This is a genomic window from Gilvimarinus polysaccharolyticus, assembly GCF_001187555.1.
GTDB classification, from domain to species: domain Bacteria; phylum Pseudomonadota; class Gammaproteobacteria; order Pseudomonadales; family Cellvibrionaceae; genus Gilvimarinus; species Gilvimarinus polysaccharolyticus.
The window spans coordinates 497,920-555,590 of sequence record NZ_LFIJ01000002.1 but is presented as its reverse complement, the minus strand read 5'-3'; the positions used below and the strand labels follow the sequence as shown (position 1 = coordinate 555,590).

Below are 57,671 nucleotides of genomic sequence, written 5' to 3'. Positions count from 1 at the left end.
TCCGCGCCGGGGGTATGATCCAGTTGTGCGCGGGTAGTGGCGCCGTTGCCGGTCTCTACTAGTATTAGGCGACAGCCTTTAGCCAGCCCTGTTTGTAAATCACGCAAACTGTCGCCAACCAAGGCAACTCCTTCAGCACTGGTATTAAATTCGGCTTCGATGGCATCCACTAATCCCGGTAAAGGTTTGCGGCATTTACAGTTGTCATCAGGGCCATGAGGGCAATAAAAAATAGCGCCCAGCTCGGCCCCTTCAGCCTCAACCAATTGAGTGAGTTTAGCGTGCATTGCTTCTAGATCATCTAGGTCAAAGTGGCCGCGCGCTAAGCCCGACTGATTAGTGGCTACCACAACCGTAAAGCCCGCCTGATGCAGACGGGCGATTGCCGCAATACTGCCGGGAATCGGCTGCCACTCATCTGCATTGCGCACAAAATCACCGGTGTCTTGATTGATAACGCCGTCGCGATCGAGAATCACCAGTTTCATAACAATTATCCTTTGGCCGGTGCCAGTGCAGAAATATCAGCCACTTGTAAGAATAAGCCGCGCAGTTGAGCCAGTAACGCAAGACGATTATTCTTGAGCGCCTCATCGTCAGCCATCACCATAACATCGTCAAAGAAGGTATCAATTGGCGCTCGTAAGGTGGCAAGCTCAGCCAGCACGTCGGCGTAACGGCGCGCGGCAAACAGCGGTTGTACCCGTTGCGCTTTGTCGGCTATTGCCTCGGCCAGCTGTTGCTCGGCAGGCTCTTTAAGCAACTCGGGTTTTACCTCGGTGGCCGGGGCGCTATCGAGCTTGCTTAAGATGTTGGACACGCGTTTATTGGCGGCGGCCAGCGCCTGTGCTTCGGGTAGTTGTGCAAAAGCATCTACAGCAAATACTCGAGTGTTGATATCCACAGGGTGACTGAGTTTCTTCGCGGCAACGGCCAAATATACCTCGATGGCAATTTGATCTTCTTCATACCAAGCGCGAAAACGATCCAGCATATACGCCAGCGATTCATCCACGGTGTTGTCAGCATCTTTAATGTTGCTACCGTGGCCACTTGCCGCGCGGGTAAGCAGCTCGCGCAAATCTAAGTTAATATCTTTTTCGACCATTAAGCGCAGCGCGCCCAAACTTGCACGGCGCAGTGCAAACGGATCTTTTGAGCCGGTAGGCTTTTGTCCAATACCAAAAATACCAACGATGGTATCGAGTCGATCGGCTAGGGCCACTAGCGTTCCGGTTACGGTTTTGGGTAGCTCGTCACCGGCGTGCTTGGGCAAGTACTGTTCTTTTAGTGCATTGGCCACTTCAGTATCTTCGCCGTCGTTTAAGGCGTAATAGTAGCCGGCAATGCCCTGCATTTTGTCAAACTCCAGCACCATCTCTGAAACTAGATCGACTTTAGATAGCTCACCGGCGCGCTTAGCTTTAAGCGAGTCGGCGCCAATATCGCTGGCGATACTGGCAGCTAAGGCGGCTATGCGATCGGTTTTATCTAAGATGCTGCCAAGTTTGGCCTGAAACACAATCGTGCTTAAGCGTTGCCGCTGAGATTCTAAGCTGCGTTTTTTATCGGTCTCAAAAAAGAACGCGGCATCTGACAGGCGCGGGCGAATCACGCGCTCGTTACCGTCGATGACTTGAGTTGGGTCTTTTGATTCGATATTGGCCACGGTAATAAAGAAGGGTTTTAATTGACCGTCGTTATCGACCACGTGAAAGTATTTTTGGTGCTCGGCCATAGACGACACCAGTGCTTCGGCGGGTACATCTAAAAAGCGCTCTTCAAAGCGACCGGTTAACGCGACCGGCCACTCTACCAAGCTTGTCACTTCGTCTAGCAAGTCTTCATTGATAACGGCGGTGCCATTAATGGCTGCAGCTTCACGGTTAACCTGTTCAATAATTAATGCGCGTCGGGCCGCCATATCCACTTGTACATAAGCGGCTTTTAGTGTCGCAACGTAGTTGCTAGGCGCGTCGATGCTAACGGCTTGGTTGTGATGAAAACGGTGGCCGCGGCTTTCGCGTCCAGCCGTTAGGCCCAGTACTTCTGCTTCTATTACATCGTTACCAAAAAGCATTACTAGCCAGTGTGCGGGGCGGACAAACTCTGTGCGTTTGGCACCCCAGCGCATGCGCTTAGGAATGGGCAGTTTGGCAAGTGCTTCGTTAACAATACCGCTCAATAGTTCAACGGCGGGTTCGCCACCGGCTTGTTGGTGGGCTACAAGTTTTTCGGCTTTACCGTCGTTTTCTGTGGTGAGTTGATCGATGCTCAAGCCGTTCTTTTTGGCAAATGCTTCGGCGGCACGAGTGGGTTTACCTTCGGCATCAAAGGCAACCTGAGCCGGAGGGCCCCAATTGGTGACTTGGCATACAGGAGTGGCCTCGGCCAACTGCTCTACGACTAATGCCAAACGGCGCGGCGATGCGTAGCTATTAATAGCTGCGTAGCTTAGGTCGGCACTGTCTAGTCCTGATTTAACACCGGCGGTAAGTGCAGCTAATAAGCTTTTAAGGGCTTTAGGGGGCAGCTCTTCGGTACCCAACTCGAATAGAAAATCGCGAGACATGTTATTTCTCCTCCTGGGCTAACAGTTCGGCGCGCAATGCGGCCGATGCGAGCGGAAAGCCTAGGTTTTTACGGGCGTCAAAGTAAGCTTGAGCCACGGCGCGTGCCAACGTGCGAACCCGCAAGATAAAGCGCTGGCGCTCGGTGACTGATATCGCGTGGCGAGCGTCTAATAAGTTAAAGGCGTGTGAGGCCTTCATCACCATTTCATAGGCAGGCAGGGCGAGGCCGGCTTCGACTAGGCGCTGGCTCTCGCGCTCGCAGACATCAAAGGTCTGAAACAAAAACTCAACATCGGCGTGTTCAAAATTATAGGCCGACATTTCGACTTCATTTTGATGAAACACATCGCCGTAGGTGACTTTGGTGCCGTCTGGGCTGATAGTCCAAGTCAGATCAAAAATTGAGTCGACGCCTTGCAGATACATAGCGATACGCTCAAGCCCGTAGGTGATCTCGCCGGTGACCGGATAGCATTCGATACCGCCAACCTGCTGGAAATAGGTGAACTGAGTCACTTCCATACCGTTGAGCCAGACTTCCCAGCCTAAACCCCAAGCGCCCAGAGTGGGTGATTCCCAGTTGTCTTCAACAAAGCGCACATCGTGAATACTGGTGTCGATGCCCAATTCACGCAGCGATTCTAAATACAACTCTTGAATGTTGTCTGGCGATGGCTTGAGCACTACCTGAAATTGATAATAGTGCTGCAAGCGGTTGGGGTTTTCACCGTAGCGGCCATCGGTTGGACGGCGGCAGGGTTGAACGTAGGCGCTGTTCCAGGTCTCGGGACCAATGGCGCGCAAAAAGGTTGCCGGGTGAAACGTCCCCGCGCCTACCTCCATATCCAAAGGTTGCAGAACTACGCAACCCTGGCGGGCCCAATATTCTTGTAGGGCGAGGATCAGCCCCTGAAACGTACTAACATCAGCTTTTGGTCGTTCGGACACGTGTTATGCCTCCGGGCAAGTGCATGTGGCTCGTGTGTTGCGGCGATAATCTCGATGGGCATTAGGCCATAAAGATGGATTGCTCACGCAAAGGGGCGAATTATAGCGTCAGTATTGGCCTATTGGTATGGTGCAGCGGCAAAGCGTGCGCTATTAGGGGTAAATAGGTGGTTAAAGTGGCCGATTATGCGTTGATATGGGCTTGAACGCTTTTCGTTTTTACTCAGTTTCCGGTAAGCTTCACCACGATTTTTAATCGCTGTGAGGTTACGGCACTTGAAAGACGCCATAATATTAATGCTGTTAAAGCTGCTGGGTAACCTGCCGCTTGCCGTGGCCCAAGTCTTGGGTACTGGGGTTGGTTGGCTTATGTGGTGTGCCGGTTCGCGAGCGGCCCGCGTTACCAAGACCAATTTGGCGCTTTGTTATACGGGTATGAGTGCTGCCGAGCGTCGTAAACTGGCGCGTCAGAGCTTGCTGGAATCCGGTCGTTTAGCCGCCGAAATTCCCGTTGTGTGGCGCCGCTCAAATGCCTGGCTACAGAAAAAGATTAAAACGGTACACGGCAGTGATCTACTCAGTGCCGCGCTGGCCAAACGCCGAGGGGTTATTGTCTTGACCCCACATTTAGGTGACTGGGAAGTCTTGCCGGCACTATTAACGTTGCACTCGCCTTTAATTGCGTTATATCAGCCCCCCAAAGACAAGGCACTGGACGAATACATTCAGCATGCTAGGCGGCGGCCCGATACACAATTAGCTGCGACTAACCGACGCGGCGTCGCGGCTCTCACTAAGGCGCTGCGAGCTGGCCAGATAGCGGGCATCTTGCCCGATCAAGTTCCCGATGCCGGAAATGGCGGTATTGAGGTCCCTTTTTGCGGTGAACCGGCGCTTACCATGACCTTGGTACATAAGCTGATACAGCGCACTGAATGTGAAGTATTACTGACTTACGTTCTTAGAGTTAAGGGTGGTTTTGAAGTGGTGATAAGTCGCTGCGACGATAGTATTTACAGTGATGATACTTATGAGTCGGTGGCGGCGATGAATCGCACCATCGCCCGTGCCGTCGCAACCGCGCCAGCACAATACCAATGGGAGTACAAAAGATTCAAAGGCCGTGAGCAAGTAGAGCCCTACTAGAAAGTACTCTAGTGATTTTCTAACATTTTACCACTCCAGTTGTTAACAAAAGTTAATATTACCAAGCGTTTGATAGCAGTGGGAAACTCGTTTTAAATAGCACAGGTTAAAAAAATGTATCGACGTTTACCGATCACCGTATTGAGTTTAATAGCCCTGTTTTGCACGGCTTGCGCCAGTGATTATCGTGTTGTAAAAACGGCGCAACTTGATGCACTAGATCAGTGTGCCGCCGCAGTAGAGTTAAATGGTTTGCAGGCACAAGAGCAACAACAACAGCTGTTGCAAAGCGTCGATGAAGTTTTACAACAATTAGCATTAGGCCAGGTTGAGGCACCAGTAACCGAGCCGTTAACTTGCCCCGAGGTGACTTATATTGCCAGTCCGCCCGTGGTTGCTGGCGGCGAAAATCAAGATGCGGTCTCAAAACAATTGGTGGGTGCGGTCGAGCAAGTACGATTTGATGGTATCGGCATGACCCTTGCGGCACGTATTGATACTGGTATTGCCACCGCGGTACTAGATGCCCGTGAGATTCAGACTTTTGAGCGCAACAGCGAAGCTTGGGTGCGTTTTGTGGTACAAGCTAACAGCGGCGAACCACAAGAAGTAGAGCGTAAATTAACGCGTATGGCGAGCTTGCCTACCCGCACAGGCGAAGGTAAAAAACGTCCAGTCATTAACATGCGTTTTACGCTGGGGCGTGTATCACAGCAAGGTGAGTTTATTTTGGCCGACCGCAGTGCAAATGAATACCCTGTGTTGCTTGGCAGACTTTCGTTACGCGATGTGATGATTGTTGATGTTAGTCGCGATAATGTGGCGCCTGCTCCTGCCGTCTCAAGCGAGGCACTCTAACAATGCAACGCTTACCTTTTTACTTAATGATCCTGGCTTTACTTGTGGTTGGTTTTGGCACGGCTTGGCTGCGTCATATAGAAACCGATGTTCCGTTGATGCCGGGTGAGCAAAAGCCGGTATGGCTAGTCGAGGCGCGCATTGACTTTTATGCCCAAGGCAATGAAACAACCGTGCGGGTAGATTTACCTGATCACACGCCAGGATTTCGTTTGATTCGTGAGCAAGCGGCATCATCGGGTTATGGTTTTGCAGTACTTGATGACAATAACAACCGCCGTGCCGAATGGACTCGCCGCACCGCGACGGGCTATCAAACATTATATTACAACGCACAGTATTTACCGGTAACACGCAGCGCAGCGCAGCGGAATGTTAGTGATGATGGTGTGACCGATGATAGCAGCGTGACAAGTAGCGACATTTTTTGGAGCGAACCACAAGCGACGGCGGCGCGCGAATTATTGCGCGGCGCTCGTGCCCGCTCAAGCACGCCGGCCAGTACCGCGCGGGAAATATTAAAACAACTCAATACCGATTCGTCTGATCAAAACGCCGAGCTGTTACTCGCGGCCGAACCTAATCGAGCTGAGTTGTTGGTTAATCTGCTCAACCAGTCGGGGGTGGCAGCGCGTAGCGTTATGGGTTTGTATTTAGAGGACGCAAGGCGCCGGCAAAGTTTAACCCCTATGGTTGAAGTTAATACAGAAGACGGTTGGGTTGTGATAAATGCCACTACCGGTGAGCAAGGACTGCCCGAAAACCTTTTATTATGGTCGCGCGGTGAAGCGGCTCAGCTGGATGTGATTGGTGGTGAAAACTCGCGTTTGAGTTTTTCCATGATCCGCCAAACAGTACCTGCCATGGCTTTGTCAAACACACAATTTAGCGACAACATATTTAACTTGTTGGGTGTTTACAGTTTGCCTATCGAAGACCAAGGCATGTTTAAGTTGTTGTTCTTGTTGCCGCTGGGTGCATTGGTGGTTGTTTTTATGCGTGTGGTGGTTGGTCTGCAAACTGCCGGTACGTTTATGCCTATTTTGATTTCATTGGCTTTTTTGCAAACCTCGTTAGTGCCCGGCTTGATTAGTTTTATATTAATTGTTGGCTTGGGGTTATTGCTGCGCAGTTATTTATCGTATTTAAATTTATTGCTGGTGGCTCGTATTGCCGCATTGATTGTGTTGGTTATTTTTCTCATCAGTGTGTTGTCGCTGGTAGGGTATCGGCTTGGTTTTAATGCCGGCATTACAATTACCTTTTTCCCTATGATTATTATTGCTTGGACAATCGAGCGCATGAGTATTTTATGGGAAGAGGAAGGAGTACGCGAGGTGATTACCCAAGGCGGCGGTAGTTTATTGGTGGCGGTTCTGGCGTATTTGTTAATGAGCATCGACGTGATTAACCACTTAAGCTTTAACTTTCCTGAGCTTAATTTAGTTATTCTGGCGTTAATCTTAGTGATGGGTCAATACACCGGCTACAAGCTGTCTGAGCTGTATCGCTTTCAATCTATGCGGTCCAAAACTGATGCTAATTAGTCCATTTAAACTTAAAAGCCTAGGTATGCTGGGCATGAACTGTCGCAATCGCGACTTTATTGGTCGCTATAATGATCGACGTTTATACCCGCTGGTAGACAATAAATTAAAAACTAAATTGCTGGCTGAAGAGTACCAGTTGGCGACACCGCAATTACGCTTTACGATTCGTGAGCAGCACCAAATAGCCCAGGTGGGTGATTTATTAAAAGACCTGAACGGTTTTGCTATCAAGCCTGCCAAAGGCTCGGGTGGCAAAGGCATTTGGGTTATCACCGGTCGCGATGGCGATGATTTCGTAAAATCCTCGGGTGTTGTGATTACCTTGGCGGATATTCGTCGTCATTTGAGCAATACCTTGGCAGGGCTGTACTCGTTGGGGGGCTCTAACGATGAAGTTTTGATCGAGGACTTAATCGAGTTTGATACTTGCTTTGATGGTTTTTCGTTTGAGGGTGTACCGGATATTCGGATTGTCGTGTTCCGAGGCTTTCCGGTTATGGCGATGTTGCGCTTGGCGACTCACGCCTCCGATGGCAAGGCAAACTTGCATCAGGGCGCGGTAGGGGTTGGGTTAGACTTGGCCACAGGGCGCAGTTTAAATGCGGTGCAGTTTGGTCGCCAAATTTTTGAGCACCCCGATACTAAGCGCCCTTTAAGTGATATCAATATTGAAGATTGGCACGGCATGTTACTGCTGGCGGCGCGTTGCTACGAGATGACCGGGCTCGGTTATATTGGTGCCGACTTAGTGTTAGATGCCAACCGTGGGCCAGAGCTTCTAGAGTTAAACGCACGCCCTGGTCTGGCTATTCAGGTGGCTAACGGGCGCGGGTTATTACCGCGCTTACGGCACGTCGAAACTTTAAAAGAAAAACACTACCCCGATGCTCTAAGTCGGGTGAATTATGTCAAACAGCGGTTTGCGGCAGAAACTCTACTTTAATCGTATATATCTTGCGTCGATTAACTGTTGCGATTTAGCGCAGGCAGCTCATCAGCACGCCAGCTTTTTTGAGTAAGCGGTGTGAGCTTTTCATAGTGCGGTGCTAGCGCATCGATAAAAGCATTGTGCAGCACTCCAAACAGCGCCTGCCAAGAGCTAATACTGGTTTGCTCTAGCGAGCCATTGATGTCTATTTGGGTGGCGAGTTTACCGCTGTCGATGCTCGTTAATAAAACACTTAATCCGCCCCAACTTGCCTCCCATAATAACTGCAACGGATTGTCTTGTTGTTGGCTTACGTCCTGTTTCCAGCTGACAATATTGATATCTTCAAATAAAGGTTTTACATAACCACTAAGATTGCGGTCTTGGGCGCTTAGCTCAATAAATATTTGTCCGTGGCCAGATTTAAAATCTATATTGGCGTAAGCCTGAGAGAAATCGTTTAAACGATTCAGGCGAATGTCATGGGCGTCGGCGGCAAACTCAAAGTCATTAAAGTTAAATGGGTCGAAATCGGCTTTGGCGCTTACCTTGCTGTTGCCAAATAATAAGCCGTCGAATGTAGCGTGAGCGACGCGTTGGCCCGAGCTATCTTTAACGTTGGTAAGGTTGCTCAGTTTGGCATTGATAGCCTTAAGGGCGAGATCAACTTTTGGCGTTGTGTCTAAATTTTTAAAGCGAATGATCCCATCGTGAATGATGAGTTCATGCAAGGTGACCGGTAAAATTTCCTCAAACACGCCTAGCCAGTTGGTTCCTTTGCCAGTTTGCTGATCGGTTTTTTTATCGGCATCAAGAAATGTTAGCTCAGGCTTTGTCAATTTTACACGGGTAAGAATTTCACCGTGGCGTAACCCTTCCCAACTTAAGGCAATGGCAAAGGTTTCAACGGTAAAGAATTCAGTTCGAGTGTTTTGCTTGTCACGCGTAATAACCAACTGTTTAAGTTGATACTCACCATCGATGATGTTTAGGTCGACATCGTTAATATGACCGCTATAGGCACCCATATTGTTTAATACACGATGATTTAGATAGTACTTAATAATAAACGGCGCAAGAATATAAAGTGTGGCCAGCAGTGTAATTACGCCAAGGCTAAACCACTTTAGGTAGGGTTTTAGATAAAAGTTAGATGTCTGCATGTTAGTTGTAATCCGTTATGGGGCCGTTATCAATGAGCGATAACGGCGGGTTAGCATAAGGGTTACAACTATTGTGCCAAATTAATCCGCGGGGCTAGCCGCTACCAGTATTGTTGCCCTTGGTAGCGCAGCCAACCGTGTGCGTGCTTGCCTCTAGGGTCTTTGTGGGTCCAGTGTAAAACGCCGCCGCGATTGTTCCACTCGTACTCACCATAAAACTCAACTAAATCGCCTGGACGTAAGTTGGGCAGACGGGGTGCTAGATCAATATTATGGGCAACCAATAGAGTTTGTTGCTCGTTAATTTTTAAGATAAACCGCTGGTGCTGTGAGCCTTTTGTATCGTCAGCAAGCACTCGGCTAACAATCCCGCTGCCTCTTACTTGAACATCACTGCGTTGTTGTTGCCAGGCTTGTTGTAGTGCGTTGTTATTGCTGGGACTAACGGTGACCGCTTGGGTGGTTTTGTCGCAACCGAATAAACACAGCAGTAGCCAGAAGGCGATTAATGTTTTTTTAGCAGACATACTCAATAGTCCGTGAGTTGTTATGGATAGGGGGATAGCGACTAAAATTTATGGCGAGTTAGCGCCGCCAGAATGCCGGAGTTAAAATTACTAAAAGTGTAAAAACCTCTAGCCGACCTAACAGCATGGCAAAACACAGAACCCATTTGGCGGGGCTGTTGATATCACCATAATGTGCTGCGACTTCGCCCATTCCCGGACCTAGGTTAGTAATACAGGCACCCACGGCCGAAAATGCGGTACGTAAATCTAGCCCTGTGGCCATTAGCGCGATAAACATAACCGCAAATGATACAACGTACATTGCAAAAAAGCCCCACACCGCTTCTATGACTCGGTCTGGCACAGTAATTTTACCCACTTTAACCGAGATGACAGCGTTGGGATGAATTAATCGGTGTATTTCTCGCATGCCTTGTTTGTACAACAACAGCACGCGAATACTTTTCATGCCGCCGCCGGTCGAGCTGGCACAACCGCCAACAAAGGCAAATAGAAAGATTAAGTAGGGCAAAAAACTCGGAAAGCTAGAAAAATTGTTAGCAAACCCTGCGGTTGTCATTGTCGAGACAAAATTGAAAATGCCGAGATAAAAGCTGTCGTGCAGGGAAAAAGTTTTAGAGCTGGCCAAATAAGCAATAGTAATGACAGAGCCGATAACGAGCCACGTTAAGTAAAATTTTAACTCTTCATCGGCAAGGTAATGATTAATGGATTTTTCTCGCCAGACGAAAAAGTGCAATGCAAAGTTAACGCCTGCAATTAGCATAAACACCGAGCAGATCATTAAGATCGCGGGAGAGTCGAAGTGCAGCATGCTGGCATCGTGGGTCGAGAATCCACCGTTAGAGATGGTAGAGAATGAGTGGCAAATAGCATCAAACCAAGACATGCCACTAACCTTATAGGCAATCGCACAGGCTAGGGTGAACACCAAATACATGGTAAATAACGCTTTAGCGGTCTCGGTAATACGAGGGGTTAACTTATTGTCTTTCACCGGCCCTGGTGCCTCGGCGCGGTATAGCTGCATCCCACCAATACCTAGCATAGGTAAAATAGCCACGGCGATAACAATAATACCGATACCTCCGAGCCACTGCAGTTGTTGACGGTAAAACAAAATAGAGGGTGGCAGGGCATCGAGCCCAGTAATAACCGTCGCTCCGGTAGTGGTTAGTCCCGAGACTGATTCAAAAAAAGCATCGGTAATAGAGAGGTTTAAGCCGCTCGAAAAAAACAATGGCACCGCCCCGAAAGTTGCAAGGACGATCCAAAAGAGCGCGGTAATCAAAAAGCCATCGCGAGTACCTAAATCGGCTTTGGAACGATACACCGGCAGCCAAATAGCTATGCCAGCGCTGAAAGCAAAGGCAAAACTCCACAAAAAGGTCATATAGTTATGGTCGTTAAACCATAAGCTAACGACGATGGGTAGCAGCAACGTCATGCTAAACATCATTAGTAAAACGCCCAATACCCGTGCAATTACTGCAAAATGCATGATTGCTCCGCGTCTGGCTTATCGTGCCGTTGAATTTGGGTCATGTGTTTGTGCCGGTTAGAAAAAAGTAAAACCCACGGTAAAGAGTTTTTCGATATCGCGAATGTGTTTCTTGTCGAGCAAGAACACGATCACGTGATCACCAGATTCAACCACTAAGCCGTCGTGCGCGATGATAACCTCGCTGCCCGATTCCGCTTCGCGCACGATAGCACCGATGTTGGCTCCTTGAGGTAGGTCGATATCCTCTAGCGCGCGACCAACGACCTTCGATGAGCTTTTGTCGCCGTGGGCAATTAGCTCAATCGCTTCTGCTGCGCCGCGCCTTAGTGAGTACACGCTAACCATGTCTCCACGGCGCACATGGGTCAGTAGGCTGCCGATGGTTGTACTTTGGGGAGAGATCGCAATGTCGATATCACCGCCCTGAACTAAATCGACATAGGCGGGGTTGTTAATCAGTGCCATTACCTTGCGAGCACCCAAGCGTTTGGCCAGCATGGATGACATGATGTTGGCTTCGTCATCGTTGGTGAGCGCTAAAAAAACATCAGTATCTTCAATGTTTTCGTCACTTAGTAAGTCTTGGTCGGAGGCATTGCCGAGCAGCACAATAGCGCGCTCTAGGTGCTCGGATAAATGCGCCGCACGCTTTTTGTTGTGCTCGATAACCCGAACGTTATAGCGTCCCTCTAGCTTGCGTGCGAGGCGCATACCGATATTGCCACCGCCGGCGATAATAATACGTTTATAGGCAGTCTCCATACGCCGTAGTTCGCTAATAACGGCGCGAATATCGTTCTTGCCGGCAAGAAAGAACACCTCATCATCGGCTTCGATCACCGTTGAGCCGGTAGGCATAATGGCTCTTCCGCGGCGATAAATGGCCGCGACGCGAGTTTCTACCGAAGGCATATGTTCACGCAAAAAGCGTAGTTCTTGGCCGACTAAGGGGCCGCCGTGGTATGACTTGACCGCCACTAGTTGTACTTTGCCCTCAGCAAAATCTAATACTTGTAGCGCACCCGGGGTTTCGATTAGGCGAAATATGTAATCGGACACCAACTGCTCGGGGCTGATTAGTACATCAATGGGGATGGCATCGTTACAAAATAGCTTGTTGTTCGTGAGATAGGCGGTGGCGCGAATACGGGCGATTTTAGTTGGTGTGCGAAACAAGCTATGAGCCACCTGACAGGCGATCATATTGGTTTCGTCATTGTTGGTGACGGCTACCAACATATCGGCGTCTTCGATGCCCGCTTGCACCAGCACATCAGGGTGCGATGCGGCGCCGGTAACCACGCCGATATCCAGTCGATCGCGCAGTTCGCGCAAGCGGTCATCGTCTGTGTCGACCATGGTAATATCGTTCGATTCGCTGGCTAGGTGTTCTGCTAGGCTCGCGCCCACTTGCCCTGCGCCGAGAATAATTATCTTCATAAACCTGCCAGGTTTGTTGCTAACGATGACTGCGAGCTGATTGCCGCAGCACAAACTTTACCGCTTTTGGTCGTCACTTGGCTATGCCGAGCCGGTTTTTATCAATCGAGCGTAGTAAAAACCATCGTGCCCGCCCAGTTGCGGTAGCAGTTGCCGACCGTTATTTTGCGGTTGCCCCCACGCCGAGTCGATGGGGTCATCAACGGCGTCTGGCGTACGTGCTAAAAAGGCACTAATCACATCGCAGTTTTCGGCCGGTAGGGCTGAGCAGGTGGCGTATAACAAAATTCCGCCCGTCGCTAACGTGGGCCAAAGGGCATCCAGCAGCTCGCCTTGTAGCTCGGCTAAGCGAACAATGTCAGCCGGCGTGCGCAGTAATTTGATATCGCTGTGGCGCCGTACAATACCGCTGGCAGAGCAGGGCGCATCAAGCAATATTCGATCGAAAACCTGGTTGTCCCACCAGTCGCCAGGGCGGGTGCCATCACCGGCAATGGTGGTGGCTGTGACGTTAAGCCGGGTGAGGTTCTCGCGCACGCGGGTAAGGCGTCGCTCTTCTAAATCGAGTGCTACTACTTCGGCCAATGCCGGTTCACTCTGTAGTATATGGCCAGTTTTACCACCGGGCGCGGCGCAAGCGTCCAGTACTCGCAGCCCTGGTTTTAGCCGTAATAAAGGGGCCGCCAGCTGTGCCGCTTCATCTTGCACGCTTAATAAACCCGCGTTAAATCCCGGTAGGCCGGTGGGGTTACAAGCCTCGGCAAGGGTGATGCCGGCTTCGCTGTAAGGGCAGGGGCTCGCGGCAATTGCTTCGGCCTCAAGTTGTTTTAGGTATTCGTCACGCGAGCACTGATTGAGGTCCACTCTTAAGGTAAATGGTGGGTGGGCGTTGTTAGCCGCGACTATCTGTTCGGCCTGGTTGGGCCACGCTTGGCGATAAGCATCGAGCAGCCAGCGTGGGTGAGCGGTGCTAAATTCAGGCTCGCCCGAAAGAGTCTCGCGCAGTGTCTCGGCGCTGCGTTGAAAACGTCGCAATACACCATTAATGAGTTTGGTTGCCCAAGGTTTTTTGAGTACTCGCGCGACTGCAACGGTTTCGCCGAGGGCGGCATGATCGGGAATACGGGTGTACTCCAGTTGATATAAGCCCAGCAGTAGTAAGGCGGTGATATCACTGTCTTTAGCGCGTAGAGGTTTATCCAGCAATTGGCCTAAGTAAGCGTTAAGCCTTGGGTAGTAACGCATGGTGCCATAGCAAAGCTGTTGCACTAATGCTCGATCGGTTTCGCTGACTTTGTTCTGCCACAGCGGCAGTGCGCTTGAGAGCGAACCTTTGCCGCGTAATAGCTCGGCCAATGCGCGGGCGGCAGCAACTCGTGGTTTCAAGGTTTCGCCTCCGGTTGAACAAAGCGTTCGCCGACGCTAAATAAGTTGGCGTTGCCGCGCAATAGGTCGGCTACTGGCAGGGCGCGTTTGCCCGGCAGTTGCAGCAGAGTTAACCGCAATGAACCATCGCCACAGGCTACTTCAAGGTAGCTATCGCCAATCTCGGTGATACTGCCAGCCGGCGCGTCAGTGGTGGGTCCAAGATCGGCCTGCCAAACGCGAATTCGAGTGTCGGGCGCGTTTGCTGGGCGGCAAAACGTTACCGGGAATGGGTTAAAAGCACGGATTTTCTGCTCTAGCACGGCCGCGCTTTGCTGCCAGTCGAGTTCGGCTTCGGCCTTAGTGATTTTTGCGGCGTAATTGCTTTGCGTGTCATCTTGAACTTGAGGTTGTGCCGTACCGTTGGCAAGTTGTGCCAAAGTGTCGGTAAGCGCTGGGCTGCCTAACGCAAGTAGGGTGTCGTGTAGGCTGCCACCGGTATCTGTGGTGCCGATGGGGCAGCTGACTTTGGCGAGCATATCACCGGTGTCCAGCCCGACGTCCATTTGCATAATAGTCACGCCAGATTCTGTATCACCGGCCTCGATGGCGCGCTGTATGGGCGCGGCGCCACGCCAGCGTGGCAGCAGTGAGGCGTGCACATTAATACAGCCCAGGCGTGGGGTATCGAGTACTGCTTTAGGCAAAAGTAAGCCGTAGGCCACTACCACCATAACGTCGGCGTTGTAGTTGGCCAGTAGGGCTTGTTCGCTGGGGTCTTTTAAGCTTAGCGGTTGGTGTACCGGTAAGCCTGCGGCTAAGGCCCGCTCTTTGACGGGGCTGGGTTTAAGCTTTTTGCCGCGTCCGGCGGGGCGGTCGGGTTGCGTGTAGCAGGCAACCACTTGGTGTGGGCCGGCGAGCAGAGAGTCGAGATGGGCGGCGGCAAATTCTGGCGTGCCGGCAAAAATCAGGCGCAGCGGTGCGGTCATGGAGTTCCTTAAGTTTATAACGTGGTCGGGGTATCCCCGACCGGCACGCCCTTAGGTTTGGGCGCGGTGTTGTTTTTCGAGCTTCTTGCGAATGCGCTGGCGTTTGATCTGAGAGATATAATCGACAAACAGTTTGCCATTTAGGTGATCCAGCTCGTGTTGAATACACACAGCGAGCAATCCATCGGGGATCAGTTCAAACGGTTTGCCATCGCGATCGAGGGCATTAACTTTTATCTCTGTGGGGCGATCGACACTTTCGTAAAACCCGGGTACTGACAAACAGCCTTCGTCATACGGCGCCTGATCCTCGCCTAACACGGTAACCTCAGGGTTAATAAACACCTGCGGTTGGTCGTGGTCTTCGGATATATCGATCACCACGATGCGCCGATGGACATTTACCTGGGTGGCGGCAAGGCCGATACCCGGGCAGGCGTACATGGTCTCGAACATATTGTCGATTAACGTGCGAACGCTGTCGTCCACCACTGTGACCGGCTTGGCAATAGTGCGTAGCCGAGGGTCTGGAAACTCAAGTATTTCTAATAGGGCCATAAGCTTTGTGACAAACTTCTAGTAAAAGGGTAATAACCGCTGCTAACATGATGATCGCACAGGAATTACCCTGAGAGTTGATGCGCCTAACCGGTGCAGTAAGCTATTATAACGATTAAACCACTCAGGGCCGAACAAAAACAGGATCGGTTTCTATGAAAAAGCTATTTTTTGTTGTTTTGGCACTGTCATTATCGGTAGCCAACCTTTATACATGGGCTGAATCATCGCCCATTAAGTCCGACTCGCCCGATGAGTATGTCGTAGTTAAGGGCGACACACTGTGGGGGATATCTGATCTATTTTTAGAGTCGCCTTGGATGTGGCCCGAAATATGGCAAGCTAATCCGGATATTGAGAACCCACACCTGATCTTTCCGGGTGATGTTGTACGCTTGGTGTATGTTGACGGTAAACCACGTTTAACCGTTAATCGGACCGTGCGTTTGGCCCCCAACTCAGATGCCAAGCTCAAGCCCACTATTCGTGTGATGCCATTAGACGAAGCGATACCCGCAGTACCGCTCGATAAAATCGCCTCTTACTTGTCGCGCTCACGTATTGTTATGCCCGATGAAATCGCAGGTGCGCCCTACATGCTAGCTGGTCCTGAGCGGCGCTTAATTGTTGGTGAAGGCGACCTGGCGTACGCGCGTGGCACCTTTGATGAAGATATAGATAACTACAACATCTTTCGTGAAGGCGAGAAGTTTATCGATGAAGAAACCGGCGAGCTGTTAGGTATTCATGCGCTAGGTGTGGGTGGTGCTCGGGTGCGTAATGTCGACGGCGATATTGGTCGGTTGGATATTACCCGCTCATACGAAGAAATTCGTGTAGCCGATGTCTTGTTGCCGGCTCGCGAGCGCTCGATAGATTCTATTTTTTACCCCAGCGCGCCCGACTTTCCGATCGAAGCTGAAATTTTGGCGGTAGAAGGCGGTGTTAACCGTGTTGGTAAAATGGACATCGTGATTATCAATAAAGGCGATCGCGAGGGTGTTCAGGCCGGTAATGTGTTTCGGGTGTTTGTTCGCGGTGAGTTGGTAGACGACCGAGTAGCGGGCGAGCGGATTCAATTGCCTGACGAAGAAGCAGGTTTGGTCATGGTGTTTAACACCTTCGATAAACTGAGCTTTGGTATTGTGATGGAGTCCACTCGACCAATGACGGTAGGTGATGCTTTGCGCAACCCGCAATAAGTTTTGTTTAAGTAAATTTTACATAGCGCGGCGCCCGTTTGGGCGCCCACTGGCAAGGATGCTGCGATTATGGATAGTACTTCTGATACTCTTACTCACCTACTGACTCTTTTACGTTTACCCGGCCTCGGGTCGACAACCTACACTCGTTTATACCAACATTTTGGCTCCGCATCGGCGATTTACAGTGCTAAAGCTGCAGCGCTGAGGCCTTGGCTCGACCCCGCCTGCGTACAGCTGCTGCAAACACTGCGCGACAACCCACAACATGAATGGCATCAAGCGGTGACCGCCGAGCTGGAATGGCTAGCTGCGCAGCCGGAGGTTCATCCCGTAATTTGGGGCTCTGCCGATTATCCGAGGCTGTTAGCTCAAGTGGCCTCGGCGCCTGCAATTTTATATGTCCGAGGCGCGTTGGATGTACTGGAGCTGCCGCAGTTGGCGATTGTTGGGAGCCGCAATCCAAGCGCTGCTGGCCGCACTAATGCCCATGATTTTGCACAGTATTTGGCGGCTGGCGGTTTTGCCATTACCAGTGGGTTAGCGCTGGGGATTGATGCCTGTGCCCATCGCGGCGCATTGGATGCCGGTGGGGTGACCATCGCCGTGCTCGGTACCGGCATTGATCGGGTGTACCCTGCACGGCACCGAGATTTAGCCGCTGAGATCGTAAATAACGGTGGTGCAGTGGTATCTGAGTTTCCTTTAGGAACCGGTTCGGTGGCGAATAACTTCCCACGCCGCAACCGTATTATCAGTGGTTTAAGTTTGGGCACTTTAGTCGCTGAGGCCGCGGTTAAAAGCGGCTCGTTAATTACGGCACGCTATGCGCTTGAGCAGGAGCGCGAGGTATTTGCCATTCCCGGCTCGATTCATAATCCTATGGCCAAAGGTTGTCACGAGCTTATTAAACGCGGTGCCAAATTGGTTGAGTCGGCCGCTGATATCGTCGAAGAGTTAGGCGGGGCGCTGGCTTTTAAATCACAGCAAGTAACCCCGAGCCAAACACCGCCAACGTTGGCTGATGCTGATCAGCAATTACTCGAGCTGCTCGGTTATGACCCGGTAACACTTGATACTCTGTGCCAACGTAGTGGCACCGAGCCTGGGGTATTGGCGGTGCAGCTAATGACCCTAGAGCTTGAAGGCTTAATCACTCAAAATGGCAGTCATTTTTGTCGTGTGTAAGCCGAACTTGAGCTAAGCCGAAACGCCTTAGTGCTTTAAGTTTTAGCAATAGAAGCCAAGTTTCTGTGCCTTTTGTACGAAACTCAACCAAATGAGCGCAAAATTCTTGTCAGCCGAGGGGTGTTACTGTAAATTTGCCAGCTTTTTCCAGTAGAGGTAATTATCATGAGCAAGCCATTTGTTGCGATTCTTATGGGGTCGGATTCTGATTTACCGGTAATGGAAGCATCTTTTGCCGTATTGAAAAGTTTGGGTGTACCTTTTGAGGCAAGAGTAAGTTCGGCGCATCGCACTCCTGTGCAAACCCACGCCTATGTACAAGATGCCGACAAGCGCGGCTGTGCGGCGTTTATTTGCGCTGCAGGTATGGCGGCTCACCTAGCCGGTGCCGTGTCTGCCAACACCTTAAAGCCAGTGATCGGCGTGCCTATCAACTCTTCTCTAGACGGTTTAGATGCGCTGTTGTCAACGGTACAAATGCCTGGTGGCGTTCCGGTTGCGACCGTTGCCATCGGTAAGGCTGGCGCTAAAAATGCCGCTTACTTGGCCGCTCAAATCATCGGTACCTCTGATGCCGAGCTGCATCAGCGCCTGATTGCCGAGCGTCAAGCTAACGCCGATGCGGTTATCGCTAAAGATCAAGCGCTACAGGAAAAGCTCGCGAGTCTATAACTTCGTGAGTAACTGGATGGCTGATGATAGGGTCGCGCAGGCGGCCCGAGCCATTAAAAGCGGCGGTGTTATTGCCTACCCAACCGAAGCGGTATGGGGTTTGGGTGCTGATCCCGCCAACCAGCAGGCGCTGGCGCGCCTGCTGGCACTAAAGCGGCGCCCTCGGGCCAAAGGTTTAATTTTAATTGCCGCCAATATGGCGCAAATAGAGCCTTGGTTGGCCCCGTTGTCCAATAGTCATCGCACTCAATTAGAAGCCAGCTGGCCCGGCCCTGTAACTTGGTTGGTGCCAAATAATGGCCAGGCATCTCGTTGGGTAACGGGCGATTTTACAACAGTCGCGCTACGGGTCACCGACCACCCCGTGGTGCAAGCGCTGTGTTTGGCCTTTGGTGGCCCAATTATCAGCACATCAGCAAATCCCCAAGGCCAAACACCCGCACGCAGTGCCTTGCAAGTGCAGGCGTATTTTGGCGATCAATTACAGGCCATTGCTCCAGGGCAGGTGGGTGAGCGCAACCAACCCTCAGAAATTCGCGACCTGAAAACAGGTAGAATACACCGGCCGGGTTAACGCTAGGCTCAGTTATTTGGGCTGTTTATGGCGCCCGTCAGACGTACAAGAGAATCTTATGGCCCAAGACACAACAGTCGGCCCTGATAAAAATGCCGTTAAACAATATCTGCTGCAGCTGCAAGACAGCATTTGTGCGGGCCTATCCGATATAGACGGTGGCCAGTTTGTACAAGATGAGTGGACTCGCGCCGAGGGTGGCGGTGGCCGCTCGCGAGTACTGGTTGCCGGCTCGGTCATTGAAAAGGGCGGGGTTAATTTCTCGCACGTGCACGGCACCGCTATGCCAGCCTCTGCCACGGCCCATCGCCCCGAGCTTGCAGGCCGCTCATTTGAGGCAATGGGGGTATCGCTGGTGATTCACCCCAACAACCCCTATGCGCCTACCAGTCACGCCAACGTGCGTTTCTTTATTGCCGAAAAGCCCGGTGAAGAGCCTGTGTGGTGGTTTGGTGGTGGTTACGATTTAACCCCCTATTACGGTTTTGTTGAAGATTGCCGGCATTGGCATCAAACCGCTCATGATGCCTGTGCGCCATTTGGCGATGAGGTTTATCCGCGCTTTAAGGATTGGTGCGATACATATTTTTATCTGAAGCACCGCAATGAAGCTCGCGGTGTAGGCGGTTTGTTTTTTGATGACTTAAATACCCCCAGCTTTGCTCAGAGCTTTGCTTTGATGCAGGCGGTTGGTGATAGTTATTTGCCAGCCTACGCACCGATTTTACAGCGCCGTAAAGACACCCCGTTTGGCGAGCGTGAAAGGCAGTTTCAACTATACCGCCGCGGCCGCTATGTCGAGTTCAACTTGGTTTACGATCGCGGCACCTTATTTGGCTTACAAACCGGTGGTCGCACCGAATCTATTTTAATGTCCCTGCCACCCTTGGTGCGCTGGGAGTACGATTGGCAACCTGAGCCAAATTCAGCAGAAGCGCGCTTGCTTGAAGATTTTTTACCCGCGCGTGACTGGCTTTAATAACAATAAATTAAAAGCGTAAACGTTTGGTAAACATTATCCGATAGATTTGCCCCTCGTTAACCAATAGGTAATCCATGAGTGATGCATACGCCGTATTCGGCAACCCGATAGTTCAGAGTAAATCCCCCGCTATTCATCGCCAGTTTTGTGAGCAAACTGGCGAAGACATGACCTACACCAAACAGTTGGTGGCCGAAGGCGGATTCTCCAGCGCTGCGCAGGAGTTTTTTGCTCAAGGTGGTCGGGGCTTAAATATAACCGCTCCTTTTAAGCAAGACGCTTTTGTTTACGCCGACACGCTCACCGAGCGCGCTCAAAGAGCCGGTGCCGTTAACCTGCTTATCCGGCAAACAGATGGCACAGTAACTGGTGACACCACCGATGGTGTCGGCATGATAAACGACATGCTCAATTTAGGCTGGGAGTTGGCCAACAAGCGTGTATTGGTGTTGGGCGCAGGCGGTGCGGTGCGCGGTGTATTAGAGCCGCTACTGGGACAAAAGCCTAGCGAGCTGTGTATCGTCAACCGTACCGAAAGTAAGGCACAAGAGTTGGCTCGCGATTTTCACGATTTAGGCTGCATAAAAGGCACAGGTTTTGATAGCTTGGCGGGACAGCAATTTGATGTTGTGATTAACGGCACCTCGGCCAGTTTACACGGCGAGTTGCCACCGTTACCCGATAACCTGCTCGCGCCTAATGCCGCTTGTTACGACATGATGTACGCGGCAGAACCTACTATTTTTATGCGTTGGGCCAGTGAGCATGGCGCGTTAAAAGTGACTGATGGTTTAGGTATGTTAGTCGGGCAGGCGGCAGAATCTTTTTACGCGTGGCGCCATATTCGGCCAGAGGTTGTACCGGTGATTACCCAATTGCGACGTAAAATGAGCGATGGGAAAAGTAAGTAAAGTCTTAATCTGTAAGCGTCACCCGCACAAGCGGCGGGTGACGCTTAGCGTTAACAGTCTAAGTTATTGCCGGGAGTTGTACCCAATATTTGGCTGAAGTCGAGATAAATATTAATACGACTTTGAACTTGCCCTGGGTTGCCGCCGTTACATTCGAGTGATCCGTTAATGGTGCGGATAGTCTCACCAAAACCATTGCCGTTAATCATCGAATCGTGCGCTGGGCGATTACCTGCACCGCTTTGCGTCATCCAAAACCACAATGCGGTACGCCATGCAGTTGTTGGGTTTTGTGCGACTTGATCGGGGTTAGACCACAGATCCAGCCCCAAAGCTTGTCCCGCTGTGCAGTAGTTGTAGTTCCAACTTAGCTGAATTGGCCCACGCCCGTAATATTTTTTACCCGGTGCGCAGACGCCACATGCAGTAGCAGTGCCCGAGCAATAAGTCCCTTGAGCAATCTCATTGATGTAATACAAACCACCGGTTTCGTGCGAGAAATTAGCCAAGGCTGCGGCTGCTTCGCGTTTTTGCGTGGTGAGATTACCGCTGCGGCTAAAGGCCGGAAAGGTCGCCGCCGCATTTACCAAACCCGCATAGGTATAAAAGGTATTGCGGTTGGGGAACATCTGGTTAAATTGCGCTTCACTGACAATCGCAGCAAAACCGTTACCACTTGGCGTGGACGATGAGCTGCTGCTGCCATTGCCACCAGGACACGAAGGCGTAGGGTCCCAAAACCATGTGCTGATGGTTGGGTCGTAACCGGGATTATCGTGCTCGGCAATATAGTAAGAACCGCCGTACACAACGACATCACCCGCATAATACACAGCCGATGATGACCACTGCGGACAAGAGCCGTTGCCCGTGGATGAAGAGCTGACAGACGACGAGCTCGATGACCAACTGCTAGAGCTGCCACCGCCGGTGCCATCACACACGCCTAAGCTATTCCAGGCGTTGCTCCACGCCCAGCCATCACCCGGTGCGTAAGGCCCGCCAATAGAGCACCAACCACCAACGGTACATTGGTAAGCACTGTTGTTGCTTTTAACAATAGCGCCGCTACTGTACGAGCTGCCGTCCGAGTATGCCGCGCTGCCAGAGCAATTGTAAGCAAGTGCTTGGTGCGCGCCTAGCAGTGCAAAAACACACACCGCTATATTTTTTATAAGTCTCATAATGAAATCCTTTTTGTGCATGGGTTTGGTTGTGATACCGCTTTATTTCTGCGGCACTTACCACATGGCTACTACGCGTTTCCAAACAGCAGTTTAAGGACGGCGGGCAGGCGTCTAAACAATGGATCGTGCGCTGACTCTTTTCAGCTACGCTATTACAGTTATCGTCATGTATAGCCGTCATGGGGTTAACAGTTGCACGAGTCAAGTTATTGTCAGGTGGACTGCGCGCGGCACTCAAAGTGAGAGCGCGTTTTCACCATAGGTGCAAAGGACAACGTTGTCAATTTTGTTTGTTAGCAGTGGGAGAAAAGTCCGAAATTGATGTGCGGCAATTATCGCCACAACAATTAGGTGCGTTTTTTTAGTCATTCAAAAATTCATCTGGCTGATGAATGAGGCGACAAGAGAGGGCGTTATAACGTCGCTATAGATTGTTTTATCTGCGTTGCCTGTATCTGATAAAAATAAATAAACCTTTTGTAGGTTTGACTTGGCGGAGGCTTAGGGCTGGTTTCAGCTAAAGTTCAATAAAGGGTAGGCTCCTTATTAGCTGGGCTTTAAGCTAAAATATATATCCATCGCAATGAAAAATCATAATTGGACTGGAGTGTTTGAGTTTAATTATCCAGAGGGCTACTTTGATGAAGGCTAAACGCTCTAGCCTCCATCTGTCTTACATTTACTTCCAATCCAACCTTATATCCCACTGATAACGGTGCTCACTATCCAGCGGTTCTATCGCGGTATCAATCGTTTGATAGACGTTGTCTGCCGGAGTTAATACGGCGTCGCGACCGAACAAGAAGCTTTGCTCTTGGACAATACGGTAATAGGCTTTGTTTAAATTTAACGCCCGCTCGGGCGATGGGGTAATTAAATCGTACAAAGATTTTTGTGCGGCGACTTTTTCACGCTTCACCATTCCTTTACTGTCAAACCAGCGCTCTAGCATTTCACCGTTTTGACGAAATTCATCGCCGCCGCCCACACGCTCTAGGTAGGTTAAATATTCGCCTTGGGTTTCGCCAATATTGGGCGCGTCGTTAAGGGATTTTAAGTCGATATAGCCCCAGCCATTAACGCCAGGTTTTTTACGAGCGAAGGCAAAGGTTTGATCGATGGTGGTACCAATGGTTTTGTGGCAGCCCATGCAAAAGAATTGTTCTTGATCATTTTGCTTGCGCATTTCGCCATCGGCGTTTTCGATAAAGCCCCAAAGCAGCCAACCCATGCCGTTACTCATGCCGCGGTCGTCGTGATTAACCACGGCTGGTAGGTTGCCAAAGTGTTTTTCTTTGGCTTCGCGATAGTAGCTGTTGGTTAGGCGCTCTTTGGGCATGAAAGTGTCTTTGCGCATATAGCGTACTTCTTTCATGCGGCGGGCGTTGGTAATACTGCCATCTTGTGCAATGCCTACGTAGCGTACGGTGTGTAAAAATTCAGTGCCCTTAGGGTAGAGCATGTGCATTACGGGAATGTTTTGGGCATCACCAAAATAGTATTTGGTTCGATGTACGGTGGTAACGTTTGTGTTTAATTCTCCGTCGCCATTAAAGTCAGTGCCGCTGGCGGCTTCGTCTAGGGTAATGCTGGGCAGGCTTGCTTTATCGACAATGGCCATTTCTAGTAAACTTAAATTGGCAAAGTAAATGTCACGTGAATATTGCCCGTCGATTTCGCTAAAGGCGTCGGGTAGGCGGATCATTACATCATCGGTCGAGCCGTTGGTGGGCCAAAAGGTACTGGGCAAAGGTTTGTAGTTAAACGCTACCCAGCGGCTGCCGTCCAGCGCTAAACCATCTGCGTTAAAAGCGGCGGCACCATCGGCAAGATGCTCAATGATCGGAGCGCGGCCACTCCAAGCGTCGGATTTAAACCAAGCGGCCAGCGCCGAGTAATTATCTTGGTTAATGTAGTCGCGCATAAATGAGTCGCTGATGTTGCCAATCTCGGCGCTGCGGTTTTTAAATAAATTACTCCAGCGATTGGTGTTGCCGATGTCAGAAAAATCGTAGCTGCCTTGTAAGAATCCATCATTCATCATGTTGGGGTGGGCACGGTCATCACTGTTACTTTGATGGCAAATATAACAGGGATTATTTTCACCTTCGGTTTTGGTGTAGCACTGAGGTGGAATGACCGCCTCGGGATTGTAGGTTTCTTTGTGGGTTATATAGTCTTGCGCGGCGTATTCTGGCTCGGCGCTGGCGGTTTCGGTTAAGCTTTGAGGTGTTTTATCGCAACCCGCTAAATGTGCCGCCATAACCAATAATATAAGGGCTAACAGTCGGTTCATGTTTTTGCCTATGGGTACTGTATGTTGAGTGTTGTATAAACAAAAAAAGGAGCCGCAGAACGGCTCCTGTAAACGCTTTTATTGTCTGGTGTTGTGATTAGTCATTAACGCTCGGGTCGTACATCCACAAAGTGTTGTTTTCTTGGAAGCCGTCTTCGCCGATAACCAGACGACCGTCGTCCAGCACGATCACGTTGTCAGGTTGTGACAGGGCGTTTACATCGCAGCGCAGCGCACCATCTAAGGTAGAGCGGTAGGTTGAGCCCATAACAACTGGCTCGATGCGGTTAACGCTATAAGCATCGGCGCCGGTCAGCAGTGGCATGCGATACACACCGCCGCAATCTTTTACCCGAGATGACAATTGGATGTCGCCTTCGTTGTCGATCATGCCGTTATCCATATCGGCAATAGCAAAGTAAACATACGCTTGTGATACGTCTTCACCGGCGACTAAGTTGGTGCCTTCCACGGCTTCTTTCGCACGTTTTTGGTTGACGTAGATACCTTCAAACTTACGCCACTCGGCGGTGGCACCTTTAGCGCGGGCCGCTTTGCGCGACTCAAGAAAGGCGATGCGGTCGTCCATGGCCATACCGGCGGTTGTACTGCCGCCGCCGTTGGCAACGCTTGGATAGTTGGTGTCACCTGCGGCCCAGGCATCGGCATCGGCGTCGGTCAAATAGTTGCTCTGGCCTGCAACAAACTCGGCAGTGGTGATGCCGTCAAAGTCGGCAATCCAGCCATCGATGGTGGCGTTGTCGCTGTGAGCTAACTCGATCCACTGTACGTTAAAACCCGTAGTTAGCGGTTCAAAGCTGCCAGTATCTTGGATGACTTTTGCGCCATATAGTGTGCCGCTAGAAAGATCTCCGGCTGTGTCGGCGACAAATTTGTAGAGAACGCCGTTGGTATCATCTTGCGATGAATATACCGTTTTTTGATCGGGCATAACGATTGAGTTTTCGTGCTCAAAGCGGCCCAAAGTGTAGTGCTTAACCGGTACCGGAGTGGCACTGGTCGGCTCGGTGATCTCGACACTGTAATGATAGCGATAGGTGTTGGGGAAGCTCGAGGCGCCATCGGCGTCGGTAGCGGTTGGATCGATGTACATGGCCAACGCATCGCGGGCGGTTTGCTTTGACGGGTCGTTCCACTCATGAGTGTTGTCGCCCTGGTTGCCCCACTCCTCTGAGGTTAGCGGTGTGCCCCACGGTGTTACCGAACCAAAGCAGTTGGCGATGGTGCCGTAAATGCCAAAGTCCAGCATTTGCACGTCGTTGCTGTCGACTGACCAGTAGCCGGTGCTGGCGTTTTTGTTGAGCTTTAAACGGCTCATGCCACCGGGGATCGACTCCCAGTTGGTAAACAAATAACCTTCGTTGGCACCGGTGGGCACAAAGCCGTTAAAGTCTGGTGTATCAGAAGAGGCGATAACGGTTGATTTATCGGTGGCCATAATGGTGCCTAAACCTTCTGGCATGGCGCCGCCGAAGGTATCCATGGTTTGCGCGATGACTTGATATTCACCGTAAGCAACCTGAACAGTCTGACGCTCTTGCTCAGTATCGGGTACACCCACCGAAACTAAGTGTTTAGGTAACTGGTTGATATTAACGCCGGCTAATACACCCACGGTGCCGTGGCTAAAGGTTTTACCTTCGCTGTCGGTTGCGCTGTTGGCGCTGTCGGGGTGTTGCACGTTAAAGAATAGATCACCGTTCTCGGTTGCAAATGCACCGGTCACTTCGGCACCTGCAGGTACGGTGGCTAAGCGGGTTAGGCCGGGGGTCATCAAGCTGGCACTACCGGTGCCGCCGTTACCGTTGCTGCCATCAGAGCCATCGGCTCCAGCGGGGCCTTGTGGGCCGGCAGGGCCTTGCGCTCCAGCTACGCCATCTTTGCCATCGTCGCCATCACAGGCAGCTAAAGCCATAAGGCTAAACATGGCCAACGCGAGTTTACCTTTGCCGTTGAGCTGAAATGTCATTGTGTTTTCCTCGATAAATAATTATTAGCACGGTTGAAGAGGCAACACGTTAGAGGTAAAAAATGACGTTAAATATCAGCTTTAATGACGGTTTCGTGAATTTTTTGTAACCGTTTTTTGTCGTGTGAGCAGTGTTCGCCGTCACGCAGAGGCGGCTGTGGCGATTTATTTACACACCGTTGTCAGTTTTTCTTTCGGCAGGAGAGTCAAGATCACTTAAGCGTATTGTTGTGTAGTTCAGGAGGTTGTTTAAGGAGTGATCAATAGAGCTGGGATGTAATCGTACTAAGTTTTTGTATGTTTTTTGCTCTTAATAGCTTTTTACCGCCACGGTGTTAACACCGTGGCGGTAAGGCTTACAAGGCCTCTTCTTCGGTGGGCTCTTGCTCATCCAGCTGCGGTTTTTCATGGCGGTTGGATTTTACCGAGCCTTTGCGGTGGGCGAGGGCTGCCTCTAGTTTTTTAACCGCTTGGGCGATAGCGGCGTACATATCTTGATTGGCGGCTTGTACCGCTACGGGTGCTCCTAAATATTGGGTGGTGACCTCGACACTCTGGGAGGCACGCTCGACCGTTAAGGTCACTGACAGGGACTCTAGCTGAGGGAAGTGCGAACCAATCTTGGCAAATTTGGTGTTTACAGATTCACGAATAGCATCGGTGATCTCAACATGGTGACCGGAAAGTTGGATTTGCATATACTGGATTCCTTGTACCATTAAAATAAGTACCGGCAACAAAAAACATTGTTTAAAGGTACTGTTTGCGGAAGCGAGAGCTTTTCTCGGCCTCTTAGTAAACATGCGCCCGAATGCAGTAAAATTCAAGCCTGAACGACATAATATTTTTATCTTATCGACCAGTTCCAATTGCAACGGAAAAGCGCTATGTGGCAGCAAGTTGAATTTAGTCTTACTCCCCGAGGCCGAGGGTTTCATTTGATTACCGCCGAGGTGGAGCGCCAGCTGCCGGATATTAGTCAGTTGCAGTGTGGCTTGATGCACCTGTTTATTCAGCATACATCGGCAAGCCTGAGTATTAATGAAAACGCTGATCCCACAGTACGGATTGACCTAGAGAGCCACTTCAACCAGTTTGTGCCCGAGTGCGCGCCATATTATCGGCACGATTACGAGGGGGACGATGATATGCCCGCGCATATTAAAAGCAGTATCTTGGGGGTAAGTGTGAGCGTCCCCATTACCCATGGCAGGCTTAATCTTGGTGTGTGGCAGGGTATTTATTTGTGTGAGCACCGCAATAGCGGTGGGGCGCGCCGATTGGTAGCGACCGTGCAAGGTGAGTGAGTACTATCGGGTAAGTGGCTGAGTTTTATGCCGCAAAACTCCGAGGTGTGCTAAAGTCCTTAGATCGCGTGTGGCTTTTGGTTGCCTGTGTCGAAATTGACGGTTCGCGGCGCCTAGACAGAGGGCTGTGATTCTTACCCATTGATTCGATGATAGCCGCTTGTACCGCCGATTGGAGTCTGTCATTGTTTTAATCCCAGCGGCTGGGCGCATGACAAGGATTGTCGATTTGATAAAAACAACATAAAACGACCTATGACTATCGATTTATTTCAACGTCTCTCTTATAAATTAGCGCGCACCAGTTTTGTGGTGGTGGCAGTGTTGGGCGTATTGGTTGCGAGTTTGCAAGCCTATCTAGATTTTCGCAGCAATTATCAAGATATCCGTACAAATGTCGAAGAAATTAGCCGAGTAAGTCGTTCTGCGGCGCAGCGAGCCGTGTTTTTGCTTGACGAGCGACTGGCCGAGCAAGTCGTTGATGGCCTTAGTGAATATCGGTTTTTGGGCCACATCGCCATTTATGATGATCAAAACAAATTGATGGCCGAATACCGTCAGCCGGTTATCGCCAGCCAAAGCTTATGGTTAACCAAGTTGTTGGTGGGTGAGTCGGAGACGTTTGAGTATATATTACAAGATGGCGCCGACGCCCCTGCCGGTACGTTGCGATTAGAGCTTAATAAAGATCGGGCGTTAAGCCCGTTTTATCAGCGAGCGTGGCGGGCGTTGTTAACCGGTACGGTGCGTAATATTGGTATCGCGCTGGTGTTGGTGTTGGTGTATCACTTTTTGTTAACTCGCCCGTTAGTCAATCTTGCCACTCGTTTTGCTGCCCTTGATCATAGCAAGGTCCCGGTCAGTGCGATTCCGCATTTGCGTAAGCATGAGCAAGACGAGCTTGGGCATATAGTGAATTCTGCCAATAGGTTACTGAAAAATTTTAATCAAAAGCATATTGATCTTCAGCACCAACAAGAACAACAACGATTGATCTTAGATTCAAGCCCGAATCAGGTGTTTACCGTTAATACCGACGGTGATCTGTTGCTTTATAACGACGCCTTAAAACGCTATTTTAACGGTGTCGAGATTGGTAATTACTTCTCGATGTTGATAGAGGCTAAAGTCAAAGAGTCTGCCCAGGTTAAATCGTTGTTTACACGAGTGTGCCGCAAGCAAACGCCGCTGTATAACTATCAACAAAGTTTTACCGATGCTAATAATGAAACTCATGTTATGCAGGTGTCATTGGTACCTTTTGTATTTGATCATGTAGTTTGTGTGATTGTAGTGCTAAATAATATTACTGAGCTGGTCGCTGCCGAACAGCGGGTAGAATATCTTGCCTATCGCGATACTTTAACCGGGCTTGCAAACCGCAATAAAATATTAGAACAATTAGACGAAGATTTACAAACATGTAAAGAAGAAAATCGTTGCGGTGCTTTATTGTTGATTGACTTGAACGATTTTAAGCGAATTAACGACACCATGGGTCATTCGCTAGGCGATGAATTGTTGTTGCATTTGTCCCGGCGTATGGCCTTACGAGTGCACGAGCCCGAAACGTTAGCGCGGCTTGGGGGCGATGAGTTTATTTTAAGTATACCGAGAATTGCTGATAATTTAGACGAGGCAAGATCTCGCGCAGAGCATATCGCAAGTCGTTTTTTAGAGGCTATTCGTCAACCTGTAACGCTGGGCAATCAAGATTTTTCCGTTAACGCTTGTATTGGTATCGCACTCTACCCTGAGGTCGATGTATCGGTCGAGTTGTTACTGTCGCAAGCCGATACAGCACTTAATGCAGCTAAACGCAGTGAGACCAGTAGTTATCAAGTGTTTAAGCCGCAAATGGCCGAGGAAGTAAATCGGCTATTGCAGTTGGAGTCTGATATCCGCGCGTCACATCAAGATCGCCAATTTATATTTTATTTACAGCCGGTGATTGATTTACACACTCGTACACTGGTTGCGACTGAGGCGTTAATACGTTGGGAGCACCCGTTGCGAGGACAGGTGCAGCCTGCGGAGTTTATTAACTTTCTAGAAAACTCCGATATGATTCACCCCGTAGGTTTGCAATTGTTGGACGATGTTTGTCAATTTATTCGGCAACATAAAGAGACCGGACGATTTCCCTGTGAGTTAAGAGTGTCGGTTAATATCAGTGAGCGTCAACTGCATGACGCCGATTTTGTCGGTAAATGTTTGGGTGTTTTACACAAGTATAAATTGCCTGGCAGTTGTCTAGAATTTGAAATTACCGAAGGCGCGGCCTTGCACAACCTCGACGAGGTGGTTGATAAAATGCGCAAGCTGCAAAACGAGGGGATAACCTTTGCTTTAGATGATTTTGGCACAGGCTATAGTTCACTCAGTTACCTTAAGCGGTTGCCGGTAAACAAAATTAAAATTGATAAATCATTTGTCGACGATATCACCATTGACCCGCAAGATGCGGCGATGGTGGCCTCTATTATCGCTATTGCGCGCAATATGAATTTAGTGATTGTAGCCGAAGGTGTCGAGACCGATGCGCAGGCGCAATGGCTAAGCCAATACGATGGCATTTTGATACAAGGGTACTTGTTTGACCGCCCCTTGCCGCCGGACGGTTTTGCGAAAAAATACTTACCTGCGCTGGCCCATTTTTAGCGCGCGGCTGGCTTGGCTACGACAACTGATAAGTGGCACACGTCATCGAGCTTTGCCTCTAAGATATCGCCGGGTACAACCGGGCCAACCCCCGCTGGAGTGCCCGTAAACAGCAAGTCGCCAGGGGTTAGGGTTGTGTAGCGCGACAGTTCGACAATTAGCTCCGGCACGGCCCAAATCATATCGCGCCAACTGGCCTGTTGAGTGATCTTGCCATTGACGCTCAGGCTTATTGTGTCGGTCGCCTTTAAATCAGCGTAACGCCCCGGTTGTAGGGCCGAGCAAGGGGCCGATCCATCAAACCCTTTGGCTAGCTCCCAAGGGCGCCCCTGAGCTTTTGCTTCGCGTTGAATATCGCGGCAAGTCATATCCAAACCCACCGCAAACCCGCATATTGCATCTTGCGCCTGACTCAAATTTGCGTTTTGTAGCTTGCGGTCGATAGCGATCACCAGCTCAACTTCGTGATCTACTTGATGGCTATACCATGGACAAGTGAACTCACGTCCCTGCGGCAGTAGTGCGCTGGTAGGTTTAAAAAAGAAAAAGGGTGTCGCACGGGCAGGGTCGTGGCCCATCTCGCGGGCGTGTTCGCGGTAATTGCGGCCAATACAAATAATGCGCGCAACGGGCATTGGCGTGTTGCTACCGGCAATGGCAAGTGTGGGCATGGTGTTACGCCTCGGTTAAATAGTTATTTTTAAGCGTGACATAATTGCCTGCGGAATAACAAAAAAATTCTCGTTCTTGCTCTTTTAGAGGTCGTACCTGCTTGCAGGGTGAGCCCATATATAAAAAGCCAGATTCTAGTCGCTTGCCCGGTGGCACCAAGGTGCCCGCGCCTATGACTACCTCATCTTCAACTATGACGCCATCGAGTACGGTGGAGCCAATGCCAATCAAAACTCGGTTGCCAATAGTACAGCCATGTAAACAAACGTTGTGGCCTACGGTGACGTCATCGCCGATGGTGAGGGGAAAGCCCTCAGCGTTAAACGGGCCTGCGTGGGTAATGTGCAACACCGAACCATCCTGAATGCTGCTGCGCTGGCCGATGATTATGCGGTGCATATCGCCGCGAATAACGGCAAACGGCCACACCGATGTATCGCTGCCAAGGGTTACGTTGCCAATGACCAGTGCACGGGGGTCGATGTAAACTGAGGCATCAAAAGTTGGCGTATGATCAAGGTGACGGCGGATATTCGCGTCCTTGGAGTGCTGATCTTTCATAGTAAAATCCTGCGTGAAAGGCTTGCCCGCCGCGAATGGTGGGCCGATTGGGTGTATCATACCGATTCTCACGCCGAGACAAAAACCGATTCGATCCGGAGGATAAATGAGTCAAGCCAGCGATAATCCCCTACTGCGTCACAATACCTTGCCGCCTTTTGCCGAGATTAAACCCGAGCATGTGGTGCCGGCAGTGCAGACGCTAGTCGACGAGGGTCGTAGCCATTTACAGGCGCTTCTGGCCGGACTTGAAACCCCCATTTGGAAAACCTTAGTGGCGCCACTCGAGGCAGAGAGTGATCGACTAGAGCAAGCGTTTTCGCCCGTGAGCCATTTAAACGCCGTGGTCAACACCCCCGAATTGCGCGACGCTTATAATACCAGCATCGCATTGTTGACCGAATACGGCACCGAGATGTCGCAAAACCGCGAGCTGTACCAAGCCTACCAAGCGCTGGCCGATGGCGATGATTACAAACGCCTGAGCAGTACCCAGCAAAAAGTCGTCGATAACGCATTGCGCGATTTTTGTTTAGGCGGGGTTAGCCTTGAGGGCGATGATAAAAAGCGTTACGGCGTTATTGCCCAGCGCTTGTCCGAGCTGTCGACGACTTTTTCAAATAATGTACTGGATGCCACTGGCGCTTGGTATCTGCATTTTGATAATGCCGATGCTCTAGCTGGGTTGCCAGAGTCGGCCTTAGAGCAGGCTCGGCAGGCCGGCGATATTAAAAAACACGACAACGGCGAGCCCTTGGGCGGCTATGTAGTAACGCTAGATTTTCCCTCGTATTTAGCGGTGATGATGTACGCCGATGATCGTACTCTGCGTGAGCAAATGTATCGTGCGTTTGTGACCCGGGCCTCCAGCGACGGAGTTAAAGCCGATGGCAGTAGCGCTGCCGAATGGGATAACACGGGTATTATTGCCGAGACCTTAGCGCTGCGTCATGAGCAGTCGCGGCTGTTGGGTTTTGACAATTTCGCCGAGCGTTCGCTGGCGAGTAAAATGGCCTTTAGCCCCGAGCAAGTATTGGATTTTTTAAGCGAATTAGGTGAAAAATCTCGCCCCCGTGCCGAGAAAGATTATGCCGAGTTGGCCGCCTTTGCCCGAGAGCAAGGCTGCGATAATTTAGAAGCGTGGGATATGACTTACTACGGTGAGCAGTTGCGTCAGCACCAATACGCTATTTCGCAAGAGCAACTGCGGCCTTACTTCCCTGCCGAAAAAGTTATTAGCGGTATGTTCGAGGTAGTAGCGCGGTTGTTTGGTATTGATATTTTGCCCGTCGCTAGCTTTGACAGTTGGCATCCCGATGTCCGGTTCTATCATATTTTTAAAGATGGCCAGCAGATCGCCAGTTTTTACCTGGATATCTTTGCGCGCGAGCACAAACGCGGTGGCGCTTGGATGGCCGATTGTCGAGTGCGTCGTAAATTAGAGGATGGCAGCTATCAGCAGCCGGTGGCATTTTTAACCTGTAACTTTACGCCACCGGTGGGCAACACGCCGGCACTGTTAACCCATGACGAAGTCACCACGTTATTTCACGAGTTTGGTCACGGCCTGCACCATATGTTAACCACCATTGATATCGCGGCGGTGAGCGGCATTAACGGCGTTGCTTGGGATGCGGTAGAGCTGCCCAGTCAGTTTTTAGAAAACTGGTGTTGGCAAGCCGAGGTCATTGGCATGATCTCGTGCCACTATGAAACCGGTGAGCCACTGCCCCAAGAGCTATTGGATAAAATGTTAGCCGCTAAAAACTTCCAGTCGGGTATGCAGATGATGCGGCAGCTGGAGTTCTCATTGTTTGATTTTCGTTTGCACGCCGAGTACAACCCAAGCAAGCCTGTAACTGCTGCGGAGTTGTTAGATGAGGTGCGGCAGCAGGTAGCTGTTATTACGCCGCCGGCTTACAATCATTTTGAGAATAGTTTTAGCCATATTTTTGCTGGTGGTTACGCCGCTGGCTATTACAGTTATAAGTGGGCCGAGGTGTTATCGGCCGATGCATTTTCGGCATTCGAGGAAGAAGGCATTTTTAATGCAGCTACCGGGCAGCGTTTTTTGCAAGAGATATTGCAGCGCGGCGGCTCGCGTGAACCGATGCAATTGTTTGTCGGTTTTCGCGGACGTGAGCCTAGCATCGATGCACTATTGCGTCACAGTGGCTTGTTGCCGAGCGCATCATGAGTACTTATAGCACAATCAAGCGTTTTCTCGCCGGCGCCGTGTGTCCGCGCTGCGAGGCTGCCGATGCCATTGTGGTTTATTCTCGCGAAGAGCGTGATTTTCGTGAATGCGTAGAGTGTGGCTTTGTCGATGAAATGCATTTTGCACCGCAAGCGCGCGAACCCGACACTCGCATCAGTGATCAAACCATCAAGGCGGATGATGAGCAAGTGGTAAAAATTGTCTCTCTGCCGTCAGGGCGACCTCGGTAAATGGACGGGACCTGTTGGCGCAAAGTGCGGCTCTACGGATTTTTATTACTGACGTTTTTGTTTGCTCGCACGGCCTATGCGCAATTGCCCGATACAATACATTTAACGTTGACTGATTGGTGCCCATACACTTGCGCCAATCAGCCGACCATGCCGGGTATCGTGGTCGAATACGTTACCGAGTTGTTGGCGCGCGAAAACATTACCCTTAAGCTGACGTTTTTACCGTGGAGTCGAGCGGTGGCGGAGGCCCAGCGTGGCACCTTTGATGGTCTGTTAACAGCCGCGATAGACGAAGCTCCCAACATGAGTTTTACGCGTGCGCCAATATCGTATTATCAAGATTGCATGTACACCAAGCCCAGCAGTGAGTGGCAATATACAGGCTTAGAATCATTAGCAGATAAACGACTCGGAGTAGTGCAGGGATATGGCTACACGGAATTGATTAACCGCTATATTGCCGGCGCCAATGAATCGCAAGTTGTTGCACTGCGCGGTGCAAACAGTACGAGTCGGCTGTGGGATATGTTGTTGTTAGGACGGTTTGATATATTTTTAGCCGAACGGCGCGCGGTGCTTTGGCATGCGCAAGTGCAGCAGCGCAATGCGGCGACGTTACGTCAGGCATCATGCATGCCGCTGCAACCGTTTTATCTCGCTCTGTACCCTGGCCGAGATTACACCGCTGAATTATTAACGCGGCTTGATAACGCATTTGCAGATGAGAAGAATTTGGCGCTGTGGCAAGCAATACAAAAGCGTTACATGCTAGAAGACGCTAGCATGTCGCTAAGCACTTACTAGACCAATAGCTCGGCTGTTTTGAGTTTTTTGGTCTGTCTTTTACGTTTGATTTAGCCCTTATAGCCTGCCCGATTACGGCGCTCCGAGAAATCTAAAAATACTAAACGCCCCGCTGCCAAGCATGGCCAATGGGCTTGCTCAGCGGAGCTTTTGTGGACACAGTGCCGCCGAAAAAATTGCTTAAATGCTGCACTGTTAAAGTGGCATTTTGCAAATAATAACTCGGCCGAAAACAGCACCGCTTGATCAAGCTCTGTGGCAAAGGCTTCGCCAATGAGCTCGTGGCTGACAAGGTTAGCTCGAGTGGTATCCATGGAAATTAATGGCGCGCCGCAAAAGGCAATAAAGCGGTCGTTAAGTTCTTCGAGCAGACGGTGGGCGAGATAAGCTGCGGGGAGTAATGCGTGTACGCTGTGGCGACTGCGCGCGAGTTCACCGGGGTGCAGAAAATAATTTAACGCCACTTTTAGCAGTGGCTCGATCTGCCCGCTAACGTCCGTCTGCGAGATAGCAGCGTGCATAGCTTCAATGTAATTGGGTACATGCTCGATATAGCGCACGACAAAATCGGCTAACAAGAGTGGCGCGACATTGGTTGGAATAGTAATAGCATCGTGCAGTGTGTGGCTGCGAGTTTGCAGGCGCGCAATCAGTGCCGATGTCTCGTTAGCATCAGCACAGAGGTCGTCGATAAGGGCGCGGGTATTGCTAATGTGTGTGACTAGCGTATCGCGGTTAAAGCTGGGGCGGATTACCGGCGAATGCATTAATAATTCCGTAGTAAAACAACTACTATTAAAAGTAATACAAAGTGCGGCGTTTGCAAGCCACCGCCGCGTAAATTAAGCATTATTTTTTAGCTGTCGTTGCAATATCACAAAAACTAACCCCATCGCTAAGCTGCGGGCAAGGTTAAAGCCACAAAAAGCCAGCCATAACCCACTGTTACCTAGCGGCTGGGTTATCCACCAAAGTGGAAAAAATACCACTGCGGTGCAAGCCAGCATGGTGTTTTGCATCGCACGGGTAGCGCCGCAGCCTAAAAAGACACCATCGAGCTGATACGCCCATACGGTTAACAGTGGCAGGGCGATAACCCAGCCAAACTGCAGCTTGGTTTGTGCCAGCACTTGAGGCAGGGCGGTAAATAGCGCCAGCCAGTAGTCTTGGCCCAGCCAAAATAGCAGGCTGATGGCCAGCGCTGTAAGTAGGGCAAGTGCCGTGGTGCCTTGCACAACACGGACAAATTCAGTGCGGTTGTGGCCGCCTACTGCTTTGCCGCATAAGGCCTCGGCGGCGTGGGCAAAACCGTCTAAGGCATGAGAGGTTAGCAGCACAAACTGTAATAAAATGGCGTTGGCCGCGACAATATTGGTGCTCATCTGCGCCCCTTGGGCGGTAAAAAACGTAAACACACCCAATAGACACGCAGTGCGCACAAATAAGTGCCGGTTAACTTGTAATAGTGGCAGGTAGTCACGCCAGCAGGTTAGGCAAGCGCGCCAATGCGCGCTAACGCAGGCAGGGTCGATTTTCGCGGCCAGTAAATAAAGCCCCACAGCTAGGGCGCAGTATTCGGCAATTACCGAGGCCCACGCGGCGCCGTCACTGTTCATCTCTAGGCCGATAATCAATACCACATCGAGTAGTAAATTCACCCCGTTGGCCATCAGCACCAATAGCAGCGGGCGACGAGTGTCTTGTTGGCCGATAAACCAACCAATGAGGGTGTAGTTGAGTAGCGTGGCAGGAGCGCTGAGTAGCCGTATGGCACAGTAGCTCGCGGCTAGGCTGGCAACGCCGGACTCTGGCCGCATCAAATATAAGCCCAGCTCAATCAGCCAAGGCTTGAGTAATAGCAGGCAGACGGCAAGCGCGAGCGCCAATACGGCCGAGCGTAGCCACAGTAAGGTGGCCTCGGTTTGATCCGCGGCGCCCACCGCACGAGACACCAAACTGGTAGTGCCCATGCGTAAAAACCCAAACGACCAATACAGCAGCGATACCAAGCTTGCACCGATGGCAACGGCGCCCAAAAAACGAGAGGTATCCAAGTGGCCTAGAATCGCGGTGTCGACAGCGCCCAGCAGCGGTACGCAAAGATTGCTGAGCATAATAGGCCAAACCAGCGGCCATATACCCCGTAGGCGTCCGCGCGAAGGCTTGGGGTAAGCGTTAGAGTGAGTCATGATCGAATCATACGCGGTTGCGCCTTAAAGTACCCTATAGGCTGCACGGCAAGCCGTTTAGGTGCGCTTGTGTGGCGCTATCAGGGCGCCATAAGTACGACAAATTTATTGACTTTTTTGCAGCGTTGTGGCCACATTGACGCCATGATTGCGACGATTTGCCGCAGTTTATAAGTAGTATCCCTCCGGATTTTTGTTGGTATCCAATAAGCTAACGGAGCAAATCCCGCTTGCTTGCAGGCAAGTGTGACAAAGATTGCGCGCGTAATTTAACAATAACTTGAGTGCGTTTTAAGGTTTCAGTGTGTCGTCAGCGACAAAGTGATGCAGGCTTGAACACCAAGGCCAAAAGCCTAGGTTATGCAGGTCGACCGTAAAACAATAAATATTAAGCATAACGAAACAGTTAACGGAGAAGATGGGCAATGTTGAAAACAGCACGTAGGCTTTGCGCCTGGATGCTCGGTTTCACCTGTTTGCTTGCGGCAGGTGGCGCACTAGCAGAAGAAGTTGAGCGGTGGAAGTTTAATATGACACCGGGTGTAACACCGATTAGTCAGAATGTTTACAGTTTGCATATGCAAATATTCTGGTGGTGTGTCGCGATCGGCGTGGTCGTGTTCGGTATCATGTTTGTTAGCATGTTTTTACATCGCAAATCACGCGGCGTAAAACCGGCAAACTTTCACGAGAGTACATTGCTTGAGCTTCTCTGGACGGCAATTCCTTTCGCTATTCTTATCATGATGGGCATACCTGCCTCTAAAACACTGATTGATCTCTACGACACGGAAAAATCCGAAGTTGATGTTTTGATTACCGGCTATCAGTGGAGCTGGAAGTATGAAATCTTGGGTGAAGATGTAAGTTTCTTCAGCAAACTTACGACCCCCACCGATCAAATTGAAGGTCATGCTAGTAAAGGCGTTAACTATCTACTCGAGGTAGATGAGCCGTTGGTGTTGCCAGTTAATAAGAAGATTCGTTTTTTGGTTACCGCCAATGATGTGATTCACAGCTGGTGGGTACCAGCGTTTGCGGTTAAGCGCGACGCCATTCCGGGTTTTATTAATGACGCTTGGGCGGTGATTACCGAGCCCGGCATCTACCGTGGCCAGTGTGCCGAGCTATGTGGTAAAGATCATGGCTTTATGCCTGTCGTGGTCGAGGCCAAGTCCGAAGCCGATTATCAAGCTTGGCTTGCCGAGAAAAAAGCCGCTGCCGCTGCCATTGCCGAACTAACCGAAAAACCTTTTACCTTTGATGAGCTTTACGCTAAGGGCGAAGAGGTTTACAGCCGCTCTTGCGCCGCTTGTCATTTGGCTGGCGGTCAGGGTGTTCCAGGTGTCTTTCCGGCCCTGAAAGATAGCCCCGTAGCGCTCGGTGATATAAACCATCACATTGATGTAGTCGTCAACGGCGTTGCCGGCACCGCGATGCAAGCCTTTGGTGAGCAATTGTCCGAAGTAGACATCGCCGCCGTTGTTACTTATGAGCGTACTGCTTGGGATAACAATATGGGCGACCTAGCTCAACCAATTGATATTTATAACCATAAACAAGGCAAATAGGAGGTAGACAATGGCTCACGGCCCCGCTAAAGGTTTAACGCGCTGGTTGTATACCACCAACCACAAAGATATTGGCAGCATGTACCTGTGGTTTAGTTTTGCCATGTTCTTTTTGGGTGGCATATTCGCGCTGGTGATTCGCGCCGAACTGTTCCAACCTGGCTTGCAAATAGTCGAGCCAAATTTCTTTAACCAGATGACCACCATGCACGGCTTGGTGATGGTGTTTGGTGCGGTAATGCCGGCGTTTGTCGGTCTTGCCAACTGGATGGTGCCGCTGATGATTGGCGCACCGGATATGGCTTTGCCACGGATGAACAACTGGAGCTTCTGGATCCTACCGTTCGCCTTTGCAATGTTGTCATCAACCTTGTTTATGACCGGTGGTGCACCCAACTTTGGTTGGACCTTTTACGCACCGCTTTCTACCACCTACGCACCGCCGTCGGTAACTTTTTTCATCTTTGCTATTCACATTATGGGTGCTAGCTCGATCATGGGCGCGATCAACATTATCGCCACCATTTTGAACATGCGCGCGCCTGGCATGACGTTGATGAAAATGCCGATGTTTGTTTGGACGTGGTTAATTACCGCCTTTTTGCTGATTGCCGTAATGCCGGTATTGGCCGGCGCGGTTACCATGATGCTGATGGACATCCACTTTGGCACCAGCTTCTTTGATGCTGCCGGTGGTGGTGATCCGGTATTGTTCCAGCACGTGTTCTGGTTCTTTGGTCACCCTGAGGTGTACATCATGATCTTGCCGGCGTTTGGTATCGTCAGCGCGATCATCCCCACCTTTGCGCGCAAGCCGCTGTTTGGCTATAGCTCTATGGTATACGCCACCGCCGCCATTGCTATTTTGAGCTTTGTCGTTTGGGCGCACCACATGTTTACGGTCGGTATGCCAATCGCCGGTGAGCTGTTCTTTATGTGGGCCACCATGCTTATCTCGGTGCCTACTGGGGTTAAGATATTCAACTGGGTGGCCACCATGTTTAAAGGTTCTATGACCTTTGAAACGCCCATGTTGTTCTCTATTGCGTTTGTTATTTTGTTTACCATTGGTGGTTTTTCTGGGGTGATGCTCGCTATCGCACCGGCCGACTTCCAATACCACGATACTTACTTTGTGGTGGCTCACTTTCACTATGTACTGGTGCCGGGTGCGATCTTCTCGATCACTGCGGGCGTTTACTACTGGCTGCCTAAGTGGAGCGGCCGGATGTACAACGAAACCATGGGTAAGGTACATTTTTGGTTGGCGTTTATCGGCCTTAACGTTACCTTTTTCCCGATGCACTTTTCGGGTCTTGCGGGTATGCCACGTCGAATTCCCGATTACAACATGATGTTTGCTGACTGGAATATGATTTCATCTGTAGGCGCGGTGTTGTTTGGCGCTGCTCAATTGGTGTTCTTGTATAACGTTATCTCGACCATTTTGTCTGGCAAAAAAGCTACTGATGAAGTGTGGGATAACCCAGAAGGTTTGGAGTGGACAGTGCCATCGCCTGCGCCATACCACACATTTACCGAACCACCAGCTATAAAATAACGAGCTATTTAGTAGGTGCACAAACATGAAGTTAGCGTGGCCAGATAAACCAACAACTAGGTTAGCTTTGCAGTTAGGGTTGGTTGGTTGTGGCATGTTTGTGTTTGCAATCTGGATCATGCCGCCGTTGTACGATGCGTTTTGTGATATCACTGGTTTAAATGGTAAAACCGGTGATAAATACCAATCGGTTGCAAGCAAGATAGACACGAGCCGCGTTATTGACGTGCAGTTTATTGCAACTAACAACGACGGTATGCCCTGGAAATTTAGCCCCGAGATCAAGCAAGTATCGGTGCATCCAGGGGAGCAAACCAGAATCAACTATGTAGCACACAACCCTACCGATAAAGATATGGTAGGGCAGGCGATTCCTAGCTTGGTGCCTTATAAGGCGGTTAATTTTTTTCACAAAACAGAATGTTTTTGTTTTGAACAGCAAGCCTTGTTAGCAGGGAAAGATGCCATCTTGCCGATGATTTTTATCATTGATCAAGACATACCGAAGCACATTAAAACAATAACGCTGAGTTATACCTTGTTTGATGTAACAGAGCGTTTTAGCAAAGATGAGTTGTTAAACATGGTCCACGAAGGGCCTTAAGATTAACCGCAATACAATAAAATTTTAGCGGGGAGTACAACGTATGAGTGCAGGAACCTACTACGTACCGGAGCAGAGCCGACTGCCGATCTGGGCAAGCTTAGGGTTGTTTTTGACGGTATTTGGTGCGGCCAACTGGATCAATGGTAACGCTAAGGGCCCCTACATCTTTCTTGTCGGTGGGTTAGTGTTTGCAACAGTGTTGTGGAGCTGGTTTAGCATAGTTATTAGCGAGAATATGGCCGGCAAAAATAGCCCGCAACTCAAGCGCTCGTACGTGATGGGCATGGGTTGGTTTATTTTCTCAGAGGTAATGTTCTTTGCCGCGTTCTTTGGTGCGTTGTTTTATATTCGCAACTTAGCGCTGCCTTGGTTGAGCGGTGTAGGCGATGGCGCAGACAATGGTTTGTTGTGGCCGGGCTTTGAGGCCGAGTGGCCCTTGTTAACCACGCCCGATATGGCTGTAAATGGAGATGCCGCAACCAACATTGGCCCAGGCCAGAGCATGAGTTTTCCAGGTTGGGAGGGCATGCTGGGTTGGTTGCCATTATGGAACACCTTGATCCTGCTGACCTCCAGTGTGACAGTACACTTCGCTCACAGCGCCGTCAAAAACAATAACCGCAAAGGCTTTAATATTTGGTTGGGTCTTACCGTTGTGTTGGGTGTGGTGTTCTTGATTCTGCAAGTAGAAGAGTATATTCACGCGTATCACGAGCTAGGCTTAACTCTGCAATCTGGCATTTATGGCACCACCTTCTTTATGCTGACAGGCTTTCACGGTGCGCACGTTACCATCGGTACCCTGATGTTGTTTATTATGCTGATGCGCTCGCTGATTAAAGGCCACTTCAAGCCTGATGATAACTTTGGCTTTGAAGCGGCAAGTTGGTATTGGCACTTTGTAGATGTGGTTTGGGTGGGTCTGTTCTTTGTCGTTTATATCTTTGGTTAAGAATTAATAGCTTAACATTTAGGCGTTTTGGGATTATGGCAATCGCTGATCCCAAGGTGCCGTGTTGGTTAAAATGCCAGAATAAAAACCATATATCACGCACGCCATCATTAACGTGGCAAGCGTAATGCGTATACCTAGGGCGTACAGCGTACGTTTTTTGTGGCTGCCGCCGGCATCGCGCAACAAAAAATTTAAGCCAGCGGTTAGGCTCAGCAATACGCCCGCAAACAGAATCAAGATAATTATTTTAAGCCACATAGTAAAACCTAAGTTATTAGAGCGCTTTACAGCTAACGGCCGTAACAAACAGCTCAGTGAATTAATGCCCGGGAAATAAAAGCCTAGGCAATAGCAAGGTTAGAGTGAATAGTAACGCAGGCAACGTGTTTGCCCAAACAATAGAAGTTGTTGGGCGCACAGGGCCACAGCCGTTAGAGTTCGGCTGCATTAAAGCAGCCATGTTAACCGCTGAGGTAGAGGTACCGCTTGTGACACCCATACCGACAGCTTCCCCACAACTGACGCTTACACCAAATCGTGTCATTATCGGGTTGGCTATTGTATTTTTTCCGCTGCTGTTAACTCTTGGTTTTTGGCAGCTTACGCGGGCGGCAGAAAAGCGCGCTATTTTGCAACAAATACAAGAGCGTCAAGCCGGTGCTCCAGTTGAGCTTGATGAGTTTTCAGCGAGCGCTTTGGCACCCTATACAAGGGTTATAGTTCGCGGTGAGTTTGATAACCAGCACCTTTGGTTGATCGATAACCGTCAGCGTGATGGCCGTACCGGCTTTGAGGTTGTGCAGGTGTTTAGCTTAAAGAATAATCAGAAGATCCTGGTGAACCGTGGTTGGTTGGCCGGAGATGTAAGCCGTAAACAATTACCCGATGTACCTTTAGTCGCCGGCGAGGTCAGTATTTTTGCCGAACTGTACCCAGTAAATTCGCATCCATTGCTTAACGCGCAAGGCGAAACCACTACCTGGCCTAAGGTAATTACCGAAGTAAATGTCGCGCTAATGGCCGATGCAGTTGGACAGCTGTTGGCGCCTGGAATTTTAAAATTAGATGATGCAAGCCCCGCTGCACTGCGCACCGAATGGCAAGCGGTTAATATGTCACCCGAGCGACATACCGGTTATGCTATTCAGTGGTTTGGCTTGGCGATAGCATTAGTCTTGTTAACCTTGTTTGCCAGTACCAATCTTGCATCGGTGTGGCATTATTACTGGCACAAAAGCTCAACTAAACATGACCAACAGGCCGACGACTTATGACAGACGTGCAACAAACATCCCAATCACCTAGTAAAAAGCGTGGGCAACTGCAAGCGCTGCTGTTAATGCTGATCGTCGCTTTACCTATGATCGCCGCCTACACCATTTATCACACCGGCTGGGGTATGCCAGATGGCACAGTTAATCAAGGTGTATTGCTGAGTCCACCCATTCAAATTTCAGATCTTGCCCCGCAAGAGCAAAATGAAACCTGGGATTTAACAGAAGAGTCTAAACGCTGGCGTTATGTGATTCCGGGCAACGCTAGCTGTGATAAAACCTGTCTAGACAACCTCTATCTAACCCGTCAGGTACATATTCGGCTTAACGAAAAAGCAGAGCGAGTCGAGCGTATTTATTTATTGCAGGATGAGGTTCTTTCGCCTGAGCTGACACAACATATTAAAGAACAACATCCGCTGCTTCGGGTGATGACGATTAAACGCTCAGATCTTACCGAGGCTCTTAAAGGCAGTAACTTTAGCGATGACCCGGTTGCAGCCGGGCGTTATTTCTTAATGGACCAAGAAGGTTTTTTAATGCTCGCCTACACCCCTGTTCATAGCGGTGGTGAGCTTTTAAAAGACATAAAGAAAATGCTTAAAAACTCGTACGAATAAGAGTGGCTGTGATGCAAAAAAAATTGTTTGTGTGGGGTTACCGGTTGGCACTAATGGCCACTGCACTGGCTTGTGTGGTTGTGGTACTTGGCGCTTTTACACGGTTGTCTGATGCCGGTCTCGGCTGTCCCGATTGGCCCGGCTGTTACGGCCACATGACTTGGCCCACCACGAGCGAGCACGTGGCTGCGGCCGAAGCGCTGTTTCCCGAGACGCCCGTCGAACACGATAAAACCTGGCCAGAAATGGTGCATCGCCACTTTGCAGGTAGTTTGGGGCTGTTGATCTTAGCGCTGACCATTTTAACTTGGTGGCGTGCCAGTAAAACCGGCGAGCGTCTACCTCGGGGGCACACCGTTGGGCTTTTGGTTTTAGTGATAATACAAGCCGCGTTTGGTATGTGGACGGTCACCTTAAAGCTGTGGCCGCAAGTGGTTACCGCGCATTTGTTGGGCGGCTTTGCCACGGTTAGTTTGTTGTGGTTACTGGTGCAGCGATTGAGTGGCCAGTGTTGGCAACTATCGCCAGCGGGGTTAGCGCGGGTTCAGAACTTGCGGCCGTTGGTTGTTATGGTTTTATTGTTGGTGATTGTACAAATTGCCCTAGGCGGTTGGACAAGCTCTAACTATGCCGCCTTAGCTTGTACAGACTTTCCTACTTGTCACGGTCAGTGGTGGCCGGCAATGGATGTGGCGCGAGGCTTTAATTTAGCGCAAGGTATTGGGCCAAACTATTTAGGTGGACTGTTAGAGGGTGAAGCCCGCACCGCGATTCATATGGCACATCGCCTAGGTGCATTGGTGGTAAGCATAAGCGTTATATTGCTGGCGTTGCGCTTGCTGCGATTAGATGAGCGTACCAAGCCACTGGCATGGACACTATTGGGTGTTTTATTACTGCAAGTGAGTTTGGGGGTAACCAACGTGGCGGCGCAATTACCTTTGTCGGTAGCAGTGGCACACAATGCCTGTGGCGCTTTACTGTTATTAGTGCTGGTAACCTTGACGCACCGAGTCTATACAGCGCACAGTAACTGATACAAACAGCGCATCACATAGTGTATACAAGAGTGTAGACTAAAAAGACTAGGCTGCACGGATTAAAAACCGAGTAAACATAGATAAAGCAGTAACCTTATGACTCAAACACAAGCGGCACCCCACGTACCTATTTGGCGTGATTACTACGAGCTAACCAAACCTCGGGTGGTTATGCTGATGATCCTCACCTCGGTGATTGGCATGTTATTGGCTGTGCCGGGTATGGTGCCTCTTGATGTGCTTATTATTGGTAATCTTGGCATTGCTTTGTGCGCCGGATCGGCCGCTGCGGTCAATCATTTAGTCGATCGCGGCATTGATCAAAAAATGGCGCGCACGCACAATCGTCCGGTCGCTAAAGGCCGAGTCGAGCCAATGCAAGCGGCGCTGTTTGCGCTGGTTATTGGCGCTATCGGCATGACGTTACTGCTGGTATTTATCAACACCTTAACCGCCGTGTTAACGCTAATCTCGCTGCTTGGTTACGCGGTGGTTTACACCTTATTTTTAAAGCGCGCTACGCCACAAAATATTGTTATTGGTGGTATCGCAGGAGCAGCCCCACCGCTGTTGGGGTGGACCGCCGTTACCGGCACGCTAGATGGCCACGGACTATTGCTGGTGTTAATTATTTTTGCTTGGACGCCGCCGCACTTCTGGGCGCTAGCAGTACACCGCAAAGATGAATACGCTAAAGCCGATATTCCTATGTTGCCGGTCACTCACGGCGAGCAATACACCAAACTGCATATCTTGTTGTACACCATTATTATGGTATTGGTTACGGTGCTACCGTTTGTTACTGGAATGATGAACTGGCTGTATTTGATTGGCGCGCTAGTGTTGGGGGCTGGGTTTATTTTTTGGTCGCTGATGATGCTGTTTAGCAAGCGCGAAAACGTGGGTATGGACACATTTAAATACTCCATTGTTTACCTAATGGCGCTGTTTGTCGTAATGTTGCTGGATCATTATCTGCTGCCCGTTACCCAATTGTTTTAAGGAGTTTGTGTGACTGAAACTAATACAACAAATCAAACTCGCCGGGGCATTCGGTTAACGGTTATCGGCTGTGTGGCTTTTATCTTACTAATGATTGCGTTTCTGATTAATAACTTATTAACGCCCAGAGTTATGACTGCGGATGAGCTGCGTTTAAACGGCGCGGTAGTTTTTGATACTCCGCGCCGGTTTGATGATTTTACTTTGCTCAATCAAAAAGGTGATGGGTTTACCCGCGCCGATTTAGTCGGCCAGTGGTCGCTGGTATTTTTTGGCTTTACCCACTGCCCTGATATTTGCCCTACGACTATGGCAGAGCTCGATAGGCTACTAAAGAATTTACCGGCCGATATTGCCGCAGACACCGAAGTGATATTAGTCAGCTTAGACCCAGCCCGCGATACGCCCGAGGTTTTATCTGAGTATGTGGGATACTTTGATCCAACGTTTATTGGAGTGACTGGTGATTTTTTGACACTGCGTCGGTTTGCCAATCAGGTAAACGTAGCGTTTAACAAAGTCACCATTGGCGATGACTACACAGTCGACCACTCCGCTAACGTAGTGTTAATTAACCCGCGCGGTGATTACCACGGCTTTTTTAAACCGCCTTTCGAGCTGGCAAAGCTTAAGGCGACCTACAGTTCTATTCATCAGAGCTTTAAACACTGATGATGTTTGATTTCTGAGCCGTGGGTATGGTGCGGCTCTAATCCTTCCTGTTTGACCGTATAAAATTTTATATAAAAAATAATTTGTACCTGTAAAACCGATGCGTTATAACAGACAGACGCCGTCGAGCGGAGCCTATTATAGTTGGCTATAGGGCCGTAGGTTCTGAGTCGGAATAACGCCATCGCCTGACATCACATGTAGTGGAATCATGGTAAACACTTAACGCCGCCTCGCGAGAACACAAATATGCCTGTTGTCCCATTCCTAAAACGCCTCAAAGCGTTTAGTCACAGCTGCCTATTATTATTGGTTTTGTTAATGACTCTTCCGGCGACAGCGGATGTGGTGCCTTTGTGGTTTGACAGTCCAGCAGTAGATTGGGAGCGTGAAGGTTTGCCAATTGGCAATGGCGCTATGGGGGCGGTTATTTTTGGTGGTGTTGAGCGCGACCGAATCCAATTAAACGAAAAATCATTGTGGACCGGCGGGCCCGACTCAAAACAGGGCTACGATTTTGGTGTCCCGCCCAATGGCAACCAACACAAAGCATTAGCAAAAACCCAAAAAATCATAGCTGAGCAGGGTCGTATGACACCGGAGGCCGCCGCTGAGCTTATGGGCCGAGATATTAAAGGTTATGGTAATTACCAGACCTTTGGCGATCTTTATCTAGAGGTTGCGGGCGAGGGGGAGGTCAGTGCTTATCGGCGTGAGCTGGACTTAACCACCGGCGTCGCCAGTGTGAGTTACCGTCAGGGGGGTATCAGTTATCGGCGAGAGTATTTTTACAGCTATCCAGACCAAGTATTGGTTGTGCAGCTAAGCGCCGATCAAGCGGCACAGCTGAATATTAACGCGAGTTTAGATATTCCCGATAATCGCAGCCAGAGATTTGTGCGCCAGGGAAGCTCGCTCACTGTACAAGGCGCGCTTAATGATAATCAGCTGACCTATGCCGGCAAACTAACGCTGCGTCACAAGGGCGGCAAGCTGCAAGTGGCTGACGCAGACACCGAGCTACATATTTTAGCGGCCGATGAGGTGACGTTACTGTTTAGCGCCGCCACCGGGTACGCGCCTAAATACCCCAGTTATCGTGGTGCTAACCCAGAGCCTCGGGTTAACAGTGTGGTTAATGCCGCCGCCGCGCAGCCTTACCAGCAGCTGCGCGAGCGCCACTTAAGCGACTACCAAACGCTGTTTAGCCGCGTGGCGTTAGACGTCGGTCAGATCGAGGCCGAGGATACCACGGCGCAACTACTGGCCAATTATGGCCAAGGCAATGCCGCTGCCGATCGCACCTTAGAGACCCTGTATTTTCAGTTTGGGCGCTACTTGTTAATTAGCTCGTCGCGTGCGGGCTCGTTGCCAGCTAACTTACAAGGCGTTTGGAATCACTCCAATACACCGCCGTGGAATGCCGATTACCACGTTAATATAAACCTGCAAATGAATTACTGGCCGGCCATGGTGACTAACTTGGCCGAAACCAGCGAGCCGCTATACGCCTTTATCGATTCGCTAATTGAGCCCGGCCGTGTATCGGCACAAAAATTACTGGGTGCGCGGGGTTGGACGCTGTTTTTAAACACCAACATCTGGGGTTTTACTGGCGTTATAGCCTGGCCTACTGCCTTTTGGCAGCCCGAAGCCGCCGCTTGGTTGACGCGACAGTACTTTGATTACTACCGCTTTACACAGGACGAAGTTTTTTTGCGCGAGCGGGCCTATCCGGCCATGAAAGAGGCCACATTATTTTGGTTAGACGCGTTAGTGACCGATCCGCGAGATGGCACGTTAGTGGTAAGCCCAAGTTTTAGCCCCGAACATGGCGACTTTACGGTCGCGGCAGCCATGAGTCAGCAAATAGTTGCCGAGCTGCTGCGCAACACACTGGAGGCGGCCAATATTTTAGGTGATACCGCGTTTGCCAAGCAGCTAATAGTTGTACAAGCCAAGCTTGATTCGGGGTTGCGCATTGGCCATTGGGGGCAACTGCAAGAGTGGAAGGCCGATCTTGACGACCCAGACAGTCAGCATCGTCATGTGTCGCACCTATACGCATTACACCCAGGGCGCACCATTAGTGTCGCGGATACCCCCGCGTTAGCACAGGCCGCCAAAGTCAGTTTAAACGCCCGGGGCGATGGCGGTACCGGCTGGTCACAGGCTTGGAAAATCAACTTTTGGGCACGGCTCGCCGATGGCGATCGGGCTCACAAAGTTTTAAGTGAACAATTTAAGCGCAGTACCTTACCCAATTTATGGGATAACCACCCACCGTTTCAAATTGATGGTAATTTTGGTGCAACGGCAGGTATTGCCGAAATGCTGCTGCAAAGCCACACCGGCAGCATAGCTTTATTGCCGGCACTGCCTAGTGTTTGGTCTAAGGGCAGCGTTACAGGCTTGCGAGCACGAGGTGATGTTACTGTTGATATTGCGTGGCAGGACGGGAAACTAATTCGTGCGAGTTTATTGGCTGGTCGCAGTGGTGAGTTGGTGTTACGTGATTACGGCTACAAAATTGCAGAGGCCGATACCGGTCGTGAGGTAACAACTCGGTCAAAAGATGGGATCATCGTGTTTAGTACAAAAGCCGGCAAACGCTACCACATTATGCCAAAGGCCTTGGCCGCCTTTGAGTAACTTCTTTGCTAACCGCCCTGCGGGGCGTGTCTAAACTGATTAATCTACGACCGTTCAGCTACCAGCGTTACAGCCTTATTTTTTCTTAATTCTCGCCTGCTCGTTGTTAACCTCCGTTCATTCAGAATAATTCAGCCATCAAAGGCCGTGACGTTTAATGTCACGGCCTTTGATGGCGCGACGCCTATTTTCCATATGGAAAATAATTTGCACTTATAAAACCAATGGGTTATAAAGTTCTCGCATATAAAAACACTTTTAAGTTTGAGGGTGGCGTGCGGCAGCCCAGTCGTGCGCAACCCAGCTCTAACTATAAAATATGAAAGAGGAAGACACTCCGTGAATGATGCTAAACAACCGTCAGTTTTTACGCCCCGTCGTATCATTAAAACCAGTGTTTCAGCACTTGTTTTGTCCGCTCTGGGTGTTGTTGCCCCAGTTATAGCCCAATCCGAAGAGGGCCTCGATGAGCTCCTTGAAGAAATTGTAGTTAGAGGGCAGCGTGCCAGTATTCAAAGTGCGCAAACGTTGAAGCGCGATGCTGATACTATTGTTGACTCTATTGTCGCCGACGATATTGGCAAGTTGCCTGATCGCTCGGTAACAGAGACTTTACAGCGAGTTCCCGGTGTTACCATCGACCACTTTATGTCTTTGGGTGACCCCGAGCATTTCTCGGCTGAGGGTAGTGGTGTCGCTGTGCGCGGTTTAACCCAAGTGCGTAGTGAGCTTAATGGACGCGACAGTTTTAGTGCTAATGGCGGTCGTAGCTTAAGCTTTGAAGACGTACCAGCCGAGTTAATGGCTGGTGTTGATGTCTACAAAAACCCCTCGGCGGATATGATTGAAGGGGGGTTAGGCGGGACCGTTAACTTGCGTACTCGTATGCCGTTTGACTCAGACGGGCAGGTGGTTTCGGGTTCTGTGAGCGCTAACTACGGTGACTTTATTAAAGAAACAGATCCATCTTATTCGGCCCTGTACAGTAATCGTTGGAACACAGACGCAGGTGAATTTGGTTTTTTAGTTGATGTCGCTTTTTCTGAAATATCAACCCGTACCGACGGTATTTTTAACCGTCCGTTTTTTCCGCGTGATGATATTGCGGGTATGGAAGGTACCACCGTGCAGGTACCACGAGGCGCCGATTGGCGTTCAATGGAATTTAACCGCGAACGCTTAGGTACCTATGCCGCGTTTCAATGGCGCCCTAATGACGAGATGGAATTTTATCTACAAGGCTTTCGTAGCAGCTACGACATGCGTTGGGATGAAGACGCCATCTTTGTGCAGAATGATGCCTACGCGACTCAACCTGCCGCTGGAACTAGTTTTAATATAGATGCTAATGGTGTGTTTCAGTCGGGTAGTTTAAGCCAAGAAGCTGGCATTCCGTTTGGTGCCGATATTCGGGTGTCCAACCGCGAATCCATCACCACCGATTTTTCTGGGGGTTTTAAGTGGACGCCTAGTGATAGCCTAGAGTTCAGCACTGACGTTCAATATACCAAAGCGACCACCGAAAGTTTAGATGCAACGATCGCAACCGGTATCGATCTTCCTTACATCGATATCGACTTAACGGACGAACGCCCACAAATTAAAGCCAACTCAGAGTATCTAGCGGATCCGACCAACTACTACTGGGCCTTCACTATGCCCTTTATAGAAGATAATGAGGGTGATCAGTTTGCTTGGCGTGGAGATGTTAAATATCACTTTTCCGACGATGGTTTCTTGCGGTTTGCCAAAACAGGTTTACGTTATACCGACCGCCAGGCAACCAATATAAACAGCGGCTACCATTGGCAAGGGGTGTTTCAGCCTTGGATGGCTTGGTGGAAATTACCTGGTGGTGAGCCAATGCCATCGGTTGATGATCCGAGCCAGATGTCTCTTAATGAGTTTGAAAACTTCTTCCGTGGCGATGCTCAGCTGCCAGGCAATGTTTACGCGCCCAGTAGTGAATTGGTTGAGGGTTATCCCGAGTCTTTTGACCAACTTCACGCGGATGCGTCGGCGTATTACTTATGTTGTGATGATTACGTGCCGGCAGATATTACCGACCCTAGTCGCTTAAACGAGCAAGAAGAACAAACCTACGCTGCCTACCTAACCTTAGGTTTCGGTATTGATGATTTAGCGCTGCCGATCGACGGTAATATAGGTGTGCGTGTAGTGCGTACCGAAAACGTGGCCAGCGGTATGCTGCGTTACCCTGAAACGATCGTGCTTGGTGCCGATGGTGTGACAGAGTCACAACCATGGTATCAAGAATCTGAAGATATAAGTGCGGAAAACTCTTACACCAATGTACTACCAAGCCTAAACTTGAGAGTTACTCTAAGTGATGAGTTGTTCTTGCGTTTTGCCGCGTCTAAAGCAATTTCCCGTGCGTCGTTCGGACAAATGCAAGCATACCAGTCATTAAGTGCCGACAAGCCTGAGGGTGTTCCTGATGGTGAGTTTGTGCCTGCCGATGATTTTGTTCTAACGTCTTCGTCTAGTTCAAACCCATTGCTCGAACCCATGGAGGCGACCCAGTTCGATGTGTCGCTCGAGTGGTACTTTAACGACGCCGGCGGTATGGTTCACGTAAATGCATTTACTAAGCAGATTGATGGTTTTATTCGTAATGAAACCATTCTTGAACAGCACGGGGGCTGGGACTATACAGTAACCCGTCCGGTGAACACAGGGACCGCCGACATCAGCGGCTTAGAGCTTGGTTGGAGCCAATTCTTCGACTCTTTACCAGAGCCCTTTGATGGATTAGGTTTACAGGCAAACTATACATACATCGATAGTAGCACCGATGTCCCCGAAAATGCGGGGTCTAACCCGGTGGATACAGATGGATCAAGCTACGGCAAAATGCCTTTTGAGGGGCTGTCTGAAAACTCATTTAATATCGTTGGCATGTATGAAAAGGGCCCGATTTCAATGCGTTTGGCTTATAACTGGCGCAGTGAATTCTTGATGTCTGTTGGGCCTAACGGCTTTAACGGAACCGACCGCGATATCACATGGCGTTTGCCCGTATATAACGATGATTATGGTCAATTAGACGGATCGATCTTTTATGATTTGACCGACAATGTTTCGCTGGGTTTAGAGTTGAACAACATTCTCAACTCCGAAACCCGCACTATCATGAAACAAAACGCAGCGGGTGATCACTATGCCTCTTACTTTGTGAATGACACGCGTTATGCATTAACGTTACGGGCGACGTTTTAAGTTCTGAGTAGGTTTCTATCAACTTAATTTAGTATCTGGAATGACTTGATACTCTTGATAGAGGCCTATTTGGTTGTTCAAGTATGACTCTCTACGGCTTGCGGCCCCACACTCTTAGAGTGCGGGGCCTTTTTTATATTGTAAAACCGTGACCAAAATGCGCATATTTACAGTTAGATAAGTACGTGTAGGCTTAGTTTGTCGCTTTATCTCCCTAAACGTTTAGAATGAATGGTAGCAAGCGCAGAGTTATGACCCGGCGCAAATCTTGCTCCACTTCTGCCTGTCTCTACAATTAAAACGGATTAGCCCTTGGGAGGTTACAGTGAGTGATAGCTTTAAATCCCGCAGTACACTGCGTATTAATGATAAAGAGTACACCTATTACCGGTTGGGAGCGCTGGCCGATCAGTACGATTTAAAGCGCCTGCCTTTTTGTTTAAAAATCTTACTAGAAAACCTGCTGCGTAAAGAAGACGGTAAAAACGTCTCGCGCCAAGATATCGAAACCTTATGTCGCTGGAAAGGCTCCGATAAAGCCTCAGAGCAAGTTAATTTTACCCCCGCGCGAGTAGTACTACAGGATTTTACCGGGGTACCGGCCGTTGTCGATTTGGCCGCTATGCGCGCTGCCATGCGTGATTTAAACGGCGATCCGGCCAAAATCAACCCGCTGGGCGCGGTCGACTTAGTCATCGATCACTCCGTTATGGTCGACTACTTTGGCACGCCCGACGCACTAGAAAAAAACACTCAACGAGAGTTTGAGCGCAACAACGAACGCTACCAGTTTTTGCGCTGGGGGCAGCAAGCGTTCTCTAACTTTCGCGTAGTGCCGCCGGGTACCGGCATTGTCCACCAAGTTAACTTAGAATACTTGGCCAAGGTGGTTTTGCTCGAGCAGCACGGTGACGAACAAGTAGCCTTGCCCGACACCTTAGTGGGCACCGATTCACACACCACCATGATCAATGGCTTGGGCGTATTGGGTTGGGGCGTGGGTGGTATTGAGGCCGAAGCGGCTATGTTGGGACAGCCTATAACCATGCTTATTCCCGAAGTGGTTGGCTTTGAGTTAAAAGGCGAGCTGCCGCCCTCGGCCACCGCGACTGATTTAGTGCTGACGGTGACTCAAATGCTGCGCGAACATGGTGTGGTCGGTAAGTTTGTTGAGTTTTACGGTGCTGGGTTGGCTAAGTTACCGCTGGCCGATCGCGCCACTATCGCCAATATGGCACCCGAGTACGGTGCTACCTGCGGTATTTTCCCGGTAGACGGCGAAACCTTGCGTTATATGGAGTTAACCGGTCGCGACCAAGAACAAATCGATTTGGTCGAGGCCTACGCAAAAGCGCAAGATTTGTGGCGCAATGACGACGACCCTGTCGCCGATTACAGCGATACCTTACAGCTAGATATGGGCGATGTTGTGCCGAGTTTAGCGGGCCCCAAACGTCCTCAAGATCGGATTGCATTAACCGACGCTAAAGCGGCATTTGCCCATTTACTAGAAACCGAACTGGCCGCGCGCGATACCGTGATTGCCAGTGACGACGACTCGCGCTTTGTTGCCGAGGGCGGCCAAACCGCTATCGACAACACCAACCTGCACGAACGCGGCGCAGTACAAGTAGAAATGAACGGCCAAGAATTTATGCTCAACCACGGGGCCGTTGTTATTGCTGCGATTACCTCTTGCACCAACACCTCTAACCCGGCCGTGTTAGTCGCCGCCGGCTTGGTGGCTAAAAAGGCGCAGGCGTTAGGCTTAATGACCAAACCGTGGGTAAAAACCTCTTTTGCACCTGGCTCACAAGTAGTCCCTGCCTATATGGAAAACGCCGGGTTACTGCAGCCGTTGGCCGATTTAGGTTTTGATATTGTTGGCTTTGGTTGCACCACCTGTATTGGTAACTCTGGGCCCTTGCCTGCTCCAGTGCAAAACGCTGTGCGTGCCGGTGATTTATTAGTGGCCGGAGTACTGTCGGGCAACCGCAACTTTGAAGGTCGTATTCATCAAGACGTACCCGCCAACTATTTAGCATCACCCCCGTTGGTAGTCGCTTATGCGCTGGCGGGTAATATGAACGTAGACTTACTTAAAGAGCCTTTAGGTCAAAGCAAAGATGGTAAGCCCGTGTACCTTAAAGATATCTGGCCTAGCCCCCAAGAGATTGCCGACACCATTACCAGCGCAATGACCGAAGGGCTATACCGTGACAAATACTCCGATGTATTTACCGGCACCCAAGCGTGGCAACAACTACCCGTGCCCGAAGACGAGATCTACTCATGGCCGGATTCTACCTATGTTAAAAAGCCCCCTTATTTTGCCGGCATGACTATGGCGTTAACCGAGCCTGCGCACATTAGCGGCGCACGCTGTTTAGTGAAAGTGGGAGACTCTATCACCACCGATCACATCTCCCCCGCTGGTGCGATTAAACCAGACAGCCCTGCAGGAGAATACTTAACCGCCCACGGTATAAAACCCACAGACTTTAATAGCTATGGCTCGCGCCGTGGCAATCACGAAGTGATGGTACGCGGTACCTTTGCCAATGTACGCCTTAAAAACCAACTGGCACCTGGCACCGAGGGCGGTTGGACAACCTACCTGCCCAACGGTGAACAAATGAGCATTTATGATGCCTCGCAAAAATATCAAGCAGAGGACACGCCGTTAATTGTCTTAACCGGTAAAGAATACGGCACCGGTTCCAGTCGCGATTGGGCCGCCAAAGGCACCAACTTGTTGGGGATTAAAGCCGTTATTGCCGAAAGTTTTGAACGAATTCACCGTTCAAATTTAGTAGGCTTTGGGGTATTACCACTGCAATACAAAGCGGGCGACACGGCCGCCACCTTAGATCTAGATGGCAGCGAAGTATTTGACATCGAACCTATTAAAGGCGAGCCAAAAACGTTAAAAGTTACAGCGACTAAAGGCGATGATAAAAAATCGTTTGAGGTGGAGGTGCGTATCGACACCGCTGTCGAGTGGGACTACTACCGCCACGGTGGAATTTTGCATTATGTGTTGCGGCAGTTGGCGGCGTAATTGGGCTAAATCGCCAATGGCTCGCTATGCGTAGGCATAGTGAGCTCGCCCATCCCGAACACCATCAAAAGGGCTTATCACGCCTAGCTTCCCTTGCTTTACGACATGCGTATAAATTTCGGTAGTCTTTACATCCGTATGGCCTAACAGCTGCTGTATGGTTCGAAGATCGTAGCCCTGTTCTAACAGCCGAGTGGCAAAAGAATGCCGAAAGGTGTGGCAAGACACATGTTTAGCAATCTCAGAGCGATTAACACAAGCCGTTAAGTGCTTCCGCACCGCGCTATGATGTAAATGGTGTCGTCTAATAACGCCAGTGCGCGGACAAGGCCCAGGCCTGCTGGATGGGAATAAATATTGCCATTTAGTTTGAAACGCTGCGCGGGGATACTTTCTGGCAAGAGCATCAGGTAAATACACCTCACCAAAGCCCCTTTGTAAATCTATCGCATGAATCGCTTTGGCGTGCTCTATTTGCTGCTGGATATCGTTTAGCAACGATTGGGGTAATAAGGTTGTTCGATCTTTACCCCCCTTACCGTGACGAACCACCAGTATTAGATTCTCAAAATCAATATCCAATATTCGTAGTGACAAACACTCTGCTTGGCGCAGCCCCGCGCCGTACATAAGCGCAAACATAAGCCGATAAGGGTTGTTAGCTAAATCGATAATCGTTTTCGCCTCGTTGTGTGAAAGCACAGTAGGGACTCGCTGTGATTTTTTGGCCCGTTTAAAGTTCATATTCTCAAGTGGTTGACTTAAAAATTGACGATAAAGAAACACTACCGCATTGAGTGCAATTTGTTGGGTTGCCACTGAGTTATTTCTTTCGGTGGCTAAATGCGTAAGCCAAGCCTCTACCGCTCTTTCATCAAGTGTCGACGGATGGGCTTTATTGTGAAATCGAATAAATTTCAAAATCCAGTGAACATATGTTTGTTCAGTGCGGTAAGAGAGCTGCCTAAACCGCATAAACGCCCGCAGCTGGTCCATAAATCGGGCCGACTTTTCAGGGATATACACTGGGATGTCTGAGGCTCTCTCCATGATTAGCTCCGCGCATGCGCTGTGTTTATATACAGCATAGTTGCAGGCTGCTGTCCGGTCAAATCCGTGTTCAGGGGAAACCCTTGAATACCATGGCAAGGAGATGATATTAGAAAACAATATTTTCTAAACAATTCAATGGGTTGAGCGGAGCTTGCGCGGCGGGATAAAAAAGATTAGATTAAGCCCTCAATTAAATTTAGTCGCACTTTCCCCAGACAAGGAACTGTCAACATATGTCTAATTCCTTTTTGTTTTCAACGCCTTCCATGTCTATCCTCATCCAATCTCTACTGGGGATAGGGTGCCGGGACAAAGTGCGACTGAGTCGCATGAATTAGCTGTTATATGCCACCACTTGTTCAAGTAATATTTTGTTGTGGTTTTGGTGTTTTAGAAAAGAGTATTGCGCTTGCTTCGTTCTTTTTCGTGGTAAGTTTTAGCGCAGTCAAATAGTTTTAAATGTGTGGCTACACAGTTTTCGCCTAACGTGTTTTGGTGAATCCATTTACAAAAGTGTTAGCGGCTCAAATTCATGGTTAGTGGCAAAGTGGTGGTTCGTTGTTAGCTCTACTCATTCCATGCAACTAACTTTTATATTTTTTAAACGTTATGTGTTTTCTAACCAGTAAACATATAACAAGTTGCTTCATCGGACACGTACAGTTGGCTGCGGCTCGTACCTCGCGCATTTTAGCCAACCATACTTAGCCGCTGAGCAAAGCGTTATAAGCTACCAAGTACTTGAATAATGTGGGAAGAAATAGAATTAGAAAACTGGAAAAACGTACCCTTTACTAGCGGAAGGTCAGCCACAGAAAGAGACGTCGAAGAGGGTAGAGCAGTATTCTTCATTCCTAGTGGTAGTACGCCGTATGAAACTGATTTACCTTTATTCGCAATACAAATAGATAACGGAAAAAATACAAGAGTTCCTTGTGTGGTAATTCAAGTCGAGAATTGTAGCGAGGGTACTGCCGTCGGTGTAAGGTACTTAGATGGTGGCAATGGTGTAGGCATGGCAAGCGAGTTCGAGTTTTACAATGGCATCCCCGAAGAATTCAGCTTATAACAAAGCGGTCAAGCTGACGTCTATTTCGTCGCTTGTTTATGTGGCGGTCGCTACGCTGCCACAACACAATCAACTACATAGCCGCAGCTTACCGC

48 protein-coding genes (1 of these 48 running past the window's edge) are annotated in these 57,671 nt (G+C 49.9%); 28 read left to right on the top strand and 20 right to left on the bottom strand.

The genetic code is table 11. From position 1 onward, the window contains the following. The 3 genes in view from gmhB to glyQ are tightly spaced (at most 5 nt apart) and all read right to left on the bottom strand, a layout consistent with a single transcriptional unit that may run on beyond the window. A protein-coding gene (gene gmhB / locus GILYN3_RS10965; RefSeq protein ID WP_049723021.1) for a D-glycero-beta-D-manno-heptose 1,7-bisphosphate 7-phosphatase crosses the window boundary here: on the bottom strand, positions 1 to 488 show its 5' portion. Its footprint begins 88 nt before the window's first position; the window shows 488 of its 576 coding nt (coding positions 1–488); its start codon is at positions 486 to 488; the stop codon falls past the left edge of the window. 5 nt (positions 489 to 493) lie between these two features. After that, a complete protein-coding gene (gene glyS / locus GILYN3_RS10960) occupies positions 494 to 2,572 on the bottom strand; it encodes a glycine--tRNA ligase subunit beta (protein WP_049723020.1) in 2,079 nt (692 codons plus the stop codon). 1 nt (position 2,573) lies between these two features. Continuing rightward, a complete protein-coding gene (glyQ, locus tag GILYN3_RS10955) occupies positions 2,574 to 3,521 on the bottom strand; it encodes a glycine--tRNA ligase subunit alpha (protein WP_049723019.1) in 948 nt (315 codons plus the stop codon). A 276-nt stretch (positions 3,522 to 3,797) separates the two neighbouring features. Between glyQ and GILYN3_RS10950 the strand changes: the two genes are divergently transcribed. From GILYN3_RS10950 to GILYN3_RS10935, 4 genes are all read left to right on the top strand, one after another. Continuing rightward, positions 3,798 to 4,667, top strand: coding sequence for a lysophospholipid acyltransferase family protein (locus GILYN3_RS10950; RefSeq protein WP_157484921.1), 870 nt, complete (start codon positions 3,798 to 3,800; stop codon positions 4,665 to 4,667). A 114-nt stretch (positions 4,668 to 4,781) separates the two neighbouring features. Beyond that, positions 4,782 to 5,525: an ATP-dependent zinc protease family protein gene (locus GILYN3_RS10945; RefSeq protein ID WP_049723017.1), complete on the top strand. Its 744-nt coding sequence runs from the start codon at positions 4,782 to 4,784 to the stop codon at positions 5,523 to 5,525. A 2-nt stretch (positions 5,526 to 5,527) separates the two neighbouring features. Beyond that, a complete protein-coding gene (locus GILYN3_RS10940) occupies positions 5,528 to 7,072 on the top strand; it encodes a UUP1 family membrane protein (RefSeq protein WP_049723016.1) in 1,545 nt (514 codons plus the stop codon). After that, entirely contained in the window at positions 7,062 to 8,018 is a 957-nt protein-coding gene (locus GILYN3_RS10935; RefSeq protein ID WP_049723015.1) for an alpha-L-glutamate ligase-like protein, read from the top strand. The genes GILYN3_RS10940 and GILYN3_RS10935 overlap by 11 nt, the downstream gene beginning before the upstream one ends. A gap of 20 nt (positions 8,019 to 8,038) precedes the next feature. On the opposite strand, the gene GILYN3_RS10930 is transcribed toward GILYN3_RS10935, so the two are convergent. The 7 genes from GILYN3_RS10930 to def all read right to left on the bottom strand — a co-directional run bounded on the left by GILYN3_RS10930 (position 8,039) and on the right by def (position 15,552). Then, on the bottom strand, positions 8,039 to 9,166 hold the full coding sequence (locus GILYN3_RS10930) for a DUF748 domain-containing protein (RefSeq protein ID WP_049723014.1): 1,128 nt from the start codon (positions 9,164 to 9,166) through the stop codon (positions 8,039 to 8,041). A 101-nt stretch (positions 9,167 to 9,267) separates the two neighbouring features. After that, a complete protein-coding gene (locus GILYN3_RS10925; protein WP_084005364.1) occupies positions 9,268 to 9,693 on the bottom strand; it encodes a DUF3465 domain-containing protein in 426 nt (141 codons plus the stop codon). 58 nt (positions 9,694 to 9,751) lie between these two features. Beyond that, complete coding sequence (locus GILYN3_RS10920; RefSeq protein ID WP_049723013.1) at positions 9,752 to 11,197, bottom strand: TrkH family potassium uptake protein; 1,446 nt, start codon at positions 11,195 to 11,197, stop codon at positions 9,752 to 9,754. 57 nt (positions 11,198 to 11,254) lie between these two features. Continuing rightward, the gene (gene trkA, locus GILYN3_RS10915; RefSeq protein ID WP_049723012.1) at positions 11,255 to 12,640 is read right to left on the bottom strand and encodes a Trk system potassium transporter TrkA; all 1,386 of its coding nucleotides are present in this window, start codon (positions 12,638 to 12,640) and stop codon (positions 11,255 to 11,257) included. Positions 12,641 to 12,721: 81 nt separating this feature from the next. Next, positions 12,722 to 14,026, bottom strand: a complete 1,305-nt coding sequence (gene rsmB / locus GILYN3_RS10910; RefSeq protein WP_049723011.1) for a 16S rRNA (cytosine(967)-C(5))-methyltransferase RsmB — start codon at positions 14,024 to 14,026, stop codon at positions 12,722 to 12,724. Beyond that, positions 14,023 to 14,994 carry a methionyl-tRNA formyltransferase gene (fmt, locus tag GILYN3_RS10905; RefSeq protein WP_049723010.1) on the bottom strand — a complete coding sequence of 324 codons (972 nt, stop codon included), beginning with the start codon at positions 14,992 to 14,994 and terminating at the stop codon, positions 14,023 to 14,025. Before fmt ends, rsmB begins: the two co-directional genes overlap by 4 nt. A gap of 51 nt (positions 14,995 to 15,045) precedes the next feature. After that, on the bottom strand, positions 15,046 to 15,552 hold the full coding sequence (def, locus tag GILYN3_RS10900; RefSeq protein ID WP_049723009.1) for a peptide deformylase: 507 nt from the start codon (positions 15,550 to 15,552) through the stop codon (positions 15,046 to 15,048). 155 nt (positions 15,553 to 15,707) lie between these two features. On the opposite strand from def, the gene GILYN3_RS10895 reads away from it, so the two are divergent. From GILYN3_RS10895 to aroE, 6 genes are all read left to right on the top strand, one after another. Further along, the gene (locus GILYN3_RS10895) at positions 15,708 to 16,754 is read left to right on the top strand and encodes a LysM peptidoglycan-binding domain-containing protein (protein ID WP_049723008.1); all 1,047 of its coding nucleotides are present in this window, start codon (positions 15,708 to 15,710) and stop codon (positions 16,752 to 16,754) included. A gap of 69 nt (positions 16,755 to 16,823) precedes the next feature. Then, a complete protein-coding gene (dprA, locus tag GILYN3_RS10890) occupies positions 16,824 to 17,942 on the top strand; it encodes a DNA-processing protein DprA (RefSeq protein ID WP_049723007.1) in 1,119 nt (372 codons plus the stop codon). Between the two features lie 165 nt (positions 17,943 to 18,107). After that, positions 18,108 to 18,614: a 5-(carboxyamino)imidazole ribonucleotide mutase gene (gene purE, locus GILYN3_RS10885; RefSeq protein ID WP_049723006.1), complete on the top strand. Its 507-nt coding sequence runs from the start codon at positions 18,108 to 18,110 to the stop codon at positions 18,612 to 18,614. 4 nt (positions 18,615 to 18,618) lie between these two features. Beyond that, complete coding sequence (locus GILYN3_RS10880) at positions 18,619 to 19,188, top strand: L-threonylcarbamoyladenylate synthase (RefSeq protein WP_408606315.1); 570 nt, start codon at positions 18,619 to 18,621, stop codon at positions 19,186 to 19,188. Positions 19,189 to 19,246: 58 nt separating this feature from the next. Further along, positions 19,247 to 20,167 carry an oxygen-dependent coproporphyrinogen oxidase gene (gene hemF / locus GILYN3_RS10875; RefSeq protein WP_049723004.1) on the top strand — a complete coding sequence of 307 codons (921 nt, stop codon included), beginning with the start codon at positions 19,247 to 19,249 and terminating at the stop codon, positions 20,165 to 20,167. A 77-nt stretch (positions 20,168 to 20,244) separates the two neighbouring features. Next, entirely contained in the window at positions 20,245 to 21,081 is an 837-nt protein-coding gene (gene aroE, locus GILYN3_RS10870) for a shikimate dehydrogenase (protein ID WP_049723003.1), read from the top strand. 50 nt (positions 21,082 to 21,131) lie between these two features. Here aroE and GILYN3_RS10865 read toward each other — a convergent pair whose 3' ends face one another. From GILYN3_RS10865 to hpf, 4 genes are all read right to left on the bottom strand, one after another. Further along, entirely contained in the window at positions 21,132 to 22,265 is a 1,134-nt protein-coding gene (locus GILYN3_RS10865; RefSeq protein WP_049723002.1) for a glycoside hydrolase family 19 protein, read from the bottom strand. A 682-nt stretch (positions 22,266 to 22,947) separates the two neighbouring features. Continuing rightward, on the bottom strand, positions 22,948 to 24,564 hold the full coding sequence (locus tag GILYN3_RS10860) for a hypothetical protein (RefSeq protein ID WP_049723001.1): 1,617 nt from the start codon (positions 24,562 to 24,564) through the stop codon (positions 22,948 to 22,950). Between the two features lie 97 nt (positions 24,565 to 24,661). Next, a complete protein-coding gene (locus tag GILYN3_RS10855; protein ID WP_049723000.1) occupies positions 24,662 to 26,554 on the bottom strand; it encodes an alkaline phosphatase PhoX in 1,893 nt (630 codons plus the stop codon). A 356-nt stretch (positions 26,555 to 26,910) separates the two neighbouring features. Then, on the bottom strand, positions 26,911 to 27,252 hold the full coding sequence (hpf, locus tag GILYN3_RS10850; protein WP_049722999.1) for a ribosome hibernation-promoting factor, HPF/YfiA family: 342 nt from the start codon (positions 27,250 to 27,252) through the stop codon (positions 26,911 to 26,913). Between the two features lie 189 nt (positions 27,253 to 27,441). On the opposite strand from hpf, the gene GILYN3_RS10845 reads away from it, so the two are divergent. Both GILYN3_RS10845 and GILYN3_RS10840 read left to right on the top strand, forming a co-directional pair. Next, complete coding sequence (locus GILYN3_RS10845; protein WP_049722998.1) at positions 27,442 to 27,861, top strand: secondary thiamine-phosphate synthase enzyme YjbQ; 420 nt, start codon at positions 27,442 to 27,444, stop codon at positions 27,859 to 27,861. Between the two features lie 255 nt (positions 27,862 to 28,116). Beyond that, the gene (locus tag GILYN3_RS10840; RefSeq protein WP_049722997.1) at positions 28,117 to 30,522 is read left to right on the top strand and encodes a putative bifunctional diguanylate cyclase/phosphodiesterase; all 2,406 of its coding nucleotides are present in this window, start codon (positions 28,117 to 28,119) and stop codon (positions 30,520 to 30,522) included. On the opposite strand, the gene GILYN3_RS10835 is transcribed toward GILYN3_RS10840, so the two are convergent. Both GILYN3_RS10835 and GILYN3_RS10830 read right to left on the bottom strand, forming a co-directional pair. Then, complete coding sequence (locus GILYN3_RS10835; RefSeq protein ID WP_049722996.1) at positions 30,519 to 31,193, bottom strand: fumarylacetoacetate hydrolase family protein; 675 nt, start codon at positions 31,191 to 31,193, stop codon at positions 30,519 to 30,521. The two genes, GILYN3_RS10840 and GILYN3_RS10835, sit on opposite strands and share 4 nt — an antisense overlap. Positions 31,194 to 31,197: 4 nt before the next feature. Continuing rightward, positions 31,198 to 31,755, bottom strand: coding sequence for a gamma carbonic anhydrase family protein (locus GILYN3_RS10830; protein WP_049722995.1), 558 nt, complete (start codon positions 31,753 to 31,755; stop codon positions 31,198 to 31,200). Positions 31,756 to 31,861: 106 nt separating this feature from the next. Here GILYN3_RS10830 and prlC point away from each other — a divergent pair, with 106 nt between their 5' ends. The 3 genes from prlC to GILYN3_RS10815 are packed head-to-tail and all read left to right on the top strand — an operon-like array spanning position 31,862 to position 35,010. Then, positions 31,862 to 33,952 (top strand): oligopeptidase A, encoded by a 2,091-nt coding sequence (gene prlC / locus GILYN3_RS10825; protein WP_049722994.1) that lies wholly within the window; start codon positions 31,862 to 31,864, stop codon positions 33,950 to 33,952. Further along, the gene (locus tag GILYN3_RS10820) at positions 33,949 to 34,203 is read left to right on the top strand and encodes a YheV family putative zinc ribbon protein (RefSeq protein ID WP_049722993.1); all 255 of its coding nucleotides are present in this window, start codon (positions 33,949 to 33,951) and stop codon (positions 34,201 to 34,203) included. The genes prlC and GILYN3_RS10820 overlap by 4 nt, the downstream gene beginning before the upstream one ends. Then, a complete protein-coding gene (locus GILYN3_RS10815; RefSeq protein ID WP_049722992.1) occupies positions 34,204 to 35,010 on the top strand; it encodes a substrate-binding periplasmic protein in 807 nt (268 codons plus the stop codon). Between the two features lie 50 nt (positions 35,011 to 35,060). Here the strand turns inward: GILYN3_RS10815 and GILYN3_RS10810 are convergent, their stop codons facing one another. Beyond that, positions 35,061 to 35,777: a hypothetical protein gene (locus GILYN3_RS10810; protein WP_049722991.1), complete on the bottom strand. Its 717-nt coding sequence runs from the start codon at positions 35,775 to 35,777 to the stop codon at positions 35,061 to 35,063. Between the two features lie 75 nt (positions 35,778 to 35,852). After that, entirely contained in the window at positions 35,853 to 37,199 is a 1,347-nt protein-coding gene (locus GILYN3_RS10805) for an MATE family efflux transporter (RefSeq protein WP_049722990.1), read from the bottom strand. Between the two features lie 425 nt (positions 37,200 to 37,624). Between GILYN3_RS10805 and coxB the strand changes: the two genes are divergently transcribed. The 4 genes from coxB to GILYN3_RS10785 are packed head-to-tail and all read left to right on the top strand — an operon-like array spanning position 37,625 to position 41,890. Further along, entirely contained in the window at positions 37,625 to 38,770 is a 1,146-nt protein-coding gene (coxB, locus tag GILYN3_RS10800) for a cytochrome c oxidase subunit II (RefSeq protein WP_049722989.1), read from the top strand. 10 nt (positions 38,771 to 38,780) lie between these two features. Then, positions 38,781 to 40,331, top strand: coding sequence for a cytochrome c oxidase subunit I (gene ctaD, locus GILYN3_RS10795; RefSeq protein WP_049722988.1), 1,551 nt, complete (start codon positions 38,781 to 38,783; stop codon positions 40,329 to 40,331). A 25-nt stretch (positions 40,332 to 40,356) separates the two neighbouring features. After that, positions 40,357 to 40,935, top strand: a complete 579-nt coding sequence (locus GILYN3_RS10790) for a cytochrome c oxidase assembly protein (RefSeq protein ID WP_049722987.1) — start codon at positions 40,357 to 40,359, stop codon at positions 40,933 to 40,935. A 43-nt stretch (positions 40,936 to 40,978) separates the two neighbouring features. Next, a complete protein-coding gene (locus GILYN3_RS10785; protein ID WP_049722986.1) occupies positions 40,979 to 41,890 on the top strand; it encodes a cytochrome c oxidase subunit 3 in 912 nt (303 codons plus the stop codon). A gap of 33 nt (positions 41,891 to 41,923) precedes the next feature. On the opposite strand, the gene GILYN3_RS10780 is transcribed toward GILYN3_RS10785, so the two are convergent. Continuing rightward, positions 41,924 to 42,151, bottom strand: a complete 228-nt coding sequence (locus GILYN3_RS10780) for a DUF2909 domain-containing protein (RefSeq protein ID WP_049723925.1) — start codon at positions 42,149 to 42,151, stop codon at positions 41,924 to 41,926. A gap of 104 nt (positions 42,152 to 42,255) precedes the next feature. On the opposite strand from GILYN3_RS10780, the gene GILYN3_RS10775 reads away from it, so the two are divergent. The 8 genes from GILYN3_RS10775 to acnA all read left to right on the top strand — a co-directional run bounded on the left by GILYN3_RS10775 (position 42,256) and on the right by acnA (position 55,454). Beyond that, a complete protein-coding gene (locus tag GILYN3_RS10775; protein WP_049722985.1) occupies positions 42,256 to 43,167 on the top strand; it encodes an SURF1 family protein in 912 nt (303 codons plus the stop codon). Continuing rightward, positions 43,164 to 43,787 (top strand): hypothetical protein, encoded by a 624-nt coding sequence (locus GILYN3_RS10770; protein WP_049722984.1) that lies wholly within the window; start codon positions 43,164 to 43,166, stop codon positions 43,785 to 43,787. Before GILYN3_RS10775 ends, GILYN3_RS10770 begins: the two co-directional genes overlap by 4 nt. Before the next feature lie 11 nt (positions 43,788 to 43,798). Further along, entirely contained in the window at positions 43,799 to 44,824 is a 1,026-nt protein-coding gene (locus GILYN3_RS10765) for a COX15/CtaA family protein (protein ID WP_049722983.1), read from the top strand. A 99-nt stretch (positions 44,825 to 44,923) separates the two neighbouring features. Beyond that, a complete protein-coding gene (gene cyoE, locus GILYN3_RS10760; RefSeq protein ID WP_049722982.1) occupies positions 44,924 to 45,829 on the top strand; it encodes a heme o synthase in 906 nt (301 codons plus the stop codon). A gap of 9 nt (positions 45,830 to 45,838) precedes the next feature. Next, positions 45,839 to 46,501: an SCO family protein gene (locus GILYN3_RS10755; protein ID WP_049722981.1), complete on the top strand. Its 663-nt coding sequence runs from the start codon at positions 45,839 to 45,841 to the stop codon at positions 46,499 to 46,501. A 321-nt stretch (positions 46,502 to 46,822) separates the two neighbouring features. Next, the gene (locus tag GILYN3_RS10750) at positions 46,823 to 49,153 is read left to right on the top strand and encodes a glycoside hydrolase family 95 protein (protein ID WP_049722980.1); all 2,331 of its coding nucleotides are present in this window, start codon (positions 46,823 to 46,825) and stop codon (positions 49,151 to 49,153) included. A 339-nt stretch (positions 49,154 to 49,492) separates the two neighbouring features. Then, positions 49,493 to 52,393, top strand: a complete 2,901-nt coding sequence (locus tag GILYN3_RS10745; RefSeq protein WP_198147345.1) for a TonB-dependent receptor — start codon at positions 49,493 to 49,495, stop codon at positions 52,391 to 52,393. 325 nt (positions 52,394 to 52,718) lie between these two features. After that, positions 52,719 to 55,454, top strand: a complete 2,736-nt coding sequence (gene acnA, locus GILYN3_RS10740; protein WP_049722979.1) for an aconitate hydratase AcnA — start codon at positions 52,719 to 52,721, stop codon at positions 55,452 to 55,454. Between the two features lie 24 nt (positions 55,455 to 55,478). Here the strand turns inward: acnA and GILYN3_RS10735 are convergent, their stop codons facing one another. Beyond that, complete coding sequence (locus GILYN3_RS10735) at positions 55,479 to 56,504, bottom strand: integron integrase (RefSeq protein ID WP_049722978.1); 1,026 nt, start codon at positions 56,502 to 56,504, stop codon at positions 55,479 to 55,481. Positions 56,505 to 57,255: 751 nt separating this feature from the next. Here GILYN3_RS10735 and GILYN3_RS10730 point away from each other — a divergent pair. Continuing rightward, positions 57,256 to 57,576: a hypothetical protein gene (locus GILYN3_RS10730; protein ID WP_049722977.1), complete on the top strand. Its 321-nt coding sequence runs from the start codon at positions 57,256 to 57,258 to the stop codon at positions 57,574 to 57,576. Positions 57,577 to 57,671: the final 95 nt, after the last annotated feature.

Excerpts from the sequence above, each read along its gene's own strand:
- glyS (WP_049723020.1), bottom strand. The coding sequence starts at position 2,572 with ATGTCTCGCGATTTTCTATTCGAGTTGGGTACCGAAGAGCTGCCCCCT.
- GILYN3_RS10945 (WP_049723017.1), top strand. The coding sequence starts at position 4,782 with ATGTATCGACGTTTACCGATCACCGTATTGAGTTTAATAGCCCTGTTT.
- GILYN3_RS10940 (WP_049723016.1), top strand. The coding sequence starts at position 5,528 with ATGCAACGCTTACCTTTTTACTTAATGATCCTGGCTTTACTTGTGGTT.
- GILYN3_RS10935 (WP_049723015.1), top strand. The coding sequence starts at position 7,062 with ATGCTAATTAGTCCATTTAAACTTAAAAGCCTAGGTATGCTGGGCATG.
- GILYN3_RS10930 (WP_049723014.1), bottom strand. The coding sequence starts at position 9,166 with ATGCAGACATCTAACTTTTATCTAAAACCCTACCTAAAGTGGTTTAGC.
- GILYN3_RS10925 (WP_084005364.1), bottom strand. The coding sequence starts at position 9,693 with ATGTCTGCTAAAAAAACATTAATCGCCTTCTGGCTACTGCTGTGTTTA.
- GILYN3_RS10920 (WP_049723013.1), bottom strand. The coding sequence starts at position 11,197 with ATGCATTTTGCAGTAATTGCACGGGTATTGGGCGTTTTACTAATGATG.
- trkA (WP_049723012.1), bottom strand. The coding sequence starts at position 12,640 with ATGAAGATAATTATTCTCGGCGCAGGGCAAGTGGGCGCGAGCCTAGCA.
- fmt (WP_049723010.1), bottom strand. The coding sequence starts at position 14,994 with ATGACCGCACCGCTGCGCCTGATTTTTGCCGGCACGCCAGAATTTGCC.
- def (WP_049723009.1), bottom strand. The coding sequence starts at position 15,552 with ATGGCCCTATTAGAAATACTTGAGTTTCCAGACCCTCGGCTACGCACT.
- GILYN3_RS10895 (WP_049723008.1), top strand. The coding sequence starts at position 15,708 with ATGAAAAAGCTATTTTTTGTTGTTTTGGCACTGTCATTATCGGTAGCC.
- dprA (WP_049723007.1), top strand. The coding sequence starts at position 16,824 with ATGGATAGTACTTCTGATACTCTTACTCACCTACTGACTCTTTTACGT.
- purE (WP_049723006.1), top strand. The coding sequence starts at position 18,108 with ATGAGCAAGCCATTTGTTGCGATTCTTATGGGGTCGGATTCTGATTTA.
- hemF (WP_049723004.1), top strand. The coding sequence starts at position 19,247 with ATGGCCCAAGACACAACAGTCGGCCCTGATAAAAATGCCGTTAAACAA.
- aroE (WP_049723003.1), top strand. The coding sequence starts at position 20,245 with ATGAGTGATGCATACGCCGTATTCGGCAACCCGATAGTTCAGAGTAAA.
- GILYN3_RS10865 (WP_049723002.1), bottom strand. The coding sequence starts at position 22,265 with ATGAGACTTATAAAAAATATAGCGGTGTGTGTTTTTGCACTGCTAGGC.
- GILYN3_RS10860 (WP_049723001.1), bottom strand. The coding sequence starts at position 24,564 with ATGAACCGACTGTTAGCCCTTATATTATTGGTTATGGCGGCACATTTA.
- GILYN3_RS10855 (WP_049723000.1), bottom strand. The coding sequence starts at position 26,554 with ATGACATTTCAGCTCAACGGCAAAGGTAAACTCGCGTTGGCCATGTTT.
- hpf (WP_049722999.1), bottom strand. The coding sequence starts at position 27,252 with ATGCAAATCCAACTTTCCGGTCACCATGTTGAGATCACCGATGCTATT.
- GILYN3_RS10845 (WP_049722998.1), top strand. The coding sequence starts at position 27,442 with ATGTGGCAGCAAGTTGAATTTAGTCTTACTCCCCGAGGCCGAGGGTTT.
- GILYN3_RS10840 (WP_049722997.1), top strand. The coding sequence starts at position 28,117 with ATGACTATCGATTTATTTCAACGTCTCTCTTATAAATTAGCGCGCACC.
- GILYN3_RS10835 (WP_049722996.1), bottom strand. The coding sequence starts at position 31,193 with ATGCCCACACTTGCCATTGCCGGTAGCAACACGCCAATGCCCGTTGCG.
- GILYN3_RS10830 (WP_049722995.1), bottom strand. The coding sequence starts at position 31,755 with ATGAAAGATCAGCACTCCAAGGACGCGAATATCCGCCGTCACCTTGAT.
- prlC (WP_049722994.1), top strand. The coding sequence starts at position 31,862 with ATGAGTCAAGCCAGCGATAATCCCCTACTGCGTCACAATACCTTGCCG.
- GILYN3_RS10820 (WP_049722993.1), top strand. The coding sequence starts at position 33,949 with ATGAGTACTTATAGCACAATCAAGCGTTTTCTCGCCGGCGCCGTGTGT.
- GILYN3_RS10815 (WP_049722992.1), top strand. The coding sequence starts at position 34,204 with ATGGACGGGACCTGTTGGCGCAAAGTGCGGCTCTACGGATTTTTATTA.
- GILYN3_RS10810 (WP_049722991.1), bottom strand. The coding sequence starts at position 35,777 with ATGCATTCGCCGGTAATCCGCCCCAGCTTTAACCGCGATACGCTAGTC.
- GILYN3_RS10805 (WP_049722990.1), bottom strand. The coding sequence starts at position 37,199 with ATGACTCACTCTAACGCTTACCCCAAGCCTTCGCGCGGACGCCTACGG.
- coxB (WP_049722989.1), top strand. The coding sequence starts at position 37,625 with ATGTTGAAAACAGCACGTAGGCTTTGCGCCTGGATGCTCGGTTTCACC.
- ctaD (WP_049722988.1), top strand. The coding sequence starts at position 38,781 with ATGGCTCACGGCCCCGCTAAAGGTTTAACGCGCTGGTTGTATACCACC.
- GILYN3_RS10790 (WP_049722987.1), top strand. The coding sequence starts at position 40,357 with ATGAAGTTAGCGTGGCCAGATAAACCAACAACTAGGTTAGCTTTGCAG.
- GILYN3_RS10785 (WP_049722986.1), top strand. The coding sequence starts at position 40,979 with ATGAGTGCAGGAACCTACTACGTACCGGAGCAGAGCCGACTGCCGATC.
- GILYN3_RS10780 (WP_049723925.1), bottom strand. The coding sequence starts at position 42,151 with ATGTGGCTTAAAATAATTATCTTGATTCTGTTTGCGGGCGTATTGCTG.
- GILYN3_RS10770 (WP_049722984.1), top strand. The coding sequence starts at position 43,164 with ATGACAGACGTGCAACAAACATCCCAATCACCTAGTAAAAAGCGTGGG.
- GILYN3_RS10765 (WP_049722983.1), top strand. The coding sequence starts at position 43,799 with ATGCAAAAAAAATTGTTTGTGTGGGGTTACCGGTTGGCACTAATGGCC.
- cyoE (WP_049722982.1), top strand. The coding sequence starts at position 44,924 with ATGACTCAAACACAAGCGGCACCCCACGTACCTATTTGGCGTGATTAC.
- GILYN3_RS10750 (WP_049722980.1), top strand. The coding sequence starts at position 46,823 with ATGACTCTTCCGGCGACAGCGGATGTGGTGCCTTTGTGGTTTGACAGT.
- GILYN3_RS10735 (WP_049722978.1), bottom strand. The coding sequence starts at position 56,504 with ATGGAGAGAGCCTCAGACATCCCAGTGTATATCCCTGAAAAGTCGGCC.
- GILYN3_RS10730 (WP_049722977.1), top strand. The coding sequence starts at position 57,256 with ATGTGGGAAGAAATAGAATTAGAAAACTGGAAAAACGTACCCTTTACT.